Source organism: Pseudomonas oryzae, assembly GCF_900104805.1.
Taxonomy (GTDB): domain Bacteria; phylum Pseudomonadota; class Gammaproteobacteria; order Pseudomonadales; family Pseudomonadaceae; genus Geopseudomonas; species Geopseudomonas oryzae.
Genome location: NZ_LT629751.1, coordinates 55,288 through 111,074 on the forward strand (window position 1 = coordinate 55,288; position 55,787 = coordinate 111,074).

The window sequence follows — 55,787 nt, forward strand, 5'->3', positions numbered from 1 at the left end:
CCGCGCTGCACGGCACCGGCGTCGGCCACCTGTACAAGTCGGTGCAGGAGTCGTTCCGCTCGGCGGTGACCCGCTGGCCGACCAGCTACCTGACCCAGATCCTCGAGGATGCGGTCAGCACCCACCAGCCGCCGCTGGTCAATGGCCGCCGGATCAAGCTGCGCTATGCCCACCTCGGCGGCGCCAACCCGCCGCTGATCGTGATCCACGGCAACCAGGTCGACGCGGTGCCGCGTGCCTACTCGCGCTATCTGGAGAACACCTACCGGCGGGTGCTCAAGCTGGTCGGCACGCCGATCCGCATCGAGTTCAAGGGCGGCGAGAACCCCTACGAGGGCAAGAAGAACACCCTCACCGTCCGCCAGGTGAACAAGAAGCGCCGGCTGATGAGCCACCACAAGAAGGCCGAGAAGAAGAAGAAGGACAAGCGCCGCTGAGGCTCTGTCCCGCAGTGAAAGACGCCGCCGGCCCGCAAGGGCGGCGGCGTTTTTCGTGGGCTGGCGCGATTTTGTAGGGTGGACAACTCGCGCAGCGATTGTCCACCGGCGCCCTGCCAGATCGGTGGACAAGGCTGCGCCGTTGTCCACCCTACGCTTCAGCGCTGCTCTTTCAGCCAGCGCAGCACGCCCAGCCCGGCGGCGCGGCCGCTGGCGAAGCAGGCGGTGAGCAGGTAGCCGCCGGTCGGCGCCTCCCAGTCGAGCATCTCGCCGGCGCAGAACACCCCCGGCACTTCATTCAGCATCAGCTGGGCGTCCAGCGCCGCGAACGGCACGCCGCCGGCGCTGCTGATCGCCTCGTCCAGCGGCCGGGTACGGACCAGCTCCAGCGGCAGTACCTTGATCGCGCTGGCCAGCCGCTCCATGTCCTGGAAGGTGGTGGCGTCGGTCAGCTCGCGCAGCAGGCCGGCGCGCACGCCGTCGACGCCGAGGCCGGCCAGGTGGCGGGCCATCGAGCGCGAGCCGCGCGGCTTGTTCAGCGCGGCGAGTACCTGTTCGCCGGATCGGTTGGGCAACAGGTCGAGATGGACGACGGCGCGGCCCGCGTTGTTGATCTGTTCGCGGATCGCTGCCGACAGCGCGTAGATCAGGCTGCCTTCCACGCCCTTGTCGGTGACCACGAACTCGCCCTGGCGCGGCGCCTGGCCATCCAGGCGGAGCGCCACCGGCTTGACCGGCGCGCCGGCGAACTTGCCGGCGAACAAGGCGCTCCAGCCGGCCACCTCGAAGCCGCAGTTGCTCGGCTGCAGCGGCGCCACCGCGACGCCGCGCTGCGCCAGCAACGGCACCCAGGCGCCGTCCGAACCCAGGCGCGCCCAGCTGCCGCCACCGAGCGCCAGCACCGTGGCATCGGCCTGCACCCGCCGCTCGCCCTCGCTCGTGGCGATGCGCAGCGCACCGGACGCGTCCCAGCCCAGCCAGCGCGCGCGGGTGTGCAGCGCAACGCCCGCCTCGCGCAGGCGCCTGAGCCAGGCGCGCAGCAGCGGCGCGGCCTTCATGTCGGTGGGGAACACCCGCCCGGAGCTGCCGACGAAGGTGTCGATGCCCAGGCCATGGATCCAGGCGCGCAGCGCGTCGGCGTCGAAGTCCTCCAGCAGGCGGCCGATCTCGGCGGCGCGTGCACCATAGCGCTGGATGAAGGCCGGCTTGGGTTCGGCATGGGTGATGTTCATGCCGCCGACCCCGGCGAGCAGGAACTTGCGGCCCAGCGAGGGCATGGCGTCGAACAGCTCGACCTGCGCGCCACCGGCGGCGAGCACTTCGGCGGCCATCAGGCCGGCGGGGCCGCCGCCGATCACGGCGACGCGAGGGGAAACGGTAGGCGTGGAGCTGGACATGGCGGACGGCGGACAGGGAAACGGGGCCGGCATTCTAGCAGCAGGCCGTCGTGCCGATGCAGCGGCGCCCAGCTCGCCTGGCCCAGCGGTGCGCACGGCGCACCCTCCCGTACGGGGCCTGCGCCGCGCGCACCGGCCAACCTACAACACTGCGATCCAGCCGCCGCGCCGCGCGATGCGCCAGGCGCAGGCGCCGAGGATCAGGCTGCGCAGTGCCATGAAGGCGAGGAAGGCCAGCCACAGCCCGGCGTTGGCCAATTCCTGCAGCCACCAGGCCAGTGGCAGGGCGAGGGCCAGCGCCAGCAGCATGGCGTCGCGCATCTCCCGCGCCCGGGTGGCGCCGATGAACAGGCCGTCGAGCAGGTAGCTCCACACCGCCAGCAGCGGCAGGGCGGCGAGGAACGGCAGATGGGCGTGGGCGATGGCGCGCACCGCGGCGATGTCGGTCTGCAGGCCGACGAACCAGGTGCCGGCGAGCAGGAAGAAGGCAGCGAAGGCGAGGCTGGCGAGCAACGACCAGAGCCCTGCCACCCACAAGCTGCGGCGCAGCGCCAGGCGGTCGCGCGCGCCCAGGGCGTGGCCGCACAGCGCCTCGACGGCATGGGCCAGGCCATCGAGGGCGTGCGCGGTGAGCAGCAGACCGTTGAGCAGCAGGGCATTGGCCGCCACCGTGGCGTCGCCCAGGCGGGTACCCTGCACGGTCATCAGGAAGAACACGCTCTGCAGCGCCAGGGTACGCAGCAGGATGTCGCGGTTGACCGCCAGCAGCGGTCGCCAGGCGGCCCAGCGGCGCAGCGCCGGCCAGTCGGCACGGCCGGCGTATTCGCCCAGGCGGCGGCGGGCGAGCCAAAGGCCGAGCAGCGCGCCGCTCCACTCGGCGAGCACCGAGGCCCAGGCGGCGCCGGCCACGCCCCAGCCGAGGCCGAGCACGAACCACAGGTCGAGCGCGACGTTGAGCAGGTTGGCGACGAGCAGCATGGCCAGCGGCGCGCGGGCGTTCTGGCTGCCGAGCAGCCAGCCGATCAGCGCGTAGCTGGCCAGCGCGGCGGGCAGGCCGAGCAGGCGGATGTGCAGGTAGTCGCGGGCCAGGGCATCCAGTTCGGCGCCCGGCTGCATCAGGCCGAGCAGCGCCGGGAGCAGCGGCAGCGCCAGCAGGCTGCACAGCAGGGCCAACAGTCCGGCCAGCAGCAGGCCCTGGATCAGCAGGGTGCGCAGCGCGCCGCCGTCGCCGCGCCCGCTGGCCTGGGCGGCGAAGCCGGTGGTGCCCATGCGCAGGAAGCCGAAGGTCCACACCAGCAGGCTGTACAGGCTGCCGCCGACCGCGGCGGCGCCGAGCTGGTGGGCGTGCGGCAGGTGGCCGACCACCGCGCTGTCGACCAGCGCCACCAGCGGCACCGACAGGTTGGAGAGGATCATCGGCCCGGCCAGCGCCCACACCCGGCGCTGGGTGGGGGCGTGGCGCCAGGCGTCGCGCCAGCTCTCAACCACGACGGATCAGCCACACCCCGGCGACGATCAGCACCAGGCCGGCGACCTTGCCCAGGCTCAGCGACGACTGCGGAAAGCCGGCCCAGCCGAAGTGGTCGAGCACCACGGCAGCCGTCAGCTGGCCGGCGAGGATCAGCGACATGAACAGCAGGGCGCCGATGCGCGGCGCGGCGAAGGCAGCGCTGACCACGAACAGTACGCCGAGCAGGCCGCCGGTCCAGTGCCACCAGCTCAGCCCGCGAAACGGCGTCAGGCTCGTGGGCAGCTCGCGCTGGGCGAGGGTGATGAACAGCAGGGCCAGGCTGCCGACCACGAAGGAGATCAGCGAGGCGGCCAGCACGCTGTCGATGCGCTGCGCCAGCTGGGCGTTGACCCCCGCCTGCACGGGCATCATGGCGCCGGAGAGCAGCGGCAGGGCGAGCAGCAGCCAGCTGGGGAAGGACATGGGCGACTCCAGGGCGGATGGTAGGGCGCCATAGTATGCCGCAATCCGCCCTCTGCACCGCGCTGCGCAGCCTGCCTGGCGGGCGTCCGGCGCGAGCGTTGCCGGGGCGGATGCCTGGCGCACTGGAAGGCCCGGCAGGCTGGTCTATGGTTAAGACGTTACAGGTCGCCCGGTCGGCCCGGGCGATCTTTCCCTGCCTGATGAGGAGCGCACGATGGACATGAACCGTCGGCAATTCTTCAAGGTCTGCGGTGTCGGCCTGGGAGCCTCGAGCCTGGCGGCTCTGGGCATGGCGCCACCGCCGGCCTACGCCGAGACGATCCGCCACTTCAAGCTGGCCAGCACCCGCGAGACCCGCAACACCTGCCCGTACTGCTCGGTCGGCTGTGGCCTGATCATGTACAGCCGTGGTGATGGCGGCAAGAACGTGGTCCAGGAAATCATCCACATCGAGGGCGACGCCGACCACCCGGTCAACCGCGGCACCCTGTGCCCGAAGGGCGCCGGCCTGCTCGACTTCGTGCACAGCCCCAACCGCCTCAGATACCCCGAGGTGCGCGAAGCCGGCAGCAACGCGTGGAAGCGCATCGGCTGGGACGAGGCGCTGGAGCGCATCGCCCGGCTGATGAAGGATGACCGCGACGCCAACTTCGTCGAGCGGAATGCGAGCGGGCAGACGGTCAACCGCTGGCTGACCACCGGCTTCCTCGCCGCCTCGGCGTCCTCCAACGAAGCGGGCTACATCACCCACAAGGTGGTGCGTTCGCTGGGCATGCTGGCGTTCGACAACCAGGCGCGTGTCTGACACGGCCCGACGGTGGCAGGTCTTGCCCCGACGTTTGGCCGTGGCGCCATGACCAATCACTGGTCCGACATCAAGAATGCGGACCTGGTTTTGATCATGGGCGGCAACGCCGCCGAAGCCCACCCCTGCGGCTTCAAGTGGGTGACCGAAGCGAAGGCGCACAACAAGGCGCGCCTGATCGTGGTCGACCCGCGCTTCAACCGTTCCGCCTCGGTGGCCGACCTGTACGCGCCGATCCGCACCGGCACGGACATCGCCTTCCTCGGCGGGCTGATCAACTACCTGCTGGAGAACGACAGGATCCAGCACGAATACGTGCGCAACTACACCGACCTGGCGTTCGTGGTGAAGGAGGGCTTCGCCTTCGCGGACGGCCTGTTCAACGGCTACGACGCGGACAGGCGCGGCTACCCGGACAAGTCCGCCTGGGGCTACGAGATCGGCGCGGACGGCTACGCGATGGTCGACCCGACCCTCAGCCATCCGCGCTGCGTCTACAACCTGCTCAGGCAGCACTACAGCCGCTACACCCCGGAGCTGGTCAGCAGCATCTGCGGCACGCCGCAGGAAACCATGCTCAAGGTCTGGGAGGCCATCGCCGAAACCTCGGCGCCCGGCAAGGCGATGACCATCATGTACGCCCTCGGCTGGACCCAGCACAGCGTGGGCTCGCAGATGATCCGTACCGGTGCCATGGTGCAGTTGCTGCTCGGCAACATCGGCATGCCCGGCGGCGGCATGAACGCCCTGCGCGGCCACTCCAACATCCAGGGCCTCACCGACCTGGGCCTGCTGTCGAACCTGCTGCCCGGCTACCTGACCCTGGCCGGCGACGCCGAGCAGGACTACGCCGGCTACATCGCCAAACGCACGCAGAAACCGCTGCGCCCGGGGCAGCTGTCCTACTGGCAGAACTACGAGAAGTTCCACGTCAGCCTGATGAAGGCCTGGTTCGGCAAGGCCGCCACGGCGGAGAACGACTGGGCCTACCACTGGCTGCCCAAGCTGGACGTGCCCGGCTACGACGTGCTCAAGGTGTTCGACATGATGTTCCAGGGGCAGATCAACGGCTACTTCTGCCAGGGCTTCAACCCGATCGCCGCCTTCCCCAACAAGGCCAAGGTCGGCGCGGCGCTGGCCAGGCTCAAGTACCTGGTGATCATGGACCCGCTGGTCACCGACACCTCGGAGTTCTGGCGCAACGCCGGCGAGTTCAACGACGTCGACACGGCGAGCATCCAGACCACGGTGTTCCGCCTGCCGACCACCTGTTTCGCCGAGGAGGACGGCTCCCTGGTCAACAGCGGACGCTGGCTGCAGTGGCACTGGAAGGCCGCCGAACCGCCGGGCGAGGCGCGCACCGACATCGCCATCATGGCCGGGCTGTTCCACCGTCTGCGCGAGCTGTACCAGAAGGAGGGTGGCGCCTTCGCCGCGCCGATCCTTAATCTCGACTGGTCCTACTTGCGCCCGGATGAGCCGGGGCCGGACGAACTGGCCCGCGAGTTCAGCGGCAAGGCGCTGGCCGACGTCTCGGATCCTGCCAGCGGCGCCGTGCTGGCCAGGGCCGGCGAACAGCTGGCCGGTTTCGCCCAACTGCGCGCCGACGGCACGACCGCCAGCGGCTGCTGGATCTTCAGCGGCAGCTGGACGCAGGCCGGCAACCAGATGGCGCGGCGCGACAACGCCGACCCCTACGGCATGGGCCAGACCCTCGGCTGGGCCTGGGCCTGGCCGGCCAACCGGCGCATCCTCTACAACCGCGCCTCGGCCGATCCTTCGGGCCGGCCGTGGGATCCGGTGAAGAAGCGCCTGGTGTGGTGGAACGGCAAGAGCTGGGGTGGCACCGACGTGCCCGACTTCAAGGCCGACTCGGCACCGGAAGACGGCATGAACCCGTTCATCATGAACCCCGAAGGGGTGGCGCGCTTCTTCGCCGTCGACCGGATGGCCGAAGGGCCGTTCCCCGAGCACTACGAGCCGTTCGAGACGCCGATCGGGCGCAACCCGCTGCATGGCAACGCCCAGGCGGTGAGCAATCCGGCGGCACGGGTGTTCAAGAACGACCTGGAGCTGTTCGGCAAGGCGGAGGAATTCCCCTACGCCGCCACCACCTACCGGCTCACCGAGCACTTCCACTACTGGACCAAGCACTGCCGGCTCGCCGCCATCACCCAGCCCGAGCAGTTCGTCGAGATCGGCGAAACGCTGGCGAAGGAGCTGGGCATCAAGGCCGGCGACCGCGTCAGGGTGTCCTCCAACCGCGGCTACATCAAGGCGGTGGCGGTGGTGACCAAGCGCCTGCGGCCGCTGACGGTGGACGGCAAGATCGTGCACCACGTCGGCATCCCGATCCACTGGGGCTTCACCGGGGTGGCCAAGAACGGCTTCATCACCAACACCCTGACGCCCTTCGTCGGCGACGGCAACACGCAGACGCCGGAGTTCAAGTCGTTCCTCGTGAACGTGGAGAAGGTGTGACATGGCCAGCCAAGACATCATCGCCCGTTCCGCCACCACCACGCCGATGCCGCAGGTTCGCCAGGTCGGCGAGGTGGCCAAGCTGATCGATACCTCCAAGTGCATCGGCTGCAAGGCCTGCCAGGTGGCCTGCTCGGAGTGGAACGAGCTGCGCGACCAGGTCGGCGGCAACGCCGGCACCTACGACAACCCCAACGACCTCAGCGCCGACTCCTGGACGTTGATGCGTTTCACCGAGTACGAGAACCCCGGAACCGGCAACCTCGAATGGCTGATCCGCAAGGACGGCTGCATGCATTGCGCCGACCCCGGCTGCCTCAAGGCCTGTCCAAGCCCGGGAGCGATCGTCAAGTACGCCAACGGCATCGTCGACTTCAACCAGGACAAGTGCATCGGCTGTGGCTACTGCATCACCGGCTGCCCGTTCGACATCCCGCGCATCTCGCAGAAGGACCACAAGGCCTACAAGTGCACCTTGTGTTCCGACCGCGTGGCCGTGGGCCTGGAGCCGGCCTGCGTGAAGACCTGCCCGACCGGCGCCATCGTGTTCGGCAGCAAGGAGGACATGCAGGTGCATGCCGCCGGGCGCATCGCCGACCTCAAGGAACGCGGCTTCGACCAGGCCGGGCTGTACGACCCGGACGGCGTCGGCGGCACCCACGTGATGTACGTGCTGCACCACGCCGATCAGCCGTCGCTGTACGCGGGACTGCCCGATCAGCCGGTGATCAGCCCGCTGGTCAGCCTGTGGAAGGGCATCGCCAAGCCGCTGGCGCTGCTGGCCATGGGCGCCACCGTGCTGGCCGGTTTCTTCCACTACGTGCGGGTCGGGCCGAACAAGGTCGACGAGGAGGAGGACCCCGGCGAGCCGACGGTACATCAGGTCGATCCGTCGGTGCACGTGGTGGATCCGAACAAGCAGCCCTGAAGCTGGGCAGCACACTCACGCATCCCCCTCTCCCCGCGGGGAGAGGGTCGGGGTGAGGGGGCCGGCGCCACGCCGACTTCTTCCGGGAGCCAAGCATGAAACACGAGATCCAGCGCTACACCCCTTCGGAGCGGTCCAATCACTGGGCCGTGGCCATCCTGTTCGTCCTCGCCGGGCTGTCCGGGCTGGCGCTGTTCCATCCGGCACTGTTCTGGCTGTCCGGGCTGTTCGGCGGCGGGGTGTGGACGCGCATCCTGCACCCCTTCCTCGGCCTGGCGATGTTCGCGCTGTTCCTGATCATGGCGCTGCGCTTCGCCCACCATAACCGCCTGAACGCCAACGACCGCCAGTGGCTCGGCCAGATGGGCGATGTGCTCAACAACCGCGAGGACAAGCTGCCGGAAGTCGGCCGCTACAACGCCGGGCAGAAACTGCTGTTCTGGGTGCTGGTGCTGTGCATGCTGGTGCTGCTGGCCAGCGGCATCGTCATCTGGCGGCAGTACTTCGGCCATGTGTTCGGCATCGAGCTGATCCGCCTGGCCGCGCTGGCGCATGCCCTGGCGGCCTTCGTGCTGGTCACCAGCATCATCGTGCACGTCTACGCCGCCATCTGGGTCAAGGGTTCGGTGGGCGCCATGCTCACCGGCAAGGTCAGCCGCGCCTGGGCGCGCAAGCACCATCCGGGCTGGTTCAAGGAGATCGGCCGCAAGTAGGCCAGCGGTGCGCATGGCGCACCCTACGGCGGGGCAATCCACTGCGTAGGGTGCGCCGTGCGCACCATCGCTGGCCAACCCTGTGACCACGGGCAATGCCGCAGACGTGCATGCCCGAGCCGGGTAGGGTGGACAACGACCGCAGGTCTTGTCCACCAGGCCCAGGGGCGGACGTGCAATCCCGCCCTCAACGTCTACGCTTCCTTTCAGGCCCCGAAAAATCACAACAAGCCCAGAAGGAGTCCTGCGTGTCAGGCACCATTCTCGAGCCCGGCCAGATCGCCGCCGCCGCCAGCAAGCCCGCGTTTCTCCAGTTGCCGCCGCGCAACCTGTTCGCCCTGCGCGCCGAACGCCTCGCCCATCTCGCCGAGGGCCATGCGCTGGGCGATTACCTGCGTCTGCTCGCCGCCGTGTGCCGCGCCCAGCAGCAAGTTCTGGATGCGCCGCCTGCACTGCAATCCCCCGATCCCGAGCGCTGCGCCCAGGCCATCGCCCACGGCATGCCGCCGCTGGCTGCCGACAGCCTGGTGCGCGAAGACGCCTGGCTGGCGCTGCTCGACGCCTGGCTGGCCGCCTTCGTGCCGCCCGAGCCGGCCAATCCGGCGCTGGATGCCGCCCTCGACCAGCTGCGTGGCGCCGCCGCCGGCCAGCGCAAGGCCTGGGGCGTGGCGCTGCTCGATGGTCAGTTCGCCAGCGTGCCGGCCGGCGTGGCGCCCTTCGTCGGCGCCGCCCTGCAACTGGCCTGGAGCCACTGGCTGCTCGGCCTCGACCTGTCCGCCGTCGTCGAGGTCGAGGACCAGCAGACCTGTCCGGCCTGCGGCGCTCTGCCGGTGGCCGGGGTGATCCACGGCCAGGGTTCGCGCAACGGCCTGCGCTACCTGGTCTGCTCGCTGTGCGCCTGCGAATGGCACTACGTGCGTCTCAAGTGCAGCCACTGCCGCAGCACCAAGCGCCTCGATCATCTGCACCTCGATCACTCGCCGCATGGCGTGCGCGCCGAGGCTTGCCCGGAGTGCCGCCACTACCTCAAGCAGCTCTACCTGGAGCTGGAGCCGGCCGGCGAGGCGCTGTCCGCCGACCTGGCCAGCCTCGACCTCGACCTGCTGCTGGACGGCGCCGGCTACCTGCGCCAGGCGCCCAACCTGCTGCTGATCCCGGGGGGCGAGGGATGACCGCCCTGCGCCTGCCCTCGGTGGACAGGCTGCTGCGCAGCCCGGCGGTGGAACCGCTGCAGCGCCGCTATGGCCGTGAGGCGCTGCTCGCCACCCTGCGCGACCTGCTCGACGAGCTGCGCGAGCCGGCCCGCCATGGCCAGTTGGCGGAGGTCGAACTCTCCGAGGCGGTGCTCGCCGGGCGCGTCGGCGAGCGTCTGGCCGCGCGCCACCAGAGCCGTGTGCGCCGGGTGTTCAACCTCACCGGCACCGTGCTGCACACCAACCTCGGCCGCGCCCTGCTGCCTCAGGCAGCGATCGACGCGGTGGTGGAGGCCGCGCGCTATCCGCTCAACCTCGAGTACGACCTGGCCAGCGGCCGGCGCGGCGACCGCGACGAGCTGGTCGAGGGCCTGCTGCGCGAGCTGACCGGCGCCGAGGCGGTCACCGTGGTCAACAACAACGCCGCCGCCGTGCTGCTGGCGCTGGCCGCGCTCGGCGCGCGCAAGGAGGGCATCATCTCGCGCGGCGAGCTGATCGAGATCGGCGGCGCCTTCCGCATCCCCGACATCATGGCCCGCGCGGGAGTGAAGCTGGTCGAGGTCGGCACCACCAACCGCACCCATGCGCGCGACTACCAGGCGGCCATCGGTCCGCGCAGCGGCCTGCTGATGCGTGTGCACACCAGCAACTACTGCGTGCAGGGCTTCACCGCCAGCGTGGCCACCGGGCAGCTGGCGGCCATCGCCCACGGCCACGGCCTGCCGCTGCTCGAGGACCTGGGCAGCGGCACCCTGGTCGACCTGACCCGCTGGGGGCTGCCGGCCGAGCCGACCGTGCAGGAGGCGCTGGCCGCCGGCGCCGATATCGTCACCTTCAGCGGCGACAAGCTGCTCGGCGGCCCGCAGGCGGGGATCATCGTCGGCCGGCGCGAGCTGATTGCCAAGATCAAGAAGCATCCGCTCAAGCGTGCCCTGCGCGTCGACAAGCTGACCCTCGCCGCGCTGGAGGCGGTGCTCGGCCTGTACCGCTATCCCGAGCGTCTCGCCGAGCGGCTGCCGACCCTGCGCCTGCTCAGCCGCCCGCAGGCGGAGATCCGCGCCCAGGCCGAGCGCCTGGAGCCGCAGCTGCAGGCCGCCCTGGGGCCGAGCTGGCAGGTGAGCGTCGCGGACGCGCTGGGCATGATCGGCAGCGGCGCCCAGCCGGTGGCGCGTCTGCCCAGCGCCGCGCTGTGCCTGCGTCCCGTGCAGCCCAGGCGCCTGCGCGGCCGCGCCCTGCGCCAGCTGGAGGAGGCGCTGCGCCTGCTGCCGCTGCCGGTGATCGGCCGTCTCGACGACGACGCCCTGTGGCTCGACCTGCGCCAGCTCGACGACGAGCCGGCCTTCGTCGCCCAGCTGGCGCAACTGGCCGGAGTCGCGTCGTGATCGTCGGCACTGCCGGGCACATCGACCACGGCAAGACCGCGCTGCTGCGCGCGCTGACCGGGACGGCCGGCGACCGCCGCCGCGAGGAGCGCGAACGCGGCATCACCATCGATCTGGGCTACAGCTATGCGGATCTGGGCGATGGTGCCTTGACCGGTTTCATCGACGTGCCCGGCCACGAGCGCTTCGTGCACAACATGCTGGCCGGGGCCGGCGGCATCGACTGCGTGCTGCTGGCGGTGGCCGCCGACGACGGGGTGATGCCGCAGACCCGCGAGCACCTGGCCATAGTCACGCTGCTCGGCATTCCGCGCGCCCTGGTGGCGCTGACCAAGAGCGATCGCGTCGAGCCGGCGCGCCTGGCACAGGTGGAGCAGCAGGTGGCCTGCCTGCTGGCCGACGGCCCCTATGCCGAGGCTCCGCTGCTGCCGGTGTCCAGCGTCAGCGGCGCGGGCCTGGAGGCGCTGCGCGCGGCGCTGCTCGCCGAGGCGCGGGCGGTGGCGGCGCGCGCCGCCGACGGCCATTTCCGCCTGGCCATCGACCGCGCCTTCAGCGTCGCCGGCGCCGGCGTGGTGGTTACCGGCACCGCGCTGGCCGGGCGGGTGGCGGTGGGCGACGAGCTGCTGCTCAGCCCGAGCGGGCGCCGCGTGCGGGTGCGCGGCCTGCATGCGCAGAACCGCGAGGCCATGGCCGCCTGCGCCGGCCAGCGGGTGGCGCTGAACCTCGCCGGCGAGCGGCTGGCCGTTGAGCTGCTGCATCGCGGCGACTGGCTGCTCGGCGCCGCACTGCACGCGCCGACCACGCGCATCGATATCGACCTGCGCCTGCTGCCCGGCGAGGCGCGCGCACTGCCGCACTGGACCCCCGTGCACGTGCATCTGGGCGCCGCCGATGTCACCGGCCGGGTCGCCTTGCTCGAGGGCGACAGCCTGGCACCGGGGGCGCGGGCGTTCGCCCAGCTGGTGCTCAACGCGCCGCTGCACGCCGTGCACGGCGACGCGCTGGTGCTGCGCGATCAGTCGGCGCAGCGCACCCTGGGCGGCGGGCGGGTGCTCGACCCGTTCGCCCCGGCCCGCCAGCGGCGCACGCCGCAGCGCCTCGCCCAGCTCGCCGCGCTGCGCGCCGGCGGCCTGGAGCAGGCGTTGCCGCAGTTGCTGGAGACGGCGCTCGACGGCATCGACCCGCAGGCGCTGGAGCGCCAGTTCAACCGCCCGCGCGCGTTGTGGCGGATGCCGGCGCGGGTGCTGGAGATCGCCACCCGCGGCGGTCTGCGCCTGCTTCCCGAGGCGCGCTGGCTGGCGCTCGGCGAGCAGCTGCTGGCGGCGCTGGCGCGCTTCCACGAAGAGCAGCCCGACGAACTCGGCCCCGACCGCGACCGTCTGCGCCGCTACGCCTTCGCCGAACTGGAGCGGCCGCTGTTCGTCGCCCTGCTCGACCAGGCGCTGGCGCGCGGCAGCGTACAGGCCAGCGGTCCCTGGCTGCACCTGGCGGCGCATCGCGTGCAGCTCGGCGAGAGCGACGAGAGACTGCGCACGCAGATCTGGCCGTTGCTGCTGGAGGGCGGTTTCGATCCGCCCTGGGTGCGCGAGCTGGCGGCGGAGCTGAACGTGGAGGAGGGGGCGATGCGCCTGCTGCTGCGCAAGCTGGCGCGTCTCGGCCTGCTGCAACAGGTGGTCAGGGATCTGTTCTATCCGCTGGAAACCCTGCAGCAGCTGGCGCAGGTGGTCTTGCAGCTGGAGGCGCAGATGGGGATGATCCGGGTCATCGACTTCCGCGACCGCCTCGGCATCGGCCGCAAGCGCTGCGTGCAGATCCTCGAGCACTTCGACAGGGTCGGTCTGACCCGGCGCTGCGGCAACGAGCGCCGGGTGCGGCACGACAATGCGCTGGCCCAGGTATCCCGGCCGGTCGCCGCATGAGTTACCGCCGCGTGCCCTGCGCACGCCGCCCGCGAGACACGGAAGGCAATCGCGCCCGGTGGCGCGGCCGGGCTTCAAACCCGGTTGGGGACGGCAGCCGTTCCCGGGTGAGTTCGACTCTCACTGCCTTCCGCCATTCACCGTGCGTCCGGCACCGCCGGCGCCTGGCGGACGCCGGCGGAGGCCGGCGTCGCGTTCAGCTGGACCTCGATCACTCCGCTGGCGCTCACCTCCAGTTCGCTGTTGCCGCCCTCGATCTGCGGCACCGGGGCGCTTTCCGCCATGCGCATGTCCTTCATCGCCGCCATCGGCATCAGCGGTGGGCGCTGGCCGCCGCGGCTGTCGAGGTCGAGGCGCACCAGGCGATAACCGCTGGCGCCCATCGCCTCGCTGACCAGCTGGGCGCGGGCCCTGAAGGCGGCCACCGCCTGCTCGAGCAATTGATCCTCGTGCTGCTTGCGACCGTCGGCGGACAGGCTGAAGTGCATGTCGGCCATCTGCAGGTTGTCGAGCAGCTCGCCGCTCAGCTTGGCCAGCGCGGCGAAGTCGGCGCTTTCCAGGCGCAGTTCGGCACGTTCGCGCCAGGCCACCACCTTGCGCCCCTTGTCGTCGTAGACCGGGTAGCTGTGCCGGCTGCCTTGGCTGATCTTGACTGGTTTGACCGTGCGGGCGCGCGCCACGGCGCGGTTGAGGCTGTCGGTGATCCGCGCCGCCAGCCTGGCCGGATCGGCGTCCTGCTCTTCGCTGTACAGGGTGACGTGCATGCGGTCGTGGGCTACCTCGCGGCTGACCTCGGCGCGCAGGCTGATCTGGTTGTAGAGGGGCTGCTCAGCGGCCTGCAGCTGGGAGATACTCAGGCTGGCGCCGAGGGCGAGGAGGGCGGCGAAGCGTTGCACTGGCAACATGGTGACTCCTGTCGATGAGGGGGCCAGGCAAGGATAGCTGGCGATCTCCAATTAGAACCGGGCAGGCATGGGCAGTTCCTCGCGGGAGGCGACCGGCCTGAGCGGAATTTCGCGCGCCAACGACAAGGAAGACCGTCCAGCGCACTCACGGTCGCGGCATGATGCCCCATGGGCGAGGGTGCCGCGCGTATTTGCCGCAGTTTTCGGGAGGCCGCTCTGGTTATACTCGCGCCGATTTTCGGAAGCCTTATGCAAGCACCCGTCCAGCTCTTCTCAGCCAGCCTGCAGAACCTCGCCCGGCTGGTCCTCATCCGCCTGCTCGTGCTGGCCGCCCAGGCCGGCTCGGTCGGCTTCGCCTGGTGGTCGGACCGCCTGCCGCTGCCGTGGACCGAGCTGGGCATCACCCTGGCCGTGTCGGGGCTGCTCAGCATCTTCACCGCCCTGCGCCTGCGTGCCTCCTGGCCGGTCACCGAGCTGGAGTACGCGATCCAGCTCGGCTGCGACCTGGTGATCCACAGCGTGCTGCTGTACTACACCGGCGGTTCGAGCAATCCCTTCGTTTCCTACTACCTGGTGCCGCTGACCATCGCTGCGGCGACCCTGCCCTGGCTGCACACCCTGATACTCGCCGGCCTGGCGTTGGCCAGCTACACCCTGCTGCTGGTCTGGTCGCACCCGCTGGACATGCCGCCCGGGCCGCGCGAGAGCCTGCTGGTCTACGGCATGTGGCTGAGTTTCGCCCTCGCCGCCGGGCTGATCACCTTCTTCGTCGCCAAGATGGCCGAGGAGTTGCGGCGCCAGGAGCAGCTGCGCGCCCAGCGCCGCGAGGAAGGCATGCGCGACCAGCAGCTGCTCGCCGTCGCCGCCCAGGCCGCCGGCGCCGCCCACGAGCTGGGCACGCCGCTGTCGACCATGAGCGTGCTGCTCAACGAGCTGCGCCTGGAGCATCGCGACCAGCCGGCGCTGCAGGAGGATCTCGCCCTGCTGCAGGAGCAGGTCAAGCTGTGCAAGGACACCCTGCAGCAGCTGGTGCGCGCCGCCGAAGCCGAGCGGCGCCAGTCGATCGTCGAGCAGACCGCCAGCGAGTGGCTGGAGGCGGTGCTGCAGCGCTGGCACCTGATGCGCCCGGAGGCCACCTATCGCTACCAGTGCCTGGGCGTCGGCGCGCCACCGCGGCTGATGCCGCCGACCGACCTCAGCCAGGCACTGCTCAACCTGCTGAACAATGCCGCCGATGCCTGCCCGGACAACCTGGATATCCGTCTGGACTGGGACGCGCGGGAGATCTGCCTGAGCATCCGCGACCATGGCCTCGGGGTGCCGCTGGCGATTGCCGAACAGCTCGGCAAGCCGTTCTTCACCACCAAGAGCAAGGGCAAAGGCTTCGGCCTCGGTCTGTTCCTCAGTCAGGCCAGCGTGACCCGTGTCGGTGGTACAGTGAAACTTTACAATCACGAAGAAGGCGGCACGCTGACCGAGTTGCGTCTGCCGCGCAATTACGGCGTCGCCTGAGCGCCGGCTTTTGCCTTGTGCGAGGAATGAGATGAGCGAAGAAGCCCTGTTCGATGCGGAAGAGCAGCCGCATCTGTTGCTGGTCGACGACGACGAGACCTTCACCCGCGTGCTGGCCCGCGCCATGAGCCGGCGCGGTATGCGCGTATCGGTGGCCAGTTCGGCCGAGGACGGCCTGGCCCTGGCCGAGCGCGATACCCCCGACTTCGCCGTGCTCGACCTGAAGATGGGCGGCGACTCCGGTCTGGTGCTGCTGCCCAAGCTGCTCGAGCTGGACAGCGAGATGCGCGTGGTGATCCTCACCGGCTACTCGAGCATCGCCACCGCGGTGGAGGCGATCAAGCGCGGCGCCTGCAACTACCTGTGCAAGCCGGCCGATGCCGACGACGTGCTGGCCGCGCTGCTCTCCGAGCACGCCGACCTCGACAGCCTGGTGCCGGACAACCCGATGTCGGTGGACCGTCTGCAGTGGGAGCACATCCAGCGCGTGCTCAACGAGCACGACGGCAACATCTCCGCCACCGCCCGCGCCCTCGGCATGCACCGCCGTACCCTGCAACGCAAGCTGCAGAAGCGCCCCGTGCGGCGCTGAGGACGCCCCCCTGCCGCGCGCCGGACGCCGCCGAGGCGTCCGGCGCGAGCCTTGTCCGCGTGCTCCCGCTATCATTGGCGCCCTCTCGCCAGCGGGGCATCGCATGCTCTCCCTCTTCCTGCAGACGCTGTACGTAACCCTCCCGGTGTTCTCCATGCTGTTCCTCGGCATGCTGCTCAGGCGCCTCGGGCAGATCGACGAGCATTTCATCCACACCGCCAGCGGGCTGGTGTTCAACGTCTGCATGCCGGTGATGCTGTTCCTCGCCATCCTGCATGCCGACCTCGAGGTGGCGCTGCAGCCGGCGCTGCTCGGTTACTTCGCCCTGGCCACCCTGGTCTGCTTCCTGCTCGCCTGGGGCTGGGCGCTGTGGCGGGTGCCGCAGGCCGAGCGGGGTGTCTACGTGCAGGGCGCGTTCCGCGGCAACAACGGCATCGTCGGCCTGGCGTTGGCCACCAGTCTGTACGGTGATTACGGGCTGTCGCTGGGCGGGGTGCTCAGCGGCCTGGTGATCCTGCTCTACAACAGTCTTGCCGTGCTGGTGCTGGAGGTCTACAACCCCAACGGCAAGACCAGCGTGTGGGGCATCGGCAAGAGCATCCTGCGCAATCCGCTGATTCTCGGCGTGCTGGTGGCGATCCCCTTCGCCTGGTGGCAGGTGCGCCTGCCGGTGTGGCTGACCACCTCGGGCGAGTACCTGGCCCAGCTGACCCTGCCGCTGGCGCTGATCTGCATCGGCGGCAGTCTGTCGCTGGCTTCGCTGCGCGCCAGCAGCGCCCTGGCGCTGAGCGCCAGCCTGATGAAGATGCTCTGGCTGCCGGCGCTGGCCACCCTGGGAGCCTGGCTGGTCGGCTTTCGCCGGGCCGAGCTGGGCATCCTGTTCCTGTTCTTCGCCAGCCCCACTGCGGCGGCCAGCTTCGTCATGGCGCGTGCCGTCGGCGCCAACCACCGGCTGGCGGCGGCGATCATCGTCATCACCACCCTGCTGGCGGTGCTGACCACCAACCTCGGCCTGTTCGTGTTGCAGTGGGGCGGTTGGATCTGACCCGGCGCTGAGCGGTCAGGCGGGCGTCCTGTGCTCCGCGTGTGCAAGGAAGCACACGAATTGTAGTAATCGTTCATCAGTCCTCAGAAAAAAAACGGTTTTTGCGTCAGGTTGTACGACGCGCAACGGCCTGCCCCCACCGGCAGGCCGCTTTGTTTTCTGGGGGAACCATCATGAAGCTTTTCTCGCCGTCGAATCGCTCCCTGACGCGCGATGACATCCGGGTCGTCAACCTGCGGCGCGTACTGCTGCCGGGGCTGGTCGTGAGCCTCGTGTTGAGCCTGGGCGGCTTCGCCGGCGGCCTCTGGGTCGGGCGAGGCCTGGCGCCGGAGGCGCTCGCCACGGCGGATGAGCCGCTGCCGGCGGAGGAACGTTTCGCCATCGCCCGGGTCGGCGAGCTGGTTGGCCGCCTGAAGTCGCTGGAGTCCGATGTGCTCTCGCTGCGCCAGATGCTCGGCGAGCACAAGCAGCTCACCCAGCGGCTGTCGGCGCTGGATCCTTCCCTGCTGCCCGCGTTGCTGCCGGACCGCTCGGCCACGGGCACGGCCTCGGGGCAGGGCGGGCTGCTGCTGCCGCCGCGCGGCTGTTCCGCCAGGGCGCCGGAGGCGGCCGAGGTATCCCTCGAGGATCTGCCGCGCAGCGTGGCGGCAGCGCGTTGCCTGCGCTCGGAGCTGGACCGGCTGATGGAGAGCGTGGCCAGCCGCAATGCGGCGCTGATGGCGATCCCATCGCAGCGGCCGGTGGCGCAGGCCCGCTTGGGCTCGTCCTTCGGCAACCGGCTCGACCCGTTCAACCGGCATCTGGCCTTTCATTCCGGCGTGGACTTCTCGATCCACAGCGGCGCCGCCGTACTGGCGGCGGCCGGCGGCCGGGTGCGCTTCGCGGGGCGTCAGGGCGGGTATGGCCAGTTGCTGGAGATCGACCACGGCAATGGCCTGGTGACGCGCTATGCCCACCTGTTGCGCTTCCATGTCCGCGCCGGCGAGCTGGTGATCCCCGGCCAGCGGATTGCCGAGGTCGGCTCCACCGGTCGCTCGACCGGCCCCCACCTGCATTTCGAGGTGCTGCACCACGGTCGCTTCGTCGACCCGCAGCGCTTCCTGGCTCTTGGTGACCTGGAGCGCGACGCCAGTGCTGTGGCCAACGACTAAGAAACCGTCCACCCGCGAGCTGCTGCGGACCGAGCATCGCCTGCATGCCGTCCGCGCCGGGCGGCCGTGGCAGTGGGCGGTGTTCCTGGTGTTCTGCCTGGTCAGCGCTGCGCTGTGGTGGCGCCTCGACGATGGCCGGACCCGCGAGCGGCAGCTGGCGGCCCTTGCCGCAGAAAACCGTTCGCTCAAGGCGGCGCTGGAGCAGAGCCGTCTGCAGCAGGACGAGGCGCTGGCCACCGAGGCGCAGTTGATGCGGCGGATCGAGGAGATGTCGGCGCAGGTCAAGCGCCTGAAGACGGAGCTGGCCTTTTTCCGTCAGCAGAAGAAAAGCCACTAACCATTCGGGAGTTGGAAATGTTCAGCAGCAAGAAATCGGCCTCCAAGGTCTCGATCGACAAGTTCTCCAGCCTGATCTCCGGCAACGTGTCGATGAGCGGCGATCTGGAGTTCGAGGAAGGTCTCAAGATCAGCGGCGTGTTCAAGGGCAACATCGGTCACAAGCGAGGCACCCACAGCCTGCTGGCGCTGAGTGCCGAAGGGCGCATCGAGGGCAACGTGAGCAGCTACGATGCGCTGATCGACGGCACCATCGTCGGCGACCTGGTGGTCGAGCATCTGCTCGAGCTGCACTCCAACGCGCGGGTGCGCGGCAACATCAGCTACCGCCAGCTGAGCATGGAGAATGGCGCGGTGGTCGACGGCAAGCTCAACCGCCTGGGCGACGACGAGGGGCTGGCGCAGGTGGTCGAGCTGCCGCGCCAGGCCCAGGAAGCCTGAGGCGTCATCCCGCGCGCGGTCTGCGCCCGCCGTGCGCAGCGCCTCAGCGCTGCAGCCGCCAGGCGCGCCCGCCGATCACCAGCAGGGTGACCAGGGTCAGCGGCAGCACGAACCAGGTCATCGCCTGGCTGAACATGGCCAGGCCCGGCGCGTCGGTGCTGTGCATGATCAGCCAGCTGGTATAGAGGGCGTAGTAGAGGACGAACAGCGCACCCTCCCAGCGGTTGATGCGGTAGCCGGCGAAGAAGATCGGCAGGCACGCCAGCGCCACCGCGATCATCACCGGAAAGTCGAAGGACAGCGCGTTGGCCGAAACGTTGATCGGCAGCGGCGACACCAGCGAAGCCAGGCCGAGCACGCAGAGCAGGTTGAAGATGTTGCTGCCGACCACGTTGCCCACGGCGATGTCGCGCTCGCCCTTGAAGGCGGCGATCATCGAGGTGGCCAGCTCTGGCAGCGAGGTGCCGACGGCGATCACGGTCAGGCCGATGACCAGCTCGGACAGCCCCAGCGCCTTGGCCAGGCTCACCGCGCCCTCCACCAGCAGGTTGGAGCCGCCGACCAGCAGCACCAGGCCGGCGATCAGCAGGCCGAGGTTGACCGCCCAGGCATACGGCTTGGGCGTTTCGTGCAGGCCGAACTCCTCGACGAACTCGTCGCCCTGGGCGGTCCCTGCGGCGGCGCCCTTGTCCTTGCGGCTGCTGATGATCAGGAAGGCGGTATAAGCGACCACGGCGCCGAACAGCAGGGCGCCGTCGAGACGGCCCAGCTTGCCGTCCATGGCCAGCGCCCAGGTCACCAGGCTGGCGCCGATCATCAGCGGCACGTCGAGGCGGATCAGCTGGCGCGAGACGATCAGCGGCGCGACCATGGCCGACAGGCCGAGGATCAGCAGCACGTTGGCGATGTTGCTGCCGACCACGTTGCCCACGGCGATGTCGCCGCTGCCGTCGAGGGCGGCCTGCACGCTTACCGCGGTTTCCGGCGCGCTGGTGCCGAAGGCGACCACGGTCAGGCCGATGATCAGGGGCGGAATGCCGAACTGGGCGGCCAGGCGTGCGGCGCCGCGCACCAGCACTTCGGCGCCGGCGACCAGCAGCACCAGGCCGCCGATCAGGTAGACGAAGGTCATCAGGGTCATGGACAGGCTCCGGGAAAATTTGCGCCAGCTTAGCGATTTGCCGTGGCGCTGCCAGCCCCGGAGCAGAACCGATTGTTACCGGGTGCTGCGCCCTGGCGCTCAGTCGGCCAGGACCTCCAGGCGCACCGGTGCCACGCCGCGACTCAGCATGTCGAGGCGCTCGGCGGCGGCGCGCGACAGGTCGATGATCCGTCCGCGGGCGTGCGGGCCGCGGTCGTTGATGCGCACTACCACGCTGCGCTGGTTGGCGAGATTGATGACCCGGACCCGGCTGCCGAACGGCAGGCTGGGGTGGGCGGCGGTCAGCGCGTGCATGTCGAAGCGCTCGCCGCTGGCGGTGCGCCGACCATGGTGGCGGCTGGCGTAGAACGAGGCCTGGCCTTCGGCGCGATAGCCGTCGGAGTCGGCGGGCTGATCGCGACTGGCGCAGCCGCTGAGCAGCACGAGCAGGAGGGCAAGGGGCAGGGTTCGACGCATGTCGGTTCTCCGCAAGGCCTGCGCCGGACAAGCGGCGCGGCTGGGGTTCGGGGGAGCAGACATCCGTGCCGCGACATCGTTCCTGTCGGCAGCTCCGCTCCGGCCATGCCTGGCCGACGCTGGTGGGGCAACGCTGGGGTTGCCGGTCGATTGCTGCGCGCGGGGCAAGACCCACCGGGCGGTGGGTCTTGCCGGCGGCGGGCTCAGCCCTCGAGCAGCTTCTTCAGCAGCTCGTTGACCTGGCCGGGGTTGGCCTTGCCCTTGGAGGCCTTCATCGCCTGGCCGACGAAGAAGCCGAACATCTTGCCGCGTTTGGCTTCGTCGCTGGCACGGTACTGTTCGACCTGGGCGGCGTTGGCGTCCAGCACTTCCTTGAGAATCGCCTCGATGGCACCGGTGTCGGTGACCTGCTTCAGACCCTTCTTCTCGATGATCTCATCGGCAGAGGCACCCTCGCCGGCGGCGAGGAACTTGAAGACATCCTTGGCGATCTTGCCGGAGATGGTGTTGTCCTTGATGCGCAGGATCAGCCCGCCGAGCTGCCCGGCCGATACCGGCGACTGCTCGATCTCGATGCCGTCTTCATTCAGCAGGCTGGACAGCTCGCCCATCACCCAGTTGGCCGCCAGCTTGGCGTCGCCGCAGGCGGCCTGCACGGCCTCGAAGTACTCGGCCATCTCGCGGCTGGCGGAGAGCACGCTGGCGTCGTAGGCGGACAGGCCGTACTGGCTTTCGAAGCGCGCGCGCTTCTCGCCCGGCAGCTCCGGCAGTTCGCCACGGATTTGCTCGATGAAGTCGTCTTCCAGCACCACCGGCAGCAGGTCGGGGCAGGGGAAGTAGCGGTAGTCGTTGGCTTCTTCCTTGCCGCGCATCGAGCGCGTCTCGTCCTTGTTCGGGTCGTACAGGCGGGTTTCCTGCACCACCTTGCCGCCGTCCTCGATCAGCTCGATCTGCCGCTGGATCTCGTGGTTGATCGCCTTCTCGATGAAGCGGAACGAGTTGACGTTCTTGATCTCGGCGCGGGTGCCGAAGGCTTCCTGGCCCTTGGGGCGCACCGAAACGTTGCAGTCGCAGCGCAGCGAGCCTTCGGCCATGTTGCCGTCGCAGATGCCGAGATAGCGCACCAGCGCGTGGATCGCCTTGACGTAGGCGACCGCCTCCTTGGCGCTGCGGATGTCCGGCTCGGAGACGATCTCCAAGAGCGGGGTGCCGGCGCGGTTGAGGTCGATCCCGGACATGCCGTGGAAGTCCTCGTGCAGGCTCTTGCCGGCGTCCTCTTCCAGGTGCGCGCGGGTGATGCCGATGCGCTTGCTGGTGCCGTCCTCCAGGGTGATGTCCAGGTGACCCTTGCCGACGATGGGGTGATCCATCTGGCTGGTCTGGTAGCCCTTGGGCAGGTCGGGGTAGAAGTAGTTCTTGCGCGCGAACACGTTGGTGCGGCCCAGTTCGGCGTCGATCGCCAGGCCGAACTTCACCGCCATGCGCACGGCCTGTTCATTCAGCACCGGCAGGGTGCCGGGCATGCCCAGGTCGACCAGGCTGGCCTGGGTGTTCGGCTCGGCCCCGAAGGTGGTGGCGCTGCCGGAGAAGATCTTCGATTGGGTGGAGAGCTGGGCGTGGATTTCCAGCCCGATCACGGCTTCCCATTGCATTGTGCGTGTTCCTCAGAATCCGGCCGGGGTGCGGGTGTGCCAGTCGCTCACCTGCTGGTACTGGTGCGCCACGTTGAGCAGGCGCGCCTCCTGGAAGTACGGCGCCAAGAGCTGCACGCCCACCGGCAGGCCGTCGACGAAGCCGGCCGGCATGGACAGGCCGGGGATGCCGGCGAGGTTGGCGGTGATGGTGTAGATGTCTTCCAGGTAGGCCGACACCGGATCGGCGCTCTTCGCGCCGAGCTTCCACGCCGGGTTCGGGGTGGTCGGGCCGAGGATCAGGTCGACCTCGGCGAACGCCTGGACGAAGTCGTTCTTGATCAGCCGGCGGATCTTCTGCGCCTTCAGGTAGTAGGCGTCGTAGTAGCCGGCCGACAGGGCGTAGGTGCCGACCATGATCCGGCGCTTGACCTCGGCGCCGAAGCCCTCGCCGCGCGAGCGCTTGTACAGGTCCTCGAGGTTGACCGGGTTCTCGCAGCGGTAGCCGAAGCGCACGCCGTCGAAGCGCGACAGGTTGGAGCTGGCCTCGGCCGGGGCGATCACGTAGTAGGCCGGGATGGCGTGCTGCATGTTCGGCAGCGAGATGTCCTTCACGCTGGCGCCGAGCTTCTTCAGCTCCTCCACGACGGCGAGCACCTTCTCGGCGATGCGCGCGTCGAGGCCGGCGCCGAAGTATTCCTTCGGCAGGCCGATGCGCAGGCCGGCCAGCGGCTGGTTCAGCGCGGCCAGGTAGTCGTCGACCGGCTGATCGACGCTGGTGGAATCCTTGGCGTCGAAGCCGGCCATGGCGCCGAGCAGCAGGGCGCAGTCCTCGGCGCTGCGGGCGATCGGACCGCCCTGGTCGAGGCTGGAGGCGTAGGCGATCATGCCCCAGCGGGACACGCGGCCGTAGGTCGGCTTGAGACCGGTGAGGTTGGTCAGCGCTGCCGGCTGGCGGATCGAGCCGCCGGTGTCGGTGCCGGTGGCGGCCGGGATCAGCCCGGCGGCCACCGCGGCGGCCGAGCCGCCTGAGGAGCCGCCCGGCACGCGGGAGAGATCCCAGGGATTCTTCACCGCGCCGTAGTGGCTGGATTCGTTGGCCGAGCCCATGGCGAACTCGTCCATGTTCAGCTTGCCGAGGCTGACCGCACCGGCGCTGGCGAGCTTCTCGACCACGGTGGCGTCGTAGGGCGCCTTGAAGTTGTGGAGGATCTTCGAGGCGCAGGTGGTCAGCACGCCCCGGGTGCAGAACAGGTCCTTGTGGGCGATCGGCGCGCCGAGCAGGGCGCCGCTCTCGCCGCTCGCACGGCGGGCGTCGGCGGCGGCCGCCTGGGCGCGCGCCTCGTCGGCGGTGACGGTGATGAAGCTGTTCAGCTGCGGGTCGAGATGCGCGATGCGCGCCAGCAGGGCGTCGCTCAGCTCGACGGCGGAGAAGTCCTTGGCGGCCAGGCCGCGGGCGATTTGCGTCAGGGTCAGTCGATGCATCACTCGATCACCTTGGGAACCAGATACAGGCCGTTCTCCACGGCCGGGGCGATGGCCTGGTAGGCGTCGCGCTGATTGGTTTCGCTCACCACGTCGGCGCGCAGGCGTTGGGTGGCTTCCAGCGGGTGGGCCAGCGGCTCGATGCCGTCGGTGTTCACCGCCTGCATCTGGTCGATCAGGCCGAGGATGTTGTTGAGGGTCTCGGTGGTGCGCGGAATCTCCGCCTCGTCCAGCCCCAGGCGGGCCAGATGGGCGATTTTTTCCACGTCGGAGCGTTCGAGCGCCATCGGGGATCTCCAGCGGAAAGCGACGAATGACCGGCGGGTGAGGGCAGGGGGAACAGGGCCGCAAAACGGCGGTCAAAGGCCGCGATGAGGGGCCTTTGCGGCCCGGAAAAGCGAGCAATCTAACATATGTGCGCCTTGCCCAAAATCCCTGCCGTTGTTAGAGTTCGCCGCACTTTTAGCCACGCGTTACCCCCAGGGTTTCTGTCCCATGTTGAAAAAACTGCGCGGCATGTTTTCCAGCGATCTGTCGATCGACCTGGGCACTGCCAACACCCTTATTTATGTGCGTGAGCGCGGGATTGTGCTCAACGAACCGTCCGTGGTTGCCATTCGCAGCAGCGGCAACCAGAAAAGCGTGGTGGCCGTCGGTACCGAAGCCAAGCGCATGCTGGGGCGTACCCCGGGCAACATTTCCGCGATCCGCCCGATGAAGGACGGCGTGATCGCCGACTTCAGCGTCTGCGAGAAGATGCTGCAGTACTTCATCAACAAGGTGCACGAGAACAGCTTCCTGCAGCCGTCGCCGCGCGTGCTGATCTGCGTGCCGTGCAAGTCGACCCAGGTCGAGCGCCGCGCCATCCGCGAGTCGGCCCTCGGCGCCGGTGCCCGCGAGGTGTTCCTGATCGAAGAACCGATGGCCGCGGCCATCGGCGCCGGCCTGCCGGTGGAAGAGGCGCGTGGCTCGATGGTCGTCGACATCGGCGGCGGCACCACCGAGATCGCCCTGATTTCCCTCAACGGCGTGGTCTACGCCGAGTCCGTGCGGGTCGGCGGCGATCGCTTCGACGAGGCCATCGTCACCTACGTGCGCCGCAACTACGGCAGCCTGATCGGCGAGTCCACCGCCGAGCGCATCAAGCAGGAAATCGGCACCGCCTACCCGGGCAGCGAGCTGCGCGAGATCGACGTGCGCGGCCGCAATCTGGCCGAGGGCGTACCGCGCAGCTTCACCCTCAACTCCGCCGAGGTGCTCGAGGCGCTGCAGGAGTCGCTGGCCGCCATCGTCCAGGCGGTGAAGAGCGCCCTCGAGCAGTCGCCGCCGGAGCTGGCCTCGGACATCGCCGAGCGCGGCCTGGTGCTGACCGGCGGTGGCGCGCTGCTGCGCGACCTCGACAAGCTGCTGGCCCAGGAAACCGGCCTGCCGGTGATCGTCGCCGAAGACCCGCTGACCTGCGTGGCGCGCGGCGGTGGCCGCGCCCTGGAGATGATCGACCGTCACGCCATGGATCTGCTGTCCACCGAGTGAGTCTCGAGCGGCAAGCCCTGCCTGGCAGGCCCCAGCGCCTGGCGCCGGGGCTTGTCGACCGGCGCTTGACGTTTCAGGCTTGAGGCTTGCCGCTGCGAGGAGCTCGCCATCAAACCGCTTTTCACCAAGGGACCCTCGCTGGGTGTGCGCCTGCTGGTGCTGACCGTGCTATCGGTGGCGCTGATGGTGGTCGACGCCCGCTTCGACACCCTCAAGCCGCTGCGCAGCAACCTGGCGCAGATCATCACCCCCTTCTACTGGCTGGCCGAACGGCCGCTGCGCCTGTGGGAGAGCGTCAGCCAGCAGTTCAGCAGCCGCGACGAGCTGATCGCCGAGAACGAGAAGCTCAAGGCCGAGGCGTTGCTGCTGCAGCGGCGCCTGCAGAAGCTGGCGACCCTCACCGAGCAGAACGTGCGCCTGCGCGAGCTGCTCAATTCGGCGGCGCTGGTCGACGAGCAGGTGCTGGTCGGCGAGCTGATCGGCATCGATCCCAACCCCTTCACCCACCGCATCCTGATCGACAAGGGCGAGAAGGATGGCGTGTTCCTCGGCCAGCCGGTGCTCGATGCCCTCGGCCTGATGGGCCAGGTGGTCGAGGTGATGCCCTATACCGCGCGCGTGCTGCTGCTCACCGACACCACCCACAGCATTCCGGTGCAGGTCAACCGCAACGGCCTGCGCGCCATCGCCGTCGGCACCGGTAACCCGGAAAGCCTCGAGCTGCGTCACGTCGCCGATACCGCCGACATCAAGGAAGGCGACCTGCTGGTCAGCTCCGGTCTCGGTCAGCGCTTCCCGGCCGGCTATCCGGTGGCCACCGTCAAGGAAGTGATCCACGACTCCGGCCAGCCGTTCGCCGTGGTGCGTGCGGTGCCGACCGCGCGGCTCAACCGCAGCCGCTACCTGCTGCTGGTGTTCAGCGACCAGCGCTCGCCCGAGCAGCGCGCGGTGGACGCCGCGCTGGCCCAGGAGGCGGCCGACCGCGAGGCGGCCGAGGGTGGCAGCGCAGCGCCGAACGCCGGCGCAACCGCCACGCCGCCGACCAGTCCGCCAGCGGCTCCGGCCGGCGCCGACAATCAGGCTGTGCCGGCACCAGCGGCCGCGGTGCCGACCCCCGCAGGAGGAGTGCGCTGATGGTGGTGGCTACCCGTTCCCACAATGGCTGGTTCGTCTGGTTCAGCCTGCTGTTTGCCCTGTTGCTCAGCGTCGCGCCGATGCCCGAGTTCATGGAGGTCGGCCGGCCGCTGTGGGTGCCGCTGCTGCTCGCCTACTGGCTGCTGGCCGCGCCGCAATGGATCGGCATGACCCGGGCCTGGCTGCTCGGTCTGGCCGCCGACGTGCTCTACGGCACGCCGCTCGGGCAGAACGCCCTGGTGCTGGCGTTGATCGTGTGCATGCTGCTGTCGCTGCACCAGCGCCTGCGCATGTTTCCGGTCTGGCAGCAGAGCCTGGTCCTGCTGGTGGTGTTCGGCCTGGCCCAGCTGGTGCAGCTGTGGATCAACACCCTGACCGGCAATCGTCCGCCGACCCTGCTGTTCCTCTTCCCCGCCCTGGTCAGCGCCCTGCTCTGGCCGTGGGTGTTCACCATCATGCGCTGGATCAGCCGCCTGCTGCGCGTGCACTAACCCGTCCCGCCACGTTCCGAGAGGGATATCGCTCGTGAAAACGCTCCATCTGGCCTCCGCCTCGCCCCGCCGCCGCGAACTGCTGCTGCAGATCGGCGTGCCGCACCAGCGCGTCGCTGCGCCGATCGACGAAAGCGTGCTGCCGGGCGAGACGCCGGCCGCCTACGTCGAACGTCTGGCCCGCGCCAAGGCTGCCGCCGGCCTGGCGGCGCTCGGCGCGGCCGACGCCTGCGTACTGGGCGCCGACACTGCGGTGGTGCTGGATGGGCGTATTCTCGGCAAGCCGGCCGATCGCGCCGATGGCCTGGCCATGCTGGCGGCGCTGTCCGGCCGCGAGCACGAGGTGCTCACCGCGGTGGCGGTGGCCGACGCCAGTCGCTGCCTGACACGGGTGGTGCGCAGCCGTGTGCACTTTCGCACCCTGGCCGAGGCCGAGCGCGAGGCATACTGGGCGAGCGGCGAACCGCAGGACAAGGCAGGCGGCTACGCCATCCAGGGCCTGGCGGCGATCTTCGTCGACCGCCTCGAGGGCAGCTATTCTGCGGTGGTGGGCCTGCCGCTGGCGGAAACCGCCGAGCTGCTCGCCGGTTTCGGCATTGCCTGCTGGCAGCGTGACGGCGGCGCCTGAACGGGCGCAGCATGGACGATTCCCTCCCGCGACGAGAACGATAACTAGATGAGCGAAGAAATCCTGATCAACATCACCCCCATGGAATCGCGCGTGGCGGTGGTGGAAAACGGCGTCCTGCAGGAAGTCCACGTCGAGCGCACCCAGCGTCGCGGCATCGTCGGCAACATCTACAAGGGCAAGGTGGTGCGCGTGCTGCCCGGCATGCAGGCGGCATTCATCGACATCGGCCTGGAGCGCGCCGCCTTCATCCATGCCTCGGAAATCTCGACCCGCGAGGGCAGTGCGGTGGAAAGCATCAGCGCCCTGGTGCACGAGGGACAGAGCCTGGTGGTGCAGGTGACCAAGGATCCGATCGGCACCAAGGGCGCGCGCCTGACCACCCACCTGTCGATCCCCTCGCGCTACCTGGTGTACATGCCGCGCACCAGCCACGTCGGCATCTCGCTGAAGATCGAGGGCGAGGCCGAGCGCGAGCGCCTCAAGCAGGTGGTGGCGGCCTGCGTCTCCGCCGAGGGCATCGAGGAGCAGGGTGGCTTCATCCTGCGCACCGCCGCCGAGGGCGCCGGCGCCGACGAGATCCTCGCCGACATCCGCTACCTGCGCCGCCTGTGGGAGCAGATCTCCACGCAGATGCAGACGGCCGGCGCGCCCTCGGTGATCTACGAGGACCTGTCGCTGGCCCTGCGTACCCTGCGCGACCTGGTCAGCCCGCGTACCGAGAAGATCCGCATCGACTCGCGGGAGACCTTCCAGAAGGTCGGCCTGTTCGTCGGTGAGCTGATGCCGGAAGTGTCCGACCGTCTCGAGCACTATCCCGGCGAGCGGCCGATCTTCGACCTCTACGGCGTCGAGGACGAGATCCAGAAGGCCCTGGAGCGCAAGGTGCTGCTCAAGTCCGGCGGCTACCTGATCATCGACCCGGCCGAGGCGATGACCACCATCGACGTCAACACCGGCGCCTTCGTCGGCCACCGCAACCTCGAGGAAACCATCTTCAAGACCAACCTCGAGGCGGCCACCGCGATCGCCCGCCAGCTGCGCCTGCGCAACCTCGGCGGCATCATCATCATCGACTTCATCGACATGGAGGACGAGGAGCATCGCCGCCAGGTGCTGCGCACGCTGGAGAAGATGCTCGAGCGCGACCACGCCAAGACCAACATCATCGGCATCACCGAGCTGGGCCTGGTGCAGATGACCCGCAAGCGCACCCGCGAGAGCCTGCAGCAGGTGCTCTGCGAACCCTGTCCGAGCTGCCAGGGCCGCGGCCGGCTGAAGACCGCGGAAACCGTGTGCTACGAGATCTTCCGCGAGATCCTCCGCGAAGCGCGTGCTTACCAGGCCGAGGGTTACATGGTGTTGGCCAGCGACAAGGTGGTGGGCCGCCTGCTCGACGAGGAGTCCGGCAACGTCGCCGACCTCGAGGCCTTCATCGGCCGGCCGATCCGCTTCCAGGTGGAGAGCGAGTACTCCCAGGAGCAGTTCGATGTGGTGCTGCTCTGAAGCAAGGGGCTGACATGTCCGCCTCTGGCCGTCTGCTGGAGCGCACGCTGGATGCTCTGCTCGCCCTCACGGCGCTGTTGTTGCTGCTGGCGGCGCTGTACGTCAGCCTCGGGCGCGCACTGGTGCCGCTGGTGGCCGAGTACCGGCCGGAAATCGAGCAGCAGGCCAGCGCGGCGCTCGGCCAGCCGCTGCACGTCGGCGCGCTGAGCGGCCACTGGCAGGGGTTCATCCCGGTGCTGGAGTTGAGCGACGTCCAGCTGCAGGCCGAGGGCGAGGCCCTGCACCTGGAGCGCCTGCGGCTGTTGCCGGATCTGTTCGCCAGCCTGCGCAGCCGCAGCCTGCGCATCGCCCGCGTCGAGCTGCATGGTCTGCAGCTCGGCCTGCGCCAGAGACCGGACGGTAGCTGGCGAGTCAAGGGACTGCGCCAGGCCGAAGGCCCACGCCCGGCCATCGATTCGGCTCGGGTGCTCGCCGCGCTGCTGATGCCGCGTCGCATCGTGGTGCTCGACGGCCGGGTCACCCTCGAGCCGCAGCAGGGCGAGGTAGCGACCCTCGGCTACATCGGCCTGACCCTCGACAATCAGCCGGGGCGCCAGCGTCTGGATGGCCGCCTGCACCTGCCCGATGGTCAGCCGCTGAGCTGGCAGCTGCGCAGCGAGCTGCGTGCCGACGACTGGCAGCGGGCCGCCGCGCAGCTCTACCTCAGTCTGCCGCAGAGCGACTGGGGCAGCTGGCTGGCCGGGCACTTGCCGGCGGACTGGCCGTTCAGCCTGCAGCGCCTGCAGGTCGGCGGCGAGGTCTGGCTGGACTGGGCCGACGGCCGGGCGCAGCGCGCCGTGGCCCGCCTGCATGCGCCGCAGCTGGTGCTGGGGCGCCGCGACGCGGCGCCTGCGGAGCTGAGCGACCTGGCGCTGAGCGCCCATTTCGCGCGCGAAGACGCAGGCTGGCGCTTGCTGGTCGAGGAGCTGGCCGGCAGTTTCGCCGGCGAGCGCCTGAACCCCGGCCAGCTGCAGCTGCGCCATCAGCCGGGCGAGCAGCGCAGCTGGAGCCTGCAGGCCGAGCGCCTCAACCTGGCGCCCCTGGTGGCGCTGACCCGCACCCTAGCGCCGCTGCCTTCGCTGGCCGACGAAATCCTCGCCAGCCTGGCGCCGCACGGACGCCTGCGCGACCTGCGGGCCGAGATCCGTCCGCGTGGCGAGGGGCTGCCCGAGGTCGAGTACAACCTGCGCCTGGACAAGGTCGGCTTCGGCGCCTGGCACAACGTGCCGGCGGCGGACAACATCAACGGCACGCTCAGCGGCAACCTCGAGGGCGGCGAGCTGCGTCTGGATGCCCGCGACTTCATGCTCCACCTCGCCACCCTGTTTCCCCAGCCCTGGCGCTATCGCGAGGCGCATGCACGGCTGGACTGGCGCCTCGATGCCGACGCCTTCACCCTGTCCAGCCCGTTGATGCGCCTGTCCGGCGAGGAAGGCGAGCTGGCCGGCAACATGCTGATCCGCCTGCGCCGCGACCCGGCCGCCGAGGATTACATGGACCTGCAGGTCGGTCTGCGCCACAGCCAGGCGCACTTCACCGAACGCTACCTGCCGACCCTGTCGCCCGGTCTCAGCCCGCAGTTGGCCGACTGGCTGAAGAGCGCGATTCGCGCCGGCGAGGTCGACCAGGGCCTGTTCCTCTACCAGGGCTCGCTGAACAAGGGCGCGCCGGCCCACTCGCGCACCCTCGGCCTGTATTTCAAGGTGCGCGACGCCGAGCTGGCCTACCAGCCGGAGTGGCCGCCGCTGCGCCAGCTGGAGGGCGAGGTGTTCGTCGCCGATGGTGAGGTGCGCATCCTGGCGCCGAGTGCGCAGGTGCTGGACAGCCGCCTGCGCGACGTGCAGGCCGAGGTGCACGGCGGCGGGAGCGGTCAGGGGCCGCGTCTGACGGTGGCGGGGATGGTTGACAGCAGCGTCGGCGACGGCCTGAAGATCCTCCAGGACACGCCGCTCGGCCGCGGCCAGACCTTCGTCGGCTGGCAGGGCGAGGGGGCGCTGAACGGGCGCCTGCAACTGGACATCCCGCTGGCGCGCCAGGGCGGTGCGGTCCGCACGGTGGTCGATTTCGCCGCCGAGAATGCCCGCCTGCAACTGCCCAGACCGGCCATCGAGCTGCAGGCGATCACCGGCGCGTTTCGCTACGACAGCGCGCGGGGCCTGAGCGCGCCGGAAGTGCGGGCCCGTGCCTTCGATCGCGAACTGCGCGCGGTGATCCAGGCGCGCGGCCAGCCGGGCAAGCCCTACAGTCGGCTGGACGTGCGCAGCAGCATCGCGGTCGAGCGTCTGGTCAGCTGGCTGGGGCTGCAGCCGGCGCAGATTCCGGCGCGGGGCGAACTGCCCTATCGCCTGTGGCTGGATCTCGATTACGGCGAAGCCAGCCGCCTGCGCGTCAACTCCGACCTGCAGGGCGTGGCGATCGACCTGCCGGCACCGCTCGGCAAACCGGCCGAGCAGGCGCGCAGCGCCAGCTGGCGGATGACCCTGGGCGGCGCCGAGCGCCGTTACGGCTTTAGCTACGCCGGCCTGGCCAGCCTGAGCTTCGCCGCTCCGCTCGAGCAGTTGGCCAGAGGGCGCGGCGAGCTGCGCCTCGGCGGCGAGGCCGCGCAACTGCCCCAGGAGCTCGGTCTGCATATCCGCGGCCGGTTGAGCGAGTTCGACTGGGCGGCCTGGCAGGCGGTGCAGGCGCGGCATGCTGGCGACAGCCAGGGGCAGGCGCTGGGCAGTCTGTTGCAGTCGGTGGAGCTGGAGATCGGTCGCTTCACGGCGGGGGCGCTGACCCTCGAGCAGTTGCAGGTCGGCCTGCGCCGCGCCGCTGCGGGCTGGCGCCTGGCGCTGGACAATCCGCAGGTGAAGGGCAACGTTGTGGTGCCGGCGGACAAGGCGGCGCCGCTGCGCGTGGAGCTGGAGCGTCTGCGCCTGCCGGCGCGGGCCGCTGCCGAGACGGAGGGGACGACGCCGGCGGCGATGCCGAGCGATCCGCTGGCCGGCGTCGATCCGCGCAGCCTGCCGGCGCTGGACGTGACCATCCTTGCCCTCTATCGCGGCGAGGAGCGCCTCGGCCGCTGGCGCTTCCGCAGCCGGCCGACGGCGGGCGGGGCTCGTTTCGAGCAGCTCGATCTCGACCTCATGGGCCTGCAGGTCGATGGCAGCCTGGACTGGCAGGGTAGTGGGGCGGCCAGTCGCAGCCGTTTCCGCGGCCGGCTGTACGGCCGGGATGTGGCCGACGTGCTGCTGGCCTGGGGCTACGCCCCGAACATCAGCAGCGAGAGCTTCGAGCTGGCCGTCGACGGCGACTGGCCGGGCTCGCCGGCGATGGCCGGTCTCAAGCGCTTCAGCGGCAGCCTGGATGGGCAGTTGCGCCAGGGTCAGCTGCTCGAGGTGGAAGGCGGCGCCAGCGCCCTGCGGGTGTTCGGCCTGCTCAACTTCAACTCCATCCGCCGCCGCCTGCGCCTCGACTTTTCCGACCTGTTCGGCAAGGGCCTCGGTTACGATCGCATCAGCGGTCGACTGTACGGTACCGATGGGGTGCTGCTGACCCGCGAGCCGTTGGTGCTGGATGGCCCATCCACCCGGCTGGAGCTGGACGGCCAGCTGGACGTCGCCCAGGACCGCATCGCCGCCAGGTTGCGCGTGACCCTGCCGCTGTCCAACAACCTGCCGCTGGCCGCGCTGCTGGCCGGTGCCGCGCCGGTGGCCGGCGCGCTGTTCATCGTCGACCAGCTGGTGGGGGACCGCCTGTCACGGGTGGCCAGCGTCGAGTACCGGGTCGCCGGACCCTGGCGCGACCCGCAGATCACCCTGTTCGGCAAGCCGTAAGATGACAAACGCCGTGCGCTCCGGGTTAGGATGGGTGCATGTGCGGGGGAGTAGACGATGGGCACTGTCGCAGTCATCCAGATGGTCAGCCAGGCCGACGTGGCGAGCAATCTCGCGCGGGCGCGGGCGCTGCTCGAGCAGGCTGCGCAGAGCGGCGCGCGGCTGGCGGTGCTGCCGGAGAACTTCGCCGCCATGGGCCGCCGCGATCTTGCCGCCCTCGGCCGCGCCGAGGCCGCCGGCGAGGGGCCGCTGCTGCCCTGGCTGCAGGCGACGGCGCGCGAGCTGGGCCTGTGGATAGTCGCCGGCACCCTGCCGCTGCTGGCGGAAGGACAGCGCGACGGCAAGCCGCATGCCTGCTCGCTGCTGATCGACAGCGACGGCCAGATCGCCGCGCGCTACGACAAGCTGCACCTGTTCGACGTCGAGGTGGCCGACAGCCGCGGCAGCTACCGCGAGTCCGACGATTTCGCCCACGGCGAGCGCCTGGTGCTGGCCGACACCCCGGTCGGCCGTCTGGGCCTGACCGTGTGCTACGACCTGCGCTTCGCCGAGCTGTACAGCGCGCTGCGCGAGGCCGGCGCCGAACTGATCAGCGCGCCTTCGGCGTTCACCGCGGTGACCGGCGCGGCACACTGGGAGATCCTGGTGCGCGCGCGGGCCATCGAGACCCAATGCTACCTGCTGGCCGCCAACCAGGGCGGCCAGCACCCGGGGCCGCGGGAAACCTTCGGCCATTCGCTGATCGTCGATCCCTGGGGCGAGCCGCTGGCCCGCCAGCCGCGCGGCGAGGCGGTGCTGCTGGCGCAGGTCGACCGTCCGGCGCAGGCGGCGATCCGCCAGCGCATGCCGGTGCATGCCCATCGTCGCCTGCGCCCCGGAGCGCTGCAACCTTCGACCAAGGAGTCCTCATGAACACCCTGTCCTCCGTCAGCGACCAGCTGCTGACCCCCGGCGGCCTCAGCCTGGAGCGCCTGCCGGCGCTGCTCGGCGAGCTGGCCGGCCCCGGCATCGATGCCGCCGACCTGTACTTCCAGAGCCAGGTGTCCGAGTCGTGGCTGCTCGAGGACGGCATCGTCAAGGAAGGCAGCTTCCATCTCGACCAGGGCGTCGGCGTGCGTGCCCAGTCCGGCGAGAAGACCGGCTTCGCCTACAGCAACAGCATCGAGGAGCACGCCCTGCGCCAGGCGGTGCAGGCCGCCCGTTCGATCGCCCGCGCCGGCCAGCAGGGCCGCGTGCAGACCCCGGCGGTGCAGGTGCCGCCGCGCCTGTACGGCGCCGCCAATCCGCTGGAGGTGCTCAGCCGGGCGGAGAAGGTCGAGCTGCTCAAGCGCATCGACCAGGCCACCCGCGCCCTCGACCCGCGCATCAGCCGGGTCACCGTGAGTCTGGCCGGCACCTGGGAGCAGGTGCTGGTGGCGGCTATCGACGGCAGCCTCGGTGCCGACGTGCGCCCGCTGGTGCGCTTCAACGTCAGCGTGATCGTCGAGCAGGGTGGCCGCCGCGAGCGTGGTGCCCACGGCGGCGGCGGGCGCACCGACTATCGCTACTTCCTCGAACACGACCGTGCCATGGACTACGCCCGCGAGGCGGTGCGCCAGGCGCTGGTCAACCTGGAGGCGGTGCCGGCGCCGGCCGGCAGCCTGCCGGTGGTGCTCGGCAACGGCTGGAGCGGCGTGCTGCTGCACGAGGCGGTCGGTCACGGTCTGGAAGGCGACTTCAACCGCAAGGGCAGCTCGGCCTACAGCGGCCGCATCGGCCAGCCGGTGGCCTCGAAGCTGTGCACCATCGTCGACGACGGCACCCTGCCGGGCCGCCGCGGCTCGCTGAGCCTGGACGACGAGGGTACGCCGACCCAGTGCACCACGCTGATCGAGAACGGCGTGCTGCGCGGCTACATGCAGGACAAGCTCAACGCCCGCCTGATGGGTGTACGGCCGACCGGCAACGGGCGCCGCGAGTCCTACGCGCACCTGCCGATGCCGCGCATGACCAACACCTACATGCTGGCCGGCGAGAGCGAGCCGGAGGAGATCATCCGCTCGGTGAAGCGCGGCCTGTACTGCGCCAGCCTCGGCGGCGGCCAGGTGGACATCACCAGCGGCAAGTTCGTGTTCTCCACCAGCGAGGCTTACCTGATCGAGGACGGCCGGATCACCGCGCCGGTCAAGGGCGCCACCCTGATCGGCAACGGCCCGGAGGCGATGAGCCGGGTGTCGATGGTCGGCAACGACCTGGCGCTCGACAGCGGGGTGGGCACCTGCGGCAAGGACGGTCAGTCGGTGCCGGTCGGCGTCGGCCAGCCGACCCTGAAGATCGAGGCGATCACCGTCGGCGGTACCGGCGGCTGACGAGGTCGCAGGGTGGACAACGGCGCAGCCTTGTCCACCAGCGCTGTTGGACCGATGGGGCGGGTGGGCAACTCGCGCAGCGATTGCCCATCGAGGTGTTCGCTGGTGGATAACGCTGCGCGGTTATCCACCCTGCGGCATCACGGTGACTTTGCTCAGCGCAGGCCGCGCTTGGTCTCGTCGATCTCGCGCAGGTACTTGAACACCTTGCGCGCGGCTGCCGGCGGCTTGTTGTGCGCGGCCTCGTGCTGGGCGTGGCGGATCAGCTGGCGCAGGTGCTGGACGTCGGCCTCGGGGTATTCGCCGAGCAGCGCCTCGAGGTCGGCATCGCTGCCGCCGACCAGGCGGTCGCGCCAGCGCTCGAGGGCGTGGAAGCGCTCGTTGTACTGGCGGGTCGAGGCGTCCATCTGGTCGAGCAGGCCGGTGATCGCCTCGATGTCCTGGCTGCGCATCAGCTTGCCGATGTACTGGATGTGGCGTTTGCGGGCGGCGTGGGCCTTGTGCTTGGGCGCCTCGAGCAGGGCCCTGAGCAGCATGTCGGAGAGCGGCAGGCGTTCGAGCTGCTCGGGCTTGAGCGTGGTCAGGCGCTCGCCGAGGTCCTGCAGGGCGTGCAGCTCGCGCTTGACCTGGGATTTGCTCTTCTCTCCGGAGAAGTCGTCGTCGAATTGTTCAGACATGGGGCGGGTCCGCTGGGAAACGCGCCATGATAACCACTCAGGGGCCGCTTGTCCGGCCCGGCCGGCGTGCCGGCGGGAAAACAGGAGCAGGACATGAGTTCAGCCGTGGAAAGCGTGGGGCCGCAGGCCCTGCCGGGATTGCAGGAGCAGGTCGAGGCGATCCTCGCCGAAGCGCGCCGCCAGGGCGCCACCGACTGCGAGGTGGCGGTGTCGCTGGAGCAGGGCTTGTCGACCAGCGTGCGTCAGGGCGAGGTGGAGACGGTCGAGTTCAACCGCGACCGCGGTTTCGGCATCACCCTCTACCTGGGGCAGCGCAAGGGCTCGGCGAGCACGTCGGCGCAGGGGGCGGCGGCCATTCGGGAAACGGTTGAGGCGGCGCTGGCTATCGCCCGGCACGCCTCGGAGGACGATTGTGCCGGGCTGGCCGATGCCGCGCTGATGGCCCGCGAACTGCCCGATCTCGACCTCTACCATCCTTGGGCGATCAGCCCGGAGCAGGCCATCGAGCAGGCGCTGGCCTGCGAGGCCGCCGCTTTTGCCGCCGATCCGCGGGTGACCAAGGCCGACGGCACCACCCTCAATACCCACCTCGGCTGCCGCGTGTACGGCAACAGCCGCGGCTTCGTCGGCGGCTACGCCTCCAGCCGGCACAGCCTGAGCTGCGTGATGATCGCCGAGGGCGAGGGGCAGATGCAGCGCGACTACTGGTACGACGTCAGCCGCGTCGGCAGCGAGCTGGCCGGCGGCGAGTCGATCGGCCGGCGCGCGGCCGAGCGCGCGGTGGCGCGCCTGGGCGCGCGGCCGGTGCCGACCTGCGAAGTGCCGGTGCTGTTCGCCGCCGAACTGGCCACCGGGCTGTTCGGCCATTTCCTCGCCGCGATCTCCGGCGGCAACCTGTACCGCAAGTCCTCCTTCCTCGAGGGGGCGCTGGGGCAGACGCTGTTCCCCGAGTGGCTGAGCCTCGACGAACGGCCGCATCTGCCGCGCGGCATGGGCAGCGCCAGCTTCGACGGCGACGGCCTGGCGACCTACGCCAAGCCCTTCGTCGACGGCGGCAAATTGGTGTCCTACGCGCTGGGCACCTATTCCGGGCGCAAGCTGGGCCTGCCGAGCACCGCCAACGCCGGCGGCGTGCACAACCTGTTCGTCAGCCACGGCAGCGAGGACCAGGCGGCGCTGCTCCGCCGCATGGATCGCGGCCTGCTGGTCACCGAGCTGATGGGGCAGGGGCTCAACCTGGTCACCGGCGACTACTCGCGCGGTGCTGCCGGCTTCTGGGTGGAGAACGGGATCATCCAGTTCCCGGTACAGGAGGTGACCATCGCCGGCAACCTGCGCGACATGTTCAGCGGCATAGTCGCGGTGGGCTCCGACGTGGAGGCGCGCGGCAACGTGCGCACCGGTTCGGTGCTGATCGAGCGGATGATGGTCGGCGGCAGCTGAGGTCGCGCTGGGGCAGGGGCGCCCGTAGGTTGGATGGCCACCCCGTGGAAGACTCGCGCCGCGATCTTCCACCGCCCGGCCCGCTGCGTGGTCTCTGGTAGACAAGGCTGCGCCTTTGTCTACCCTGCGCCAGCACTTGCCTGCAGGCGCTACTCGCCTTCGTCGAAGTAGTTGTTGATCAACTCGATCAGCGCCTGCAGGGCCTCGTGATCCTGTTCGCCCTCGGTGCACAGATGGATCGAGGTGCCCTTGCCGGCGGCCAGCATCATCACCGACATGATGCTCTTGCCGTCCACCAGGCTGTCGGCCGAGCGGCCGACCCGCACCTGACAGGGAAAGCGTCCGGCCACGCCGACGAACTTGGCGGCGGCGCGGGCGTGCAGGCCGAGCTTGTTGATGATGGTGACGTCGCAGGCTGGCATCGGGGGGATCGGGGTCCTTACTTGAGGTCGCGGTGGCGGATCTGCACGTTGCCCAGGCTGTCGCGCAGCGCGGTGCCCAGCCGTTCGGCCAGGTACACCGAGCGGTGGTGGCCACCGGTGCAGCCGATGGCCACGGTGACATAGGCGCGGTTGCTGGCGGCGAAGCGCGGCAGCCACTTGCCGAGGTAGGCGACGATGTCCTGGTACATTTCCTCGACGTCGGTCTGGGCGTCGAGGTAGTCGCGGACCGGCTGCTCCAGTCCGCTGTGTTCGCGCAGGTCCGGCTTCCAGTAGGGGTTGGGCAGGCAGCGCACGTCGAACACCAGGTCGGCGTCGATCGGCATGCCGCGCTTGAAGCCGAAGGATTCGATCAGGAAGGCGGTACCGGCATCCGGCTTTTCCAGCAGGCGCAGCTTGATGCTGTCGCGCAGCTGGTAGAGGTTGAGGTTGGCGGTATCGATCTTCAGATCGGCGAGATCGGCGATCGGACCGAGCAGCTGGTGTTCGTCGTCGATCGCCTCGACCAGCGAGCGGGTCGCGTTGGTCAGCGGATGGCGTCGACGGGTTTCCGAGAAGCGCTTGAGCAGGGTGGCGTTGTCGGCATCCAGATAGAGCACATCGCACTGGATGTTGTGCTGGCGCAGCTGCTCCAGCAGTTCGGGAAAGCGCTTGAGCTGGCTGGGCAGATTGCGCGCATCGATCGACACGGCAACCTGCGGCTGCGACAGCTCGGTGTGCAGCAGGGCGCGCTCGGCCAGGTCCGGCAACAGACTGGCCGGCAGGTTGTCGATGCAGTAGAAGCCGTTGTCCTCGAGCACGGCCAGGGCGGTACTCTTCCCCGACCCGGAGCGGCCGCTGACAATGACCAGACGCATGACTCAGCGGCCATCCACGGTGTCGAGCACCACCTGGTACAGGTCGAAGCCGTCCCGGGCCTGGCGCAGGCGCTCGCGCACGTCGGCGCGGTCGAGCAGGCCGGCGATCTGGCGCAGCAGCTCGAGGTGCTCTTCGGTGGCAGCTTCGGGCACCAGCAGGACGAACAGCAGGTCCACCGGGGCGCCATCGAGGGCATCGAAGTCCACCGGGGCGTCCAGACGCAGCAGGGCGCTCACCGGCACCGAGCAGCCGGCCAGCCGGCAGTGCGGAATGGCGATGCCGTTGCCGAAGCCGGTGGAGCCGAGCTTCTCGCGAGCCACCAGGCTTTCGAAGATGTCATGTGCGTCGAGCCCGGGAATATCCCGGGCTACGAGGTTGGCGATCTGTTCCAGAACGCGTTTCTTGCTGCCTCCCGGCACGTTCACCTGGGAACGGCCGGGGGTCAGGATATGCTCTAGTCGAATCATCGGAAAATGATCAGCGGGCGGCGGCGCCCTGTTCGCGCTCGATCTGCTTTTCCTTGTGCTTGATCAGCTGACGGTCCAGTTTGTCAGCCAGGAGGTCGATGGCTGCATACATGTCTTCGTGCTCGGCGTTGGCGACCACTTCGCCGCCGGCAACGTGCAGGGTAGCTTCGATCTTCTGCTTCAGTTTCTCCACCTGCATGATCACCTGAACGTTGGTGATGCGGTCGAAATGGCGTGCCAGGCGCTCGAACTTCTCGTTCACGTAGTTGCGCAGAGTGTCGGTCACTTCCAGGTGTTGGCCACTGATATTGACTTGCATACCGCTTCTCCTTATTACCCACGTTGCTGACGGGTTGCCCCGTCATCGAATAACTGTGTTCGCGATCAGTCGTTACACCAGTCGCTTGCGCTCGCTCGATGGCGCAATGCCCAGGGATTCCCGGTACTTGGCAATTGTCCGGCGGGCCACCTGAATCCCCTGCTCTTCCAGTAAACCAGCGATCTTGCTGTCACTCAACGGCTTTTTCGGATTTTCCGCGGCCACCAGCTTCTTGATGATGGCGCGGATCGCCGTCGACGAGCATTCGCCACCCTCGGCGGTGCTGACATGGCTGGAGAAGAAATACTTGAGTTCGTAGATGCCGCGCGGGGTATGCATGTACTTCTGCGTGGTGACCCGCGAGATGGTCGACTCGTGCATGCCCACCGCCTCGGCGATGTCGTGCAGTACCAGCGGTTTCATCGCCTCCTCGCCGTATTCGAGGAAGCCGCGCTGCAGCTCGACGATCTGGGTGGCGACCTTCATCAGCGTCTCGTTGCGGCTGAGCAGGCTCTTGATGAACCAGCGCGCTTCCTGCAGCTGGTTGCGCATGTAGGTGTTGTCGGCGCTGGAGTCGGCGCGGCGCACCAGGCCGGCGTAGTGCGGGTTGACGCGCAGGCGCGGCATGGCGTCGGGATTGAGCTCGACCAGCCAGCGCTCGTTGTCCTTGCGCACGATCACGTCGGGCACCACGTACTCGGCTTCGCTGGCCTCGATCTGCGCGCCGGGACGCGGATTGAGGCGCTGGATCAGCTCGGCTATCTGGCGCAGTTCGTCTTCCTTGACCCGCAGGCGGCGCATCAGCTGGCTGTAGTCGCGACTGCCGAGCAGGTCGAGGTATTCGCGCACCACGCGGCGCGCTTCGTCGAGCCAGGGGGTGGTGGCCGGCAGCTGGTTGAGCTGCAGCAGCAGGCACTCGCTGAGGTCGCGCGCGCCGATGCCCAGCGGCTCGAACTGCTGCACGCGGTGCAGCACCATCTCCACCTCGTCCAGTTCGATGCCCAGCTCGGGATCGAGGGAGGTGAGGATGTCCTCGAGGCTTTCCTCGAGGTAGCCGTCGTTGTTGATGGCGTCGATGATCGACATGGCGATCAGCCGGTCGTTGTCGCTCATCGGGGTCAGGTTGAGCTGCCAGAGCAGGTGGCTCTGCAGGCTTTCACCGGAGGAGGTGCGCGCGGTGAAGTCCCACTCGTCGTCCTCGCTGCTCGGCAGGCTGCTGGCACTGGTCTGGTAGATGTCCTCCCAGGCGGTGTCCACCGGCAGCTCGCTGGGGATGCGTTCTTCCCACTGGCCTTCGTCGAGGCTGTCGGGGTCGCGTTCGACGCTGACGCTGCCGCCCTCCAGGCTCGCCGCACCGTGAGTGGCGTCGCCTTCGGCCAGCGGGTCGCCGCTGTCGAAATCATCGCCGTCTTCCTGGCGCTCGAGCATCGGATTGGAGTCGAGGGCTTCCTGGATTTCCTGCTGCAGGTCGAGGGTCGACAGCTGGAGCAGACGAATGGCTTGTTGCAGCTGCGGGGTCATCGTCAGCTGCTGGCCCATCTTGAGGACTAGCGAGTGTTTCATGGCTTGGGAGTTGGCACCTTGGGGTCTGCCAGCGCCTGCGCGCTGTCCACTGCTGGGCGCCGGGGCGCCGCTGATAGCAAATTATATGCCCGATATTTGCCAGTTTGCCTAGGCTTGACAGGCAGGCGAAAAGCCGCAGTCAGGTAGGGATATGCGACGCCCGCGCGGTACGGCGGGCGTGCGGCTCATGCGTGAAGCGGTGGGAGGGACTTACAGGCGGAACTCTTGACCCAGGTAGACGTCCTTCACCAGCTGGTTGGCGAGGATGCTCTCGGCGTCGCCCTCGGCGATCAACTGGCCGGCGTTGACGATGTAGGCCGTCTCGCAGATGTCCAGGGTTTCGCGCACGTTGTGATCGGTGATCAGCACGCCGATGCCGCGACTCTTCAGGTGGTGGATGATCTGCTTGATGTCGCCCACCGAGATCGGGTCGACGCCGGCGAAGGGCTCGTCGAGCAGGATGAACTTCGGGTCGCTGGCCAGGGCGCGGGCGATCTCCACGCGCCGCCGTTCGCCGCCGGACAGGCTCATGCCGAGATTGTCGCGGATGTGGCTGATGTGGAACTCCTGCAGCAGGCCTTCCAGGGCTTCGCGGCGCCCGGCGCGATCGAGGTCCTTGCGCGTCTCGAGGATCGCCATGATGTTGTCGGCCACCGTCAGCTTGCGGAAGATCGAGGCTTCCTGCGGCAGGTAGCCGATGCCGGCGCGTGCGCGGCCATGCATCGGCAGATGGGTGACGTCCTGGTCGTCGATCAGCACGCGGCCCTGATCGGCGTGGACCAGGCCGACGATCATGTAGAAGCAGGTGGTCTTGCCGGCGCCATTGGGGCCGAGCAGGCCGACGATCTGGCCGCTGTCGATCGACAGACTGACGTCGCGCACCACGGCGCGGCCCTTGTAGCTCTTGGCCAGGTGCTGGGCGATCAGCGTACTCATTGCGCGTTCTGCTCCGGCTCGGCCTTCTTGCGCGGCTGGATCACCATGTCGATGCGCGGGCGCGGGGTGGTCACGCTGCTGCCGGTGGCGCGGCCGGCGTTGACGATCTGCCGCTGGGTGTCGTAGACGATCTTCTCGCCTTCGAAGGTGTTGCCTTCCTGCACCACCTTGGCCTGGTCGATCAGCACGATGCGCTCGTTGACCGCGAAGTACTGGATGGTCAGGCCGTAGGCCTTGACCACCGGCTTGTCGGTCGCCGGCTGCTGTTCGTAGTAGGCCGGCTTGCCGACCGAGGTGAATACCTCGATGTCGCCATTCTTGTCCTGGGTGATGGTCACGGTGTCGCCGGTGATCTTCAGGGTGCCCTGGGTGATCACCACGCCGCCGCGGTAGACGGCGACGCCCTTGGCGTCGTCGAGTTCGGCGCTGTCGGCCTGCACGCGGATCGGTTGCTCGCGGTCGGAGGGCAGGGCCCAGGCGGAGGCGCCGGCCAGCAGGATGCCCAGGCCGAAGAGGAGGGGAAGGGGGTTAGCGAACCTCATGCTGTCCTCGCACGTTGGATTTCAGGAGCATCCGGCTTTCGTTGAGATAGGCCTGCATGCCGGTGGCGCTGGTCACGCCGTTGGCGGCTTCGATGCGAACGGGCTGGGCCGTCTCGGCGTATTCCCGTTCGGGAAACACGCTGAGGCGGCTGGTGGTGAGTATGGTCGGGCGGCCCTTGGCGTCGGTGCGCTCGACGCGCACCGCATCGATCAGCTCGACCTGGGTGCCGCCGGGGGACACCTCGCCGCGCTCGCTCTGCACGTGCCACGGATAGTCGCTGCCGCGGTAGAGCAGCAGGTCGGGCTGGCTCAGCAGGGTGGTATCGCTGCTGCGCAGGTGCTCGAGGCGCGTCGCGGTCATCCGGTAGTGCAGCTTGCCGTCGGCCTGGAACTGCACGCTGCGGGCGTTTTCCACGAAGAAGTCGATGGCGCTGTCGCCACCGGTGGCGGCCGACGGCTCCATGAAGCTTTCCGGGCGGATGTTCCAGTAGCCGATGGCCGCCAGCAGGGCGGCGGCAAGGGCGAACGGGAAGAAGGTGCGCAGTGTGCGGTTCATCGGGGTTCCGTTACAGGTAGGCCGCCTGGGCCGCCTCCAGCGTGCCCTGGGCGCGCATGATCAGCTCGCAGAACTCGCGCGCGGCGCCTTCGCCGCCGCGCGCCTGGGTCACGCCGGCGGCGTGCTGGCGCACGAAGGCGTCGGCGCTGGCGACCGCCATGCCGAGGCCGACCCGGCGGATCACCGGCAGGTCGGGCAGGTCGTCGCCCAGATAGGCGACCTGCTCGTATGAGAGTCCCAGTTCGGTGAGCAGTTCATCGAGCACGACCAGTTTGTCCTCGCGGCCCTGGATCAGATGGTGGATGCCGAGGTTCTTCGCCCGGCGCTCGACCACCGCGGCGCTGCGCCCGCTGATGATGGCGGTGCGCACGCCCGAGGCGATCAGCATCTTGATGCCGTGGCCGTCGAGGGTGTTGAAGGTCTTGAACTCGCCGCCCTCGGGCAGGAAGTACAGTTTGCCGTCGGTCAGCACGCCGTCGACGTCGAAGATTGCCAGACGGATCGCGCCGGCGCGTTGCAGCAGGTCACCGTTCATCACATTACTCCGGCGCGCAGCAGGTCGTGCATGTTCAGCGCGCCGATGGCACGGTGCTCGGCGTCGACCACCGCGAGCGCGCTGATGCGGTTGTCTTCCATGATCTTCAGCGCTTCGGCGGCGAGCATGTCCGGGCGGGCGGTCTTGCCGCCGGCGGTCATCAGCTCGTCGATGGTCGCACTGCGCACGTCGACGCCACGGTCGAGGGCGCGGCGCAGGTCGCCGTCGGTGAAGATGCCGGCCAGGCGGCCGTCGGCGTCGCGCACCACGGTCATGCCCAGGCTCTTGCGGGTCATCTCCAGCAGCGCCTCGCGCAGCGGCGTGCCGCGCTGGACCTGCGGCAGGCCGTCGCCGCTGTGCATGATGTTCTCCACCTTGAGCAGCAGGCGTCTGCCCAGTGCGCCCCCCGGGTGGGAGAAGGCGAAGTCCTCGGCGGTGAAGCCGCGTGCCTCGAGCAGGGCGATGGCCAGGGCGTCGCCGAGCACCAGCGAGACGGTGGTCGAGGAGGTCGGCGCCAGGTTGAGCGGGCAGGCTTCCTGGGCCACGCTGGCGTCCAGGTTGACGGCGGCCGCCTTGGCCAGCGGCGAATCGGGGTTGCCGGTCATGCTGATCAGGGTGATGCCCAGGCGCTTGATCAGCGGCAGCAGGGTGACGATCTCGGCGGTCGAACCGGAATTGGACAGCGCCAGCACCACGTCGTCGCGGGTGATCATGCCCATGTCGCCGTGGCTGGCCTCGGCCGGATGGACGAAGAACGCCGTGGTGCCGGTGCTCGCCAGGGTGGCGGCGATCTTGCGGCCGATGTGGCCGGACTTGCCCATGCCGACCACCACCACGCGGCCCTGGCAGGCCAGCAGCAGCTCGCAGGCGCGAACGAAGTCGCCGTTGATGCGCGTCAGCAGGTCGTTCACCGCATCCAGCTCGAGGCGGATGGTGCGCTGGGCGGACTGGAGGAAGGACGGAGTCTGGGGCATGGACTGGACAGGCTGGACGAAGTAAGCAGCAGAGTATACCGACAAAGTGCCGACGGCTCATCATCTGCGCTCGAATGGTCGGCGCGATGCTTGGGAGTGGTCGGCCGGCGGTGCTATAGTGCGCGGCTATTCGGCCATCGGCTGCAGGAGTGCGACTGCCTTGCGCTCGGCACCCGCACGGACGGCCGGCCTGCAAGGAGTTCCGATGACTAGCGACAACGCGTATGCCGTCGAGCTGAAAGGGGTCACTTTCAAGCGCGGCACGCGCACCATCTTCGATAACGTCGATCTGGCGATCCCGCGTGGCAAGGTGACCGGCATCATGGGTCCCTCCGGCTGCGGCAAGACTACCCTGCTGCGCCTGATCGGCGCCCAGTTGCGTCCCTCCAGTGGCAAGGTGATCGTCAACGGGCAGAACCTGCCCGAGCTGTCGCGCAGCGAGCTGTTCGACATGCGCAAGCAGATGGGCGTGCTGTTCCAGAGCGGCGCGCTGTTCACCGACCTCGACGTGTTCGAGAACGTCGCCTTCCCGCTGCGGGTGCACACCAGCCTGCCGGAGGAGATGATCCGCGACATCGTGCTGATGAAGCTGCAGGCGGTCGGCCTGCGTGGCGCCATCGAGCTGATGCCCGATGAGCTGTCCGGCGGCATGAAACGCCGCGTGGCGCTGGCGCGGGCGATCGCCCTCGATCCGCAGATCCTCATGTACGACGAACCCTTCGTCGGCCAGGACCCGATCGCCATGGGCGTGCTGGTGCGCCTGATCCGCCTGCTCAACGATGCCCTCGGCCTGACCAGCATCGTGGTTTCCCACGATCTGGCGGAGACCGCCAGCATCGCCGATTACCTGTACGTGGTCGGCGACACCCAGGTGCTCGGTCAGGGCACGCCGGCCGAGCTGATGGAGTCCGACAATCCACGGATCCGCCAGTTCATGCAGGGGATCGCCGACGGTCCGGTGCCGTTCCACTTCCCCGCGGCCGACTATCGCCGCGACCTGCTGGGAGACGCCTGATGCGCAGGACTTCCCCCCTCGAGCGCGTGCGCCTGCTCGGCCGCGCCGGGCTCGACGTGGTCGAGGCGCTCGGACGCTCGACGCTGTTTCTCGTGCATGCCCTGTTCGGTCGCAATGGGGCCGGCAGTTTTCTGCAGCTGCTGATCAAGCAGCTGTACGCGGTCGGCGTGCTGTCGCTGGCGATCATCGTCGTCTCCGGCGTCTTCATCGGCATGGTGCTGGCCCTGCAGGGCTACAACATCCTGGTCGACTTCGCCTCCGAGGAGGCGGTCGGCCAGATGGTCGCGCTGACCCTGCTGCGCGAGCTGGGGCCGGTGGTCACCGCGCTGCTGTTCGCCGGGCGCGCCGGTTCGGCGCTGACCGCGGAGATCGGCAACATGAAGTCCACCGAGCAGTTGTCCAGTCTGGAGATGATCGGCGTCGACCCGCTCAAGTACATCATCGCCCCGCGGCTGTGGGCCGGCTTCATCTCCATGCCGCTGCTCTCGGCGATCTTCACCGTGGTCGGCATCTGGGGCGGCGCGATGGTCGCCGTGGACTGGCTGGGCGTCTACGAGGGCTCCTACTGGGGCAACATGCAGCGCAGCGTCGAGTTCCATGGCGACGTGCTCAACGGCATCATCAAGAGCGTGGTGTTCGCCGTGGTGGTGACCTGGATCGCGGTGTTCCAGGGCTACGACTGCGAGCCCACCTCCGAGGGCATCAGCCGCGCCACCACCCGCACCGTCGTCTACGCCTCGCTGGCCGTGCTCGGCCTCGACTTCATTCTCACCGCTCTGATGTTTGGAGACTTCTGATGCAATCGCGCTCTCTGGAAATCGGCGTCGGCCTGTTCCTCCTGGCCGGCCTGCTGGCCCTGCTGCTGCTGGCGCTGCGCGTCAGCGGCCTGACCATCGGCTCGGCCCAGGACACCTACCGCATCTACGCCTACTTCGACAACACCGCCGGGGTTAGCCCGCGCGCCAAGGTAACCATGGCCGGGGTGACCATCGGCAAGGTGGTCGCGGTCGACCTGGATCGCGACAGCTACATGGGGCGGGTGACCATGGAACTCGACAGGCGTGTCGATAATCTACCGGTGGACTCCACCGCGTCGATCCTCACCGCCGGCCTGCTCGGCGAGAAGTACATTGGCATCAGTGTCGGTGGCGAGGAGCAGATGCTGGCAGACGGTGGGGTGATCCGCGATACCCAGTCGGCGCTGGTGCTGGAAGACCTGATCGGCAAGTTCCTGCTCAACTCCGTCAACAAAGAACCCGCCAAGCAATAAAGGACATTCGTCATGCTCAAGACATTGCGTCGCAGCCTGCTGGTGCTGCTGACCTGCCTGCCGTTCGTCGGTCATGCCGCGGCCACGCCGCAACAGGTGGTCCAGGCCACCACCGACCAGGTGCTGGGGGAGTTGAACAGCAAGCGCGAGCAGTTCAAGCAGGACCCCGAGGCCTACTATCAGGCCCTCAATGGCATCCTCGATCCGGTGGTCGACTTCGACGGCTTTGCCCGTGGTGTGATGACCGTGCGCTACAGCCGCCAGGCCTCGCCGGCGCAGATGCAGGCGTTCCAGGAAAGCTTCAAGCGTAGCCTGGTGAAGTTCTACGGCAATGCCCTGCTCGAGTACGACAACCAGGAGATCCGTATGCTGCCGGCGGTGCCGTCCAGCGAGCCTGGACGCGCCTCGGTGAACATGGAGGTGGTCGGCCGCAGCGGCGCCATCTATCCGGTGAGCTACACCATGGAGCAGAAGGGTGGCGTCTGGAAGGTGCGCAACGTGATCATCAACGGCATCAACATCGGCAAGCTGTTCCGCGACCAGTTCGCCGAGTCGATGCGTAGCAACGGCAACGACCTCGACAAGGTGATCGCCACCTGGGGTGACGCCGTGGCGCGCGCTCAGGAGTCCACCGACGTCAAGGCTGGCCAGCAGTGACGCGTGGCACGCTGCGCGAGGTGCAGTCCGGCGGATTGGCCCTGCACGGGGTGATCGACATGCACGTCGGCGCCGAGTTGCGCGACGCCGGCAGGCGCCTGCTCGCCGCCAGCGCCGGGCGCGATGTCTGGGTCGACTGCGCCGCCATCACCCAGAGCAGCAGCGTCGGTCTGTCGTTGCTGCTGTGCTGGCTGCGCGACGCCCGGGCCACCGGCAAGCAGCTGCAGATCCGCAACCTGCCGGACGACATGCGCCAGGTCGCCGAGGTCTACGGCCTGCTCGAGTTGCTGCCGCTGGCTGACTGAGGTGCTGCCCGTGGCCGTCGGCACTGCGGGCAGGGTTCGCAGGCGCGGGGCTTTTTTGTATGATGCCCGGCCTGTGCGCCGGTTCCCCTATGTGAGGTTGAGTAGTTATGCAGGCTGAAGACGTCAAACGCCATCTCGAAGCGAATCTGCCCGGCACCCGCGTGGAAGTCGAAGGCCAGGGCTGCGATTTCCAGCTGAACCTGATCAGCGACGAGCTGGCCGCCCTCAGCCCGGTCAAGCGCCAGCAGCAGATCTACGCCCATCTCAACGACTGGATCGCCAACGGCAGCATCCACGCCGTGACCATGAAATTCTTCACCCAGGCTGCCTGGGCCGAGCGCGCCTGAGCGCCCGTCGCCCGAGATTCCCAATGGACAAACTGATCATTACCGGTGGTGCCCCGCTCGACGGGGAAATCCGCATTTCCGGCGCGAAGAACTCGGCGCTGCCGATCCTCGCCGCCACCCTGCTGGCCGACGAGCCGGTCACCGTGCGCAACCTGCCGCACCTGCACGACATCACCACCATGATCGAGCTGTTCGGCCGCATGGGCGTACAGCCGGTGATCAACGAGAAGCTCGACGTCGAGGTCGACTCCACCAGCATCAAGACCCTGGTGGCGCCCTACGAACTGGTCAAGACCATGCGCGCCTCGATCCTGGTGCTCGGTCCGATGGTCGCTCGCTTCGGCCAGGCCGAGGTGGCCCTGCCGGGTGGCTGCGCCATCGGCACCCGTCCGGTCGACCTGCACATCCGCGGCCTCGAAGCCATGGGCGCGATCATCGATGTCGAAGGCGGCTACATCAAGGCGCGGGCTCCCGAGGGTGGCCTGCGCGGTGCGCGCTACTGCTTCGACACCGTCAGCGTGACCGGCACCGAGAACATCCTGATGGCCGCCACCCTGGCCAACGGTCGCAGCGTGATCGAGAACGCCGCGCGCGAGCCGGAAGTGGTCGACCTGGCCAACATGCTGATCGCCATGGGGGCGCAGATCCAGGGTGCCGGTACCTCTACCATCACCGTCGATGGCGTCAAGCGCCTGAACGGCACCAGCTACGCCGTGATGCCCGACCGCATCGAGACCGGCACCTACCTGGTGGCCGCCGCGGCGACCCGCGGCCGGGTCAAGCTCAAGGACACCGATCCGACCATTCTCGAGGCCGTGCTGCTCAAGCTGCAGGAGGCCGGCGCCGAGATCACCACCGGCGAGGACTGGATCGAGCTGGATATGAAGGGCAAGCGGCCCAAGGCGGTCAACATCCGCACCGCGCCCTATCCGGCGTTCCCCACCGACATGCAGGCGCAGTTCATCGCCATGAATGCGGTGGCTGAAGGCACCGGCACGGTGATCGAGACCATCTTCGAGAACCGCTTCATGCACGTGCTGGAGATGCAGCGCATGGGCGCGCACATCCAGATCGAGGGCAACACCGCCATCGTCACCGGCGTACCGCGCCTGAAGGCCGCCCCGGTGATGGCCACCGACCTGCGCGCCTCGGCCAGCCTGGTCATCGCCGCGCTGGTCGCCGACGGCGATACCCTGATCGACCGCATCTACCACATCGACCGTGGCTACGAGTGCATCGAGGAGAAGCTGCAGCTCCTGGGCGCCAAGATCCGCCGCGTGCCGGGCTAGGGGCAAGTCATGCTGACCATCGCGCTGTCCAAGGGCCGCATTCTCGACGACACCCTGCCGTTGCTCGCCGAGGCCGGCATCGTGCCGACCGAGAATCCGGACAAGAGCCGCAAGCTGATCATCCCGACCACCCAGGAGGACGTGCGCCTGCTGATCGTGCGCGCCACCGATGTGCCGACCTACGTCGAGCAGGGTGCCGCCGATCTCGGCGTGGCCGGCAAGGACGTGCTGCTCGAGTACGGTGGCCAGGGGCTGTACGAACCGCTCGACCTGCAGATCGCCAAGTGCAAGCTGATGACCGCCGGCAAGGTCGGCGCGCCGGAGCCCAAGGGGCGCCTGCGCGTGGCCACCAAGTTCGTCAACGTGGCCAAGCGCTACTACGCCGAGCAGGGGCGCCAGGTCGACATCATCAAGCTGTACGGTTCCATGGAGCTGGCGCCGCTGGTCGGTCTGGCCGACAAGATCATCGACGTGGTCGACACCGGCAACACCCTGCGCGCCAACGGTCTGGAACCGCAGGAGCTGATTTGCCAGGTCAGCTCGCGGTTGATCGTCAACAAGGCGTCGATGAAGATGCAGCATGCGCGCATCCAGGCGCTGATCGACACCCTGCGCGGTGCCGTCGAGTCGCGACACCGCGGCTGATCCGACCCTGCCCACGCCTATCCGTGTCATAGCGAAATATTCGGGTGCCCGCGCGGAAGGCTTGCTAGTCTAGCGGCGCCCGAATACTGCCAATCATGAGGCCCGTTATGACCGCACCGCTCGCCATCCGCCGACTCGACGCCGCCGATCCGCAGTTCGCCCGTCATCTGGATCATCTGCTGAGCTGGGAGAGCGTGTCCGACGAGGCGGTCAACCAGCGCGTGCTGGACATCATCCAGGGCGTACGCGAGCGCGGCGATGCCGCGCTGGTCGAGTTCACCCAGCGTTTCGATGGCGTCGAGGCCACCTCGATGGCCGAGCTGATCCTGCCGCGCGAGCGCTTGGAGCTGGCGCTCACCCGCATCAGCGCCGAGCAGCGTGCTGCTCTCGAGAAGGCGGCTGAGCGCGTGCGCCTGTACCACGAGCGGCAGAAGCAGGATTCCTGGACCTACACCGAGGCCGACGGCACCGTGCTCGGCCAGCAGGTCACCCCGCTGGACCGTGCCGGCCTCTACGTGCCGGGCGGCAAAGCCGCCTACCCGTCCTCGGTGCTGATGAACGCCATTCCGGCCAAGGTCGCCGGCGTCGCCGAGGTGGTGATGGTGGTGCCGACCCCGCGCGGCGAGGTCAACGAGCTGGTGCTGGCCGCCGCCTGCGTGGCCGGCGTCGACCGCGTGTTCACCATCGGCGGCGCCCAGGCGGTGGCTGCGCTGGCCTACGGCACCGAGAGTGTGCCGCAGGTCGACAAGATCGTCGGCCCGGGCAACATCTACGTGGCCACCGCCAAGCGTCACGTGTTCGGCCAGGTCGGCATCGACATGATCGCCGGTCCCTCGGAGATCCTCGTGGTCTGCGACGGCCAGACCGATCCGGACTGGATCGCCATGGACCTGTTCTCCCAGGCCGAGCATGACGAGGACGCCCAGTCGATCCTGGTCAGCCCGGACGCCGAGTTCCTCGCCCGCGTCGAAGCCAGCATCAACAAGCTGCTGCCGACCATGGAGCGCGCCGAGATCATCCGTACCTCGCTGGAAGCCCGCGGCGCGCTGATCCAGGTCGCCGACATGGAGCAGGCCATGGTGGTCGCCAACCGCATCGCCCCCGAGCACCTCGAACTGTCGGTAGCCGATCCGCAGGCTTGGCTGCCGAAGATCCGCCACGCCGGCGCGATCTTCATGGGCCGCTACACCGCCGAGGCGCTGGGCGACTACTGCGCCGGTCCCAACCACGTGCTGCCGACCTCGGGCACCGCGCGCTTCTCCTCGCCGCTGGGGGTCTACGACTTCCAGAAGCGTTCGTCGATCATCTTCTGTTCGGCCGAGGGCGCTTCCGAGCTGGGCAAGACTGCGTCGCTGCTGGCCCGCGGCGAGTCGCTGACCGCTCACGCGCGCAGCGCCGAGTACCGCATCAAGTAAGCCGCATGGTGGAAATGGCCGCAGGCCTTTTCCACCTGACGTCACAGGGTGGAAACGCTGCGCGGTTTTCCACCCTACGCCAAGCAGATTTAATTCGAGGAGAGAAGGGCGTGAGCAAATTCTGGAGCCCCTTCGTCAAGAACCTGGTGCCCTACGTGCCGGGCGAGCAACCCAAGCTGGCCCGCCTGGTCAAGCTGAACACCAACGAGAACCCCTACGGTCCGTCGCCCAGGGTGCTCGAGGCGATCCGCGCCGAGCTGGACGACAGCCTGCGCCTGTACCCCGACCCCAACGGCGAGCGCCTCAAGCAGACCATCGCCGACTACTACGGCGTGCAGCCCAACCAGGTATTCGTCGGCAACGGCTCCGACGAGGTGCTGGCGCACGTGTTCCATGGCCTGTTCCAGCACGGCAAGCCGCTGCTGTTCCCCGACGTCACCTACAGCTTCTATCCGGTGTACTGCGGTCTCTACGACATCCCGTTCGAGGCGGTGCCGCTGGACGGGCGCTTCAGCATCGCTGTCGACGACTATGCGCGCGCCAATGGCGGCATCATCTTCCCCAATCCGAATGCGCCGACCGGCTGCCTGCTGCCGTTGCGCGAGATCCGCCGCCTGCTCGAGGCCAACACCGAGTCGGTGGTGGTGATCGACGAGGCCTACGTCGATTTCGGCGGCGAGAGCGCCATCAGCCTGGTCGACCAGTATCCCAACCTGCTGGTCACCCAGACCCTGTCCAAGTCGCGCTCGCTGGCCGGCCTGCGCGTCGGTCTGGCGGTCGGCAGCGCCGAGCTGATCGAGGCGCTGGAGCGCATCAAGAACAGCTTCAACTCCTATCCGCTGGACCGTCTGGCGCTGGCCGGTGCGGTGGCGGCCTTCGAGGACCAGGACTACTTCGAGCAGACCTGCCAGGCGGTGATCGCCAGTCGCGAGCAGCTGGTCACCGACCTGCAGGATCTCGGTTTCGAGGTGCTGCCCTCGGCGGCCAACTTCGTGTTCGCCCGCCACCCGCAGCACGACGCCGCCACCCTGGCCGCCGCCCTACGCGAGCAGGGGGTGATCGTCCGCCACTTCAAGCAGGCGCGTATCAACCAGTTCCTGCGCATCACCATCGGCACCGCCGAGCAGAACATGGCGCTGCAGGAGGCGTTGACCCCGCTGGTGCAGTGACGCTGTCCGGCCATGCAGAACGGCGCCCGCGTGCGCCGTTCTGCATTGAGGGGGCGGGCTCAGCTGGCTACCGGCGGGCGCAGACCGACCTCCGCCTTCAGCTCCAGGCGCTCGCCGCCGCGCACCACGCTGATGTGTACCGCCTCGCCGGGACGCTTGCGCGCCACCTGATTCATCGCCCTGCGGCCGTCGCTGGCCGGTTCGCCGTCGATGGCGAGGATCACGTCGCCCGGCTGCAGGCCGGCGCGCAGGGCCGGGCTGTCGCGGTAGATGCCGGCGACGATGATGCCGGCCTGGCCCTGCAGGCCGATCGACTCGGCCAGTTCGGCGGTCAGCGGTTGCACCTCGAGGCCCAGCCAGCCGCGGATCACCTGGCCATGGGCGATGATCGCCTCCATCACCTCCTGGGCCAGTCGGGTCGGGATGGCGAAACCGATGCCCTGCGAACCGCCGGAGCGGGAGAAGATCGCCGTGTTGATGCCGATCAGGTTGCCGTGGGCGTCGACCAGCGCGCCGCCGGAGTTGCCGGGGTTGATCGCCGCGTCGGTCTGGATGAAGTCCTCGTAGGTGTTGAGGCCGAGCTGGTTGCGCCCGGTGGCGCTGATGATGCCCATGGTCACCGTCTGGCCGACACCGAACGGGTTGCCGATGGCCAGGGCGACGTCGCCGATGCGGATTGCGTCGGAACGGCCGAGGGTGATGGCCGGCAGCTCGGGCAGGTCGATCTTCAGCACGGCGAGATCGGTTTCCGGATCGCTGCCGACCAGTCGCGCCAGGGTCTCGCGGCCGTCCTTGAGGGCCACCACGATCTGGTCGGCGCCGGCCACCACATGGTTGTTGGTCAGCAGGTAGCCCTGCGGGCTCATGATCACCGCCGAGCCGAGGCTGGACTCCATGCGCCGCTGGCGCGGCAGGTTGTCGCCGAAGAAGCGGCGGAACTGCGGGTCGTCGAACAGCGGGTGGCTGGGCTTGTCCACCAGTTTGGTGGTGTACAGGTTGGCCACCGCCGGAGCGGCCAGCTCGACGGCATCGCCGTAGGAGACCGGTCCGCGGCTGGGGATCCCCAGGGCCGGCGCCTGGCGCAGTTCGAGGTCGGGCTGCCGGCGGTCGACCCATTGCGGGAACAGCTGGATCAGCAGCAGGGCCAGCAGCAGGCCGGCGACGGTCGGCCAGCCGAGAAAGCGCAGCGCCTTGTGCATCGGGAATTCCTTGGGGTTGCGGGGGCCGGGAGCGGCCTTTAAGGTGGCCGGCATTATACGAGGCCGCCGCGCGCGACGCAGTGGCCAACTGTTACGGAGCATCACCGATGGCCATTGCCCTGCACACCCTGGTCGCCGAACTCGACCGCCACCTGGATGCCGCGCGCATCGCCGACTACTGCCCCAACGGCCTGCAGGTCGAGGGCCGGCCCGAGGTGCGCCGCATCGTCAGCGGGGTGACCGCCAGCCAGGCGCTGCTGGACGCGGCGGTCGAGTTCGAGGCCGACCTGGTGCTGGTCCACCACGGCTATTTCTGGAAGAGCGAGAATCCCTGCATCACCGGTATGAAGCAGCGCCGGCTGAAGACCCTACTGAACCACGACATCAGCCTGGTCGCCTACCACCTGCCGCTGGATCTGCATCCCGAGCTGGGCAACAACGTGCAGCTGGCGCGCCTGCTCGGTCTGACGGTGGAGGGGGCGCTGGAGCCGGGCAATCTGCGCTCGGTGGGCCTGCAGGGCCACCTGGCCGAACCGCTGGCGCCCGCCGAGTTCGCCGCCCGCGTCGCCGCGGCGCTGGGCCGCGAGCCGCTGCTGGTCGACGCCGGTCGGTCGATCCAGCGCGTCGGCTGGTGCACCGGCGCGGCGCAGGGCTACATCGAGCAGGCGATCGCCGCCGGTCTGGATGCCTACCTGACCGGCGAGGTTTCCGAGTCCACCGTGCACAGTGCGCGGGAGAACGGCATCAGCTTCCTCGCCGCCGGCCACCATGCCACCGAGCGCTACGGGGTGCAGGCGCTGGGCGAGTGGATCGCCAGCCGCTTCGGCATCGAGCACCGCTTCGTCGACTGCGACAACCCGGTTTGACCGTCTGCGGTTGGGCATATTTATAGAATGATTGGGTCTATGCTCGCTGCTTATTAGAAGCGGGTGGGCATGGTATCGTGCGCCAACGTCCGCGGCCCGTAGGCCGCTCTTGTCCTTTGTGAGTAGCCATGGTCGACAAACTGACGCATCTGAAACAGCTGGAGGCGGAAAGCATCCACATCATCCGCGAGGTGGCCGCCGAGTTCGACAACCCGGTGATGCTGTACTCGATCGGCAAGGATTCCGCCGTGATGCTGCATCTGGCGCGCAAGGCCTTCTTCCCCGGCAAGCTGCCGTTCCCGGTATTGCACGTCGACACGCGCTGGAAGTTCCAGGAGATGTACGAGTTCCGCAGCAAGATGGTCGAGGAGATGGGCCTGGAGCTGATCACCCACATCAACCCGGACGGCGTCGCCCAGGACATGAACCCCTTCACCTACGGCAGTGCCAAGCACACCGACGTGATGAAGACCGAGGGGCTCAAGCAGGCGCTGGACAAGTACGGCTTCGACGCCGCCTTCGGCGGTGCGCGCCGCGACGAGGAGAAGTCGCGGGCCAAGGAGCGCGTCTACTCGTTCCGCGACAGCAAGCACCGCTGGGATCCGAAGAACCAGCGCCCCGAGCTGTGGAACGTCTACAACGGCAAGGTCAAGAAGGGCGAGTCGATCCGCGTGTTCCCGCTGTCCAACTGGACCGAGCTGGACATCTGGCAGTACATCTACCTCGAGCAGATCCCGATCGTGCCGCTGTACTTCGCCGCCGAGCGCGAGGTGGTCGAACTCAATGGCGCGCTGATCATGATCGATGACGAGCGCATTCTCGAGCACCTGACTCCGGAACAGAAGGCCAGCATCACCAAGAAGATGGTGCGTTTCCGCACCCTCGGCTGCTATCCGCTGACC

Annotated in this window: 55 protein-coding genes and 1 tRNA gene (2 of these 56 only partly in view); 35 read left to right on the plus strand and 21 right to left on the minus strand. The window is 68.8% G+C overall.

Annotation, left to right across the window (positions count from 1 at the left end):
* Positions 1-437 carry the 3' end of a ribosome biogenesis GTPase Der gene (gene der / locus BLT78_RS00290; RefSeq protein WP_090347066.1) on the plus strand. It extends 1,051 nt beyond the left edge of the window, so the window shows 437 of its 1,488 coding nt (coding positions 1,052-1,488); the start codon falls outside the window, past its left edge; its stop codon occupies positions 435-437.
* Positions 438-595: 158 nt separating this feature from the next.
* On the opposite strand, the gene BLT78_RS00295 is transcribed toward der, so the two are convergent.
* From BLT78_RS00295 to BLT78_RS00305, 3 genes are all read right to left on the minus strand, one after another.
* Complete coding sequence (locus tag BLT78_RS00295; RefSeq protein ID WP_090347067.1) at positions 596-1,867, minus strand: BaiN/RdsA family NAD(P)/FAD-dependent oxidoreductase; 1,272 nt, start codon at positions 1,865-1,867, stop codon at positions 596-598.
* 108 nt (positions 1,868-1,975) lie between these two features.
* Positions 1,976-3,322: an MATE family efflux transporter gene (locus BLT78_RS00300; RefSeq protein WP_231975663.1), complete on the minus strand. Its 1,347-nt coding sequence runs from the start codon at positions 3,320-3,322 to the stop codon at positions 1,976-1,978.
* Entirely contained in the window at positions 3,315-3,767 is a 453-nt protein-coding gene (locus BLT78_RS00305; RefSeq protein ID WP_090347068.1) for a DMT family transporter, read from the minus strand. Before BLT78_RS00305 ends, BLT78_RS00300 begins: the two co-directional genes overlap by 8 nt.
* 214 nt (positions 3,768-3,981) lie before the next feature.
* Between BLT78_RS00305 and fdnG the strand changes: the two genes are divergently transcribed.
* From fdnG to BLT78_RS00345, 7 genes are all read left to right on the plus strand, one after another.
* On the plus strand, positions 3,982-7,053 hold the full coding sequence (gene fdnG / locus BLT78_RS00315) for a formate dehydrogenase-N subunit alpha (RefSeq protein WP_157719451.1): 3,072 nt from the start codon (positions 3,982-3,984) through the stop codon (positions 7,051-7,053).
* Between the two features lies 1 nt (position 7,054).
* Positions 7,055-7,981: a formate dehydrogenase subunit beta gene (gene fdxH, locus BLT78_RS00320; protein ID WP_090347071.1), complete on the plus strand. Its 927-nt coding sequence runs from the start codon at positions 7,055-7,057 to the stop codon at positions 7,979-7,981.
* 95 nt (positions 7,982-8,076) lie between these two features.
* Positions 8,077-8,694 (plus strand): formate dehydrogenase subunit gamma, encoded by a 618-nt coding sequence (locus BLT78_RS00325; RefSeq protein WP_090347072.1) that lies wholly within the window; start codon positions 8,077-8,079, stop codon positions 8,692-8,694.
* A 248-nt stretch (positions 8,695-8,942) separates the two neighbouring features.
* Complete coding sequence (gene fdhE, locus BLT78_RS00330; RefSeq protein WP_090347073.1) at positions 8,943-9,866, plus strand: formate dehydrogenase accessory protein FdhE; 924 nt, start codon at positions 8,943-8,945, stop codon at positions 9,864-9,866.
* A complete protein-coding gene (gene selA / locus BLT78_RS00335; RefSeq protein WP_090347074.1) occupies positions 9,863-11,269 on the plus strand; it encodes an L-seryl-tRNA(Sec) selenium transferase in 1,407 nt (468 codons plus the stop codon). The genes fdhE and selA overlap by 4 nt, the downstream gene beginning before the upstream one ends.
* Positions 11,266-13,188: a selenocysteine-specific translation elongation factor gene (selB, locus tag BLT78_RS00340; protein WP_090347075.1), complete on the plus strand. Its 1,923-nt coding sequence runs from the start codon at positions 11,266-11,268 to the stop codon at positions 13,186-13,188. The genes selA and selB overlap by 4 nt, the downstream gene beginning before the upstream one ends.
* A 40-nt stretch (positions 13,189-13,228) precedes the next feature.
* Positions 13,229-13,324, plus strand: a tRNA-Sec gene (locus BLT78_RS00345).
* A 1-nt stretch (position 13,325) separates the two neighbouring features.
* On the opposite strand, the gene BLT78_RS00350 is transcribed toward BLT78_RS00345, so the two are convergent.
* Complete coding sequence (locus BLT78_RS00350) at positions 13,326-14,093, minus strand: SIMPL domain-containing protein (RefSeq protein WP_090347076.1); 768 nt, start codon at positions 14,091-14,093, stop codon at positions 13,326-13,328.
* A gap of 249 nt (positions 14,094-14,342) precedes the next feature.
* Here BLT78_RS00350 and BLT78_RS00355 point away from each other — a divergent pair, with 249 nt between their 5' ends.
* The 6 genes from BLT78_RS00355 to BLT78_RS00380 all read left to right on the plus strand — a co-directional run bounded on the left by BLT78_RS00355 (position 14,343) and on the right by BLT78_RS00380 (position 19,170).
* A complete protein-coding gene (locus tag BLT78_RS00355; protein ID WP_090347077.1) occupies positions 14,343-15,605 on the plus strand; it encodes an ATP-binding protein in 1,263 nt (420 codons plus the stop codon).
* Between the two features lie 31 nt (positions 15,606-15,636).
* Positions 15,637-16,197: a response regulator transcription factor gene (locus BLT78_RS00360; protein WP_090347078.1), complete on the plus strand. Its 561-nt coding sequence runs from the start codon at positions 15,637-15,639 to the stop codon at positions 16,195-16,197.
* 103 nt (positions 16,198-16,300) lie between these two features.
* Positions 16,301-17,242: an AEC family transporter gene (locus BLT78_RS00365; protein ID WP_090347079.1), complete on the plus strand. Its 942-nt coding sequence runs from the start codon at positions 16,301-16,303 to the stop codon at positions 17,240-17,242.
* 173 nt (positions 17,243-17,415) lie between these two features.
* A complete protein-coding gene (locus tag BLT78_RS00370) occupies positions 17,416-18,393 on the plus strand; it encodes a M23 family metallopeptidase (RefSeq protein ID WP_090347080.1) in 978 nt (325 codons plus the stop codon).
* On the plus strand, positions 18,374-18,730 hold the full coding sequence (locus BLT78_RS00375; protein ID WP_090347081.1) for a hypothetical protein: 357 nt from the start codon (positions 18,374-18,376) through the stop codon (positions 18,728-18,730). The genes BLT78_RS00370 and BLT78_RS00375 overlap by 20 nt, the downstream gene beginning before the upstream one ends.
* Positions 18,731-18,747: 17 nt before the next feature.
* A complete protein-coding gene (locus BLT78_RS00380) occupies positions 18,748-19,170 on the plus strand; it encodes a bactofilin family protein (protein ID WP_090347082.1) in 423 nt (140 codons plus the stop codon).
* Positions 19,171-19,213: 43 nt separating this feature from the next.
* On the opposite strand, the gene BLT78_RS00385 is transcribed toward BLT78_RS00380, so the two are convergent.
* The 5 genes from BLT78_RS00385 to gatC form a co-directional block, all read right to left on the minus strand.
* Positions 19,214-20,311 carry a calcium/sodium antiporter gene (locus BLT78_RS00385; protein ID WP_090347083.1) on the minus strand — a complete coding sequence of 366 codons (1,098 nt, stop codon included), beginning with the start codon at positions 20,309-20,311 and terminating at the stop codon, positions 19,214-19,216.
* A 99-nt stretch (positions 20,312-20,410) separates the two neighbouring features.
* Positions 20,411-20,788 (minus strand): septal ring lytic transglycosylase RlpA family protein, encoded by a 378-nt coding sequence (locus BLT78_RS00390; RefSeq protein WP_090347084.1) that lies wholly within the window; start codon positions 20,786-20,788, stop codon positions 20,411-20,413.
* Positions 20,789-20,991: 203 nt separating this feature from the next.
* On the minus strand, positions 20,992-22,440 hold the full coding sequence (gene gatB / locus BLT78_RS00395; protein WP_090347085.1) for an Asp-tRNA(Asn)/Glu-tRNA(Gln) amidotransferase subunit GatB: 1,449 nt from the start codon (positions 22,438-22,440) through the stop codon (positions 20,992-20,994).
* A gap of 12 nt (positions 22,441-22,452) precedes the next feature.
* On the minus strand, positions 22,453-23,907 hold the full coding sequence (gatA, locus tag BLT78_RS00400) for an Asp-tRNA(Asn)/Glu-tRNA(Gln) amidotransferase subunit GatA (RefSeq protein WP_172830753.1): 1,455 nt from the start codon (positions 23,905-23,907) through the stop codon (positions 22,453-22,455).
* Positions 23,904-24,191 carry an Asp-tRNA(Asn)/Glu-tRNA(Gln) amidotransferase subunit GatC gene (gene gatC, locus BLT78_RS00405; RefSeq protein ID WP_090347087.1) on the minus strand — a complete coding sequence of 96 codons (288 nt, stop codon included), beginning with the start codon at positions 24,189-24,191 and terminating at the stop codon, positions 23,904-23,906. Before gatC ends, gatA begins: the two co-directional genes overlap by 4 nt.
* A gap of 208 nt (positions 24,192-24,399) precedes the next feature.
* On the opposite strand from gatC, the gene mreB reads away from it, so the two are divergent.
* The 8 genes from mreB (at position 24,400) to tldD (ending at position 35,398) form a co-directional block, all read left to right on the plus strand.
* Complete coding sequence (gene mreB, locus BLT78_RS00410; protein ID WP_090347088.1) at positions 24,400-25,437, plus strand: rod shape-determining protein MreB; 1,038 nt, start codon at positions 24,400-24,402, stop codon at positions 25,435-25,437.
* Positions 25,438-25,593: 156 nt separating this feature from the next.
* Complete coding sequence (mreC, locus tag BLT78_RS00415) at positions 25,594-26,571, plus strand: rod shape-determining protein MreC (RefSeq protein ID WP_231975844.1); 978 nt, start codon at positions 25,594-25,596, stop codon at positions 26,569-26,571.
* Positions 26,571-27,062, plus strand: a complete 492-nt coding sequence (mreD, locus tag BLT78_RS00420; RefSeq protein ID WP_090347090.1) for a rod shape-determining protein MreD — start codon at positions 26,571-26,573, stop codon at positions 27,060-27,062. The genes mreC and mreD overlap by 1 nt, the downstream gene beginning before the upstream one ends.
* Positions 27,063-27,096: 34 nt before the next feature.
* Positions 27,097-27,690: a Maf family protein gene (locus BLT78_RS00425; protein ID WP_090347091.1), complete on the plus strand. Its 594-nt coding sequence runs from the start codon at positions 27,097-27,099 to the stop codon at positions 27,688-27,690.
* Positions 27,691-27,738: 48 nt separating this feature from the next.
* Positions 27,739-29,196: a ribonuclease G gene (gene rng / locus BLT78_RS00430; RefSeq protein WP_090347092.1), complete on the plus strand. Its 1,458-nt coding sequence runs from the start codon at positions 27,739-27,741 to the stop codon at positions 29,194-29,196.
* 14 nt (positions 29,197-29,210) lie between these two features.
* Positions 29,211-33,050 (plus strand): YhdP family protein, encoded by a 3,840-nt coding sequence (locus BLT78_RS00435; protein WP_090347093.1) that lies wholly within the window; start codon positions 29,211-29,213, stop codon positions 33,048-33,050.
* A gap of 57 nt (positions 33,051-33,107) precedes the next feature.
* The gene (locus BLT78_RS00440; RefSeq protein ID WP_090347094.1) at positions 33,108-33,962 is read left to right on the plus strand and encodes a carbon-nitrogen hydrolase family protein; all 855 of its coding nucleotides are present in this window, start codon (positions 33,108-33,110) and stop codon (positions 33,960-33,962) included.
* A complete protein-coding gene (gene tldD / locus BLT78_RS00445) occupies positions 33,959-35,398 on the plus strand; it encodes a metalloprotease TldD (RefSeq protein ID WP_090347095.1) in 1,440 nt (479 codons plus the stop codon). The genes BLT78_RS00440 and tldD overlap by 4 nt, the downstream gene beginning before the upstream one ends.
* A 155-nt stretch (positions 35,399-35,553) precedes the next feature.
* Here tldD and yjgA read toward each other — a convergent pair whose 3' ends face one another.
* A complete protein-coding gene (gene yjgA / locus BLT78_RS00450) occupies positions 35,554-36,075 on the minus strand; it encodes a ribosome biogenesis factor YjgA (protein ID WP_090347096.1) in 522 nt (173 codons plus the stop codon).
* 93 nt (positions 36,076-36,168) lie between these two features.
* Here yjgA and pmbA point away from each other — a divergent pair, with 93 nt between their 5' ends.
* On the plus strand, positions 36,169-37,518 hold the full coding sequence (pmbA, locus tag BLT78_RS00455) for a metalloprotease PmbA (RefSeq protein WP_090347097.1): 1,350 nt from the start codon (positions 36,169-36,171) through the stop codon (positions 37,516-37,518).
* A 149-nt stretch (positions 37,519-37,667) separates the two neighbouring features.
* Here pmbA and BLT78_RS00460 read toward each other — a convergent pair whose 3' ends face one another.
* From BLT78_RS00460 to BLT78_RS00505, 10 genes are all read right to left on the minus strand, one after another.
* A complete protein-coding gene (locus BLT78_RS00460) occupies positions 37,668-37,940 on the minus strand; it encodes an HPr family phosphocarrier protein (RefSeq protein WP_090347098.1) in 273 nt (90 codons plus the stop codon).
* A 17-nt stretch (positions 37,941-37,957) separates the two neighbouring features.
* On the minus strand, positions 37,958-38,815 hold the full coding sequence (rapZ, locus tag BLT78_RS00465; RefSeq protein WP_090347099.1) for an RNase adapter RapZ: 858 nt from the start codon (positions 38,813-38,815) through the stop codon (positions 37,958-37,960).
* Between the two features lie 3 nt (positions 38,816-38,818).
* The gene (gene ptsN, locus BLT78_RS00470) at positions 38,819-39,283 is read right to left on the minus strand and encodes a PTS IIA-like nitrogen regulatory protein PtsN (protein ID WP_090347100.1); all 465 of its coding nucleotides are present in this window, start codon (positions 39,281-39,283) and stop codon (positions 38,819-38,821) included.
* Positions 39,284-39,293: 10 nt separating this feature from the next.
* Entirely contained in the window at positions 39,294-39,602 is a 309-nt protein-coding gene (hpf, locus tag BLT78_RS00475; RefSeq protein WP_090347101.1) for a ribosome hibernation-promoting factor, HPF/YfiA family, read from the minus strand.
* Between the two features lie 72 nt (positions 39,603-39,674).
* The gene (locus BLT78_RS00480) at positions 39,675-41,165 is read right to left on the minus strand and encodes an RNA polymerase factor sigma-54 (protein WP_090347102.1); all 1,491 of its coding nucleotides are present in this window, start codon (positions 41,163-41,165) and stop codon (positions 39,675-39,677) included.
* Positions 41,166-41,375: 210 nt separating this feature from the next.
* On the minus strand, positions 41,376-42,101 hold the full coding sequence (lptB, locus tag BLT78_RS00485) for an LPS export ABC transporter ATP-binding protein (protein ID WP_090347103.1): 726 nt from the start codon (positions 42,099-42,101) through the stop codon (positions 41,376-41,378).
* Positions 42,098-42,643 carry a lipopolysaccharide transport periplasmic protein LptA gene (gene lptA / locus BLT78_RS00490; protein ID WP_090347104.1) on the minus strand — a complete coding sequence of 182 codons (546 nt, stop codon included), beginning with the start codon at positions 42,641-42,643 and terminating at the stop codon, positions 42,098-42,100. Before lptA ends, lptB begins: the two co-directional genes overlap by 4 nt.
* Complete coding sequence (gene lptC, locus BLT78_RS00495; RefSeq protein WP_090347105.1) at positions 42,630-43,199, minus strand: LPS export ABC transporter periplasmic protein LptC; 570 nt, start codon at positions 43,197-43,199, stop codon at positions 42,630-42,632. Before lptC ends, lptA begins: the two co-directional genes overlap by 14 nt.
* A gap of 10 nt (positions 43,200-43,209) precedes the next feature.
* A complete protein-coding gene (locus tag BLT78_RS00500; RefSeq protein WP_090347106.1) occupies positions 43,210-43,734 on the minus strand; it encodes a KdsC family phosphatase in 525 nt (174 codons plus the stop codon).
* Positions 43,734-44,708, minus strand: a complete 975-nt coding sequence (locus BLT78_RS00505) for a KpsF/GutQ family sugar-phosphate isomerase (RefSeq protein ID WP_090347107.1) — start codon at positions 44,706-44,708, stop codon at positions 43,734-43,736. Before BLT78_RS00505 ends, BLT78_RS00500 begins: the two co-directional genes overlap by 1 nt.
* A gap of 205 nt (positions 44,709-44,913) precedes the next feature.
* On the opposite strand from BLT78_RS00505, the gene BLT78_RS00510 reads away from it, so the two are divergent.
* The 10 genes from BLT78_RS00510 (at position 44,914) to hisC (ending at position 52,820) form a co-directional block, all read left to right on the plus strand.
* Positions 44,914-45,723: an ATP-binding cassette domain-containing protein gene (locus BLT78_RS00510; protein WP_090347108.1), complete on the plus strand. Its 810-nt coding sequence runs from the start codon at positions 44,914-44,916 to the stop codon at positions 45,721-45,723.
* A complete protein-coding gene (gene mlaE, locus BLT78_RS00515; RefSeq protein WP_090347109.1) occupies positions 45,723-46,520 on the plus strand; it encodes a lipid asymmetry maintenance ABC transporter permease subunit MlaE in 798 nt (265 codons plus the stop codon). Before BLT78_RS00510 ends, mlaE begins: the two co-directional genes overlap by 1 nt.
* On the plus strand, positions 46,520-46,993 hold the full coding sequence (gene mlaD, locus BLT78_RS00520) for an outer membrane lipid asymmetry maintenance protein MlaD (RefSeq protein ID WP_090347110.1): 474 nt from the start codon (positions 46,520-46,522) through the stop codon (positions 46,991-46,993). The genes mlaE and mlaD overlap by 1 nt, the downstream gene beginning before the upstream one ends.
* Positions 46,994-47,005: 12 nt before the next feature.
* Positions 47,006-47,650 carry an MlaC/ttg2D family ABC transporter substrate-binding protein gene (locus BLT78_RS00525; protein WP_090347111.1) on the plus strand — a complete coding sequence of 215 codons (645 nt, stop codon included), beginning with the start codon at positions 47,006-47,008 and terminating at the stop codon, positions 47,648-47,650.
* The gene (locus BLT78_RS00530) at positions 47,647-47,955 is read left to right on the plus strand and encodes an STAS domain-containing protein (protein WP_090347112.1); all 309 of its coding nucleotides are present in this window, start codon (positions 47,647-47,649) and stop codon (positions 47,953-47,955) included. The genes BLT78_RS00525 and BLT78_RS00530 overlap by 4 nt, the downstream gene beginning before the upstream one ends.
* A 107-nt stretch (positions 47,956-48,062) precedes the next feature.
* Positions 48,063-48,302 (plus strand): BolA family protein, encoded by a 240-nt coding sequence (locus tag BLT78_RS00535; protein ID WP_090347113.1) that lies wholly within the window; start codon positions 48,063-48,065, stop codon positions 48,300-48,302.
* Between the two features lie 23 nt (positions 48,303-48,325).
* Complete coding sequence (gene murA / locus BLT78_RS00540) at positions 48,326-49,591, plus strand: UDP-N-acetylglucosamine 1-carboxyvinyltransferase (protein ID WP_090347114.1); 1,266 nt, start codon at positions 48,326-48,328, stop codon at positions 49,589-49,591.
* Between the two features lie 9 nt (positions 49,592-49,600).
* The gene (gene hisG / locus BLT78_RS00545; RefSeq protein ID WP_090347115.1) at positions 49,601-50,236 is read left to right on the plus strand and encodes an ATP phosphoribosyltransferase; all 636 of its coding nucleotides are present in this window, start codon (positions 49,601-49,603) and stop codon (positions 50,234-50,236) included.
* A gap of 107 nt (positions 50,237-50,343) precedes the next feature.
* Positions 50,344-51,651, plus strand: coding sequence for a histidinol dehydrogenase (gene hisD / locus BLT78_RS00550; protein WP_090347116.1), 1,308 nt, complete (start codon positions 50,344-50,346; stop codon positions 51,649-51,651).
* A gap of 110 nt (positions 51,652-51,761) precedes the next feature.
* Positions 51,762-52,820 carry a histidinol-phosphate transaminase gene (hisC, locus tag BLT78_RS00555; protein WP_090347117.1) on the plus strand — a complete coding sequence of 353 codons (1,059 nt, stop codon included), beginning with the start codon at positions 51,762-51,764 and terminating at the stop codon, positions 52,818-52,820.
* Between the two features lie 59 nt (positions 52,821-52,879).
* Here hisC and algW read toward each other — a convergent pair whose 3' ends face one another.
* Positions 52,880-54,019, minus strand: a complete 1,140-nt coding sequence (algW, locus tag BLT78_RS00560; RefSeq protein ID WP_090347118.1) for a Do family serine endopeptidase AlgW — start codon at positions 54,017-54,019, stop codon at positions 52,880-52,882.
* A 107-nt stretch (positions 54,020-54,126) separates the two neighbouring features.
* Here algW and BLT78_RS00565 point away from each other — a divergent pair, with 107 nt between their 5' ends.
* Both BLT78_RS00565 and cysD read left to right on the plus strand, forming a co-directional pair.
* The gene (locus BLT78_RS00565) at positions 54,127-54,885 is read left to right on the plus strand and encodes a Nif3-like dinuclear metal center hexameric protein (protein ID WP_090347119.1); all 759 of its coding nucleotides are present in this window, start codon (positions 54,127-54,129) and stop codon (positions 54,883-54,885) included.
* Positions 54,886-55,013: 128 nt separating this feature from the next.
* Positions 55,014-55,787, plus strand: the 5' portion of a protein-coding gene (gene cysD / locus BLT78_RS00570) for a sulfate adenylyltransferase subunit CysD (protein WP_090347120.1). Its footprint extends 144 nt past the window's final position; the window shows 774 of its 918 coding nt (coding positions 1-774); it begins with the start codon at positions 55,014-55,016; the stop codon falls past the right edge of the window.

Coding starts and splice junctions, on each gene's coding strand:
- hisD (WP_090347116.1), top strand. CDS start 50,344: ATGACCGCACCGCTCGCCATCCGCCGACTCGACGCCGCCGATCCGCAG.
- BLT78_RS00350 (WP_090347076.1), bottom strand. CDS start 14,093: ATGTTGCCAGTGCAACGCTTCGCCGCCCTCCTCGCCCTCGGCGCCAGC.
- gatC (WP_090347087.1), bottom strand. CDS start 24,191: ATGGCGCTCGAACGCTCCGACGTGGAAAAAATCGCCCATCTGGCCCGC.
- lptC (WP_090347105.1), bottom strand. CDS start 43,199: ATGAACCGCACACTGCGCACCTTCTTCCCGTTCGCCCTTGCCGCCGCC.
- BLT78_RS00510 (WP_090347108.1), top strand. CDS start 44,914: ATGACTAGCGACAACGCGTATGCCGTCGAGCTGAAAGGGGTCACTTTC.
- BLT78_RS00365 (WP_090347079.1), top strand. CDS start 16,301: ATGCTCTCCCTCTTCCTGCAGACGCTGTACGTAACCCTCCCGGTGTTC.
- BLT78_RS00325 (WP_090347072.1), top strand. CDS start 8,077: ATGAAACACGAGATCCAGCGCTACACCCCTTCGGAGCGGTCCAATCAC.
- mreB (WP_090347088.1), top strand. CDS start 24,400: ATGTTGAAAAAACTGCGCGGCATGTTTTCCAGCGATCTGTCGATCGAC.
- hpf (WP_090347101.1), bottom strand. CDS start 39,602: ATGCAAGTCAATATCAGTGGCCAACACCTGGAAGTGACCGACACTCTG.
- selA (WP_090347074.1), top strand. CDS start 9,863: ATGACCGCCCTGCGCCTGCCCTCGGTGGACAGGCTGCTGCGCAGCCCG.
- ptsN (WP_090347100.1), bottom strand. CDS start 39,283: ATGATTCGACTAGAGCATATCCTGACCCCCGGCCGTTCCCAGGTGAAC.
- BLT78_RS00355 (WP_090347077.1), top strand. CDS start 14,343: ATGCAAGCACCCGTCCAGCTCTTCTCAGCCAGCCTGCAGAACCTCGCC.
- BLT78_RS00390 (WP_090347084.1), bottom strand. CDS start 20,788: ATGCGTCGAACCCTGCCCCTTGCCCTCCTGCTCGTGCTGCTCAGCGGC.
- mlaD (WP_090347110.1), top strand. CDS start 46,520: ATGCAATCGCGCTCTCTGGAAATCGGCGTCGGCCTGTTCCTCCTGGCC.
- BLT78_RS00435 (WP_090347093.1), top strand. CDS start 29,211: ATGTCCGCCTCTGGCCGTCTGCTGGAGCGCACGCTGGATGCTCTGCTC.
- lptB (WP_090347103.1), bottom strand. CDS start 42,101: ATGAGTACGCTGATCGCCCAGCACCTGGCCAAGAGCTACAAGGGCCGC.
- BLT78_RS00360 (WP_090347078.1), top strand. CDS start 15,637: ATGAGCGAAGAAGCCCTGTTCGATGCGGAAGAGCAGCCGCATCTGTTG.
- hisG (WP_090347115.1), top strand. CDS start 49,601: ATGCTGACCATCGCGCTGTCCAAGGGCCGCATTCTCGACGACACCCTG.
- rng (WP_090347092.1), top strand. CDS start 27,739: ATGAGCGAAGAAATCCTGATCAACATCACCCCCATGGAATCGCGCGTG.
- BLT78_RS00565 (WP_090347119.1), top strand. CDS start 54,127: ATGGCCATTGCCCTGCACACCCTGGTCGCCGAACTCGACCGCCACCTG.
- BLT78_RS00535 (WP_090347113.1), top strand. CDS start 48,063: ATGCAGGCTGAAGACGTCAAACGCCATCTCGAAGCGAATCTGCCCGGC.
- BLT78_RS00505 (WP_090347107.1), bottom strand. CDS start 44,708: ATGCCCCAGACTCCGTCCTTCCTCCAGTCCGCCCAGCGCACCATCCGC.
- BLT78_RS00460 (WP_090347098.1), bottom strand. CDS start 37,940: ATGCCAGCCTGCGACGTCACCATCATCAACAAGCTCGGCCTGCACGCC.
- gatB (WP_090347085.1), bottom strand. CDS start 22,440: ATGCAATGGGAAGCCGTGATCGGGCTGGAAATCCACGCCCAGCTCTCC.
- BLT78_RS00370 (WP_090347080.1), top strand. CDS start 17,416: ATGAAGCTTTTCTCGCCGTCGAATCGCTCCCTGACGCGCGATGACATC.
- lptA (WP_090347104.1), bottom strand. CDS start 42,643: ATGAGGTTCGCTAACCCCCTTCCCCTCCTCTTCGGCCTGGGCATCCTG.
- yjgA (WP_090347096.1), bottom strand. CDS start 36,075: ATGTCTGAACAATTCGACGACGACTTCTCCGGAGAGAAGAGCAAATCC.
- BLT78_RS00525 (WP_090347111.1), top strand. CDS start 47,006: ATGCTCAAGACATTGCGTCGCAGCCTGCTGGTGCTGCTGACCTGCCTG.
- mreD (WP_090347090.1), top strand. CDS start 26,571: ATGGTGGTGGCTACCCGTTCCCACAATGGCTGGTTCGTCTGGTTCAGC.
- BLT78_RS00380 (WP_090347082.1), top strand. CDS start 18,748: ATGTTCAGCAGCAAGAAATCGGCCTCCAAGGTCTCGATCGACAAGTTC.
- algW (WP_090347118.1), bottom strand. CDS start 54,019: ATGCACAAGGCGCTGCGCTTTCTCGGCTGGCCGACCGTCGCCGGCCTG.
- rapZ (WP_090347099.1), bottom strand. CDS start 38,815: ATGCGTCTGGTCATTGTCAGCGGCCGCTCCGGGTCGGGGAAGAGTACC.
- tldD (WP_090347095.1), top strand. CDS start 33,959: ATGAACACCCTGTCCTCCGTCAGCGACCAGCTGCTGACCCCCGGCGGC.
- BLT78_RS00305 (WP_090347068.1), bottom strand. CDS start 3,767: ATGTCCTTCCCCAGCTGGCTGCTGCTCGCCCTGCCGCTGCTCTCCGGC.
- murA (WP_090347114.1), top strand. CDS start 48,326: ATGGACAAACTGATCATTACCGGTGGTGCCCCGCTCGACGGGGAAATC.
- mlaE (WP_090347109.1), top strand. CDS start 45,723: ATGCGCAGGACTTCCCCCCTCGAGCGCGTGCGCCTGCTCGGCCGCGCC.
- pmbA (WP_090347097.1), top strand. CDS start 36,169: ATGAGTTCAGCCGTGGAAAGCGTGGGGCCGCAGGCCCTGCCGGGATTG.
- BLT78_RS00480 (WP_090347102.1), bottom strand. CDS start 41,165: ATGAAACACTCGCTAGTCCTCAAGATGGGCCAGCAGCTGACGATGACC.
- fdxH (WP_090347071.1), top strand. CDS start 7,055: ATGGCCAGCCAAGACATCATCGCCCGTTCCGCCACCACCACGCCGATG.
- BLT78_RS00295 (WP_090347067.1), bottom strand. CDS start 1,867: ATGCCGGCCCCGTTTCCCTGTCCGCCGTCCGCCATGTCCAGCTCCACG.
- BLT78_RS00500 (WP_090347106.1), bottom strand. CDS start 43,734: ATGAACGGTGACCTGCTGCAACGCGCCGGCGCGATCCGTCTGGCAATC.
- BLT78_RS00440 (WP_090347094.1), top strand. CDS start 33,108: ATGGGCACTGTCGCAGTCATCCAGATGGTCAGCCAGGCCGACGTGGCG.
- BLT78_RS00385 (WP_090347083.1), bottom strand. CDS start 20,311: ATGACCCTGATGACCTTCGTCTACCTGATCGGCGGCCTGGTGCTGCTG.